This window comes from Streptomyces sp. NBC_00316, assembly GCF_036158715.1.
Classification (GTDB): Bacteria; Actinomycetota; Actinomycetes; order Streptomycetales; family Streptomycetaceae; genus Streptomyces.
Window position 1 is genome coordinate 2584389 of the sequence record NZ_CP108023.1, and the last position, 57671, is coordinate 2642059.

General features: G+C 69.5%; 45 protein-coding genes, 1 tRNA gene and 2 rRNA genes (1 of these 48 only partly in view). 19 read left to right on the forward strand and 29 right to left on the reverse strand.

What is annotated here, in order from left to right:
- The first annotated feature begins 109 nt into the window (after positions 1 to 109).
- Entirely contained in the window at positions 110 to 1282 is a 1173-nt protein-coding gene (locus OG878_RS11410) for a trypsin-like serine peptidase (protein ID WP_328886682.1), read from the forward strand.
- Between the two features lie 76 nt (positions 1283 to 1358).
- On the opposite strand, the gene hflX is transcribed toward OG878_RS11410, so the two are convergent.
- From hflX to miaA, 6 genes are all read right to left on the reverse strand, one after another.
- Positions 1359 to 2879 (reverse strand): GTPase HflX, encoded by a 1521-nt coding sequence (hflX, locus tag OG878_RS11415; RefSeq protein WP_277328752.1) that lies wholly within the window; start codon positions 2877 to 2879, stop codon positions 1359 to 1361.
- A 144-nt stretch (positions 2880 to 3023) separates the two neighbouring features.
- Positions 3024 to 4478: a M1 family metallopeptidase gene (locus tag OG878_RS11420; protein ID WP_328886683.1), complete on the reverse strand. Its 1455-nt coding sequence runs from the start codon at positions 4476 to 4478 to the stop codon at positions 3024 to 3026.
- 101 nt (positions 4479 to 4579) lie between these two features.
- Positions 4580 to 6715, reverse strand: coding sequence for a RelA/SpoT family protein (locus OG878_RS11425; protein WP_328886684.1), 2136 nt, complete (start codon positions 6713 to 6715; stop codon positions 4580 to 4582).
- Positions 6716 to 6855: 140 nt separating this feature from the next.
- Positions 6856 to 7728: a diaminopimelate epimerase gene (gene dapF, locus OG878_RS11430; protein WP_328886685.1), complete on the reverse strand. Its 873-nt coding sequence runs from the start codon at positions 7726 to 7728 to the stop codon at positions 6856 to 6858.
- Between the two features lie 116 nt (positions 7729 to 7844).
- Entirely contained in the window at positions 7845 to 8282 is a 438-nt protein-coding gene (locus tag OG878_RS11435) for a hypothetical protein (protein ID WP_328891207.1), read from the reverse strand.
- A gap of 107 nt (positions 8283 to 8389) precedes the next feature.
- Positions 8390 to 9328 (reverse strand): tRNA (adenosine(37)-N6)-dimethylallyltransferase MiaA, encoded by a 939-nt coding sequence (gene miaA, locus OG878_RS11440; RefSeq protein WP_328886686.1) that lies wholly within the window; start codon positions 9326 to 9328, stop codon positions 8390 to 8392.
- Between the two features lie 302 nt (positions 9329 to 9630).
- Here miaA and OG878_RS11445 point away from each other — a divergent pair, with 302 nt between their 5' ends.
- Positions 9631 to 9867 (forward strand): antitoxin, encoded by a 237-nt coding sequence (locus OG878_RS11445; RefSeq protein ID WP_328886687.1) that lies wholly within the window; start codon positions 9631 to 9633, stop codon positions 9865 to 9867.
- Positions 9868 to 9969: 102 nt separating this feature from the next.
- Here the strand turns inward: OG878_RS11445 and OG878_RS11450 are convergent, their stop codons facing one another.
- Together OG878_RS11450 and miaB are read right to left on the reverse strand one after the other, a co-directional pair.
- On the reverse strand, positions 9970 to 10689 hold the full coding sequence (locus tag OG878_RS11450; RefSeq protein WP_328886688.1) for a class III extradiol dioxygenase subunit B-like domain-containing protein: 720 nt from the start codon (positions 10687 to 10689) through the stop codon (positions 9970 to 9972).
- Positions 10690 to 10878: 189 nt separating this feature from the next.
- Positions 10879 to 12399, reverse strand: coding sequence for a tRNA (N6-isopentenyl adenosine(37)-C2)-methylthiotransferase MiaB (gene miaB / locus OG878_RS11455; protein ID WP_328886689.1), 1521 nt, complete (start codon positions 12397 to 12399; stop codon positions 10879 to 10881).
- A 273-nt stretch (positions 12400 to 12672) separates the two neighbouring features.
- Between miaB and OG878_RS11460 the strand changes: the two genes are divergently transcribed.
- Entirely contained in the window at positions 12673 to 13671 is a 999-nt protein-coding gene (locus OG878_RS11460) for a TAXI family TRAP transporter solute-binding subunit (RefSeq protein WP_328886690.1), read from the forward strand.
- Positions 13672 to 13746: 75 nt separating this feature from the next.
- Here OG878_RS11460 and OG878_RS11465 read toward each other — a convergent pair whose 3' ends face one another.
- Positions 13747 to 15141: a sensor histidine kinase gene (locus OG878_RS11465; RefSeq protein WP_328886691.1), complete on the reverse strand. Its 1395-nt coding sequence runs from the start codon at positions 15139 to 15141 to the stop codon at positions 13747 to 13749.
- Between the two features lie 15 nt (positions 15142 to 15156).
- Entirely contained in the window at positions 15157 to 15849 is a 693-nt protein-coding gene (locus tag OG878_RS11470; RefSeq protein ID WP_328886692.1) for a response regulator transcription factor, read from the reverse strand.
- A 350-nt stretch (positions 15850 to 16199) separates the two neighbouring features.
- On the opposite strand from OG878_RS11470, the gene OG878_RS11475 reads away from it, so the two are divergent.
- The 9 genes from OG878_RS11475 (at position 16200) to OG878_RS11515 (ending at position 23643) form a co-directional block, all read left to right on the forward strand.
- The gene (locus OG878_RS11475; protein ID WP_328886693.1) at positions 16200 to 16985 is read left to right on the forward strand and encodes an amino acid ABC transporter ATP-binding protein; all 786 of its coding nucleotides are present in this window, start codon (positions 16200 to 16202) and stop codon (positions 16983 to 16985) included.
- Between the two features lie 51 nt (positions 16986 to 17036).
- On the forward strand, positions 17037 to 17876 hold the full coding sequence (locus tag OG878_RS11480) for a glutamate ABC transporter substrate-binding protein (RefSeq protein WP_328886694.1): 840 nt from the start codon (positions 17037 to 17039) through the stop codon (positions 17874 to 17876).
- 75 nt (positions 17877 to 17951) lie between these two features.
- Entirely contained in the window at positions 17952 to 18617 is a 666-nt protein-coding gene (locus OG878_RS11485; protein WP_328886695.1) for an amino acid ABC transporter permease, read from the forward strand.
- Positions 18614 to 19525: an amino acid ABC transporter permease gene (locus OG878_RS11490; RefSeq protein ID WP_328886696.1), complete on the forward strand. Its 912-nt coding sequence runs from the start codon at positions 18614 to 18616 to the stop codon at positions 19523 to 19525. The genes OG878_RS11485 and OG878_RS11490 overlap by 4 nt, the downstream gene beginning before the upstream one ends.
- 182 nt (positions 19526 to 19707) lie before the next feature.
- Positions 19708 to 21321 (forward strand): FAD-dependent monooxygenase, encoded by a 1614-nt coding sequence (locus OG878_RS11495; RefSeq protein WP_328886697.1) that lies wholly within the window; start codon positions 19708 to 19710, stop codon positions 21319 to 21321.
- Between the two features lie 48 nt (positions 21322 to 21369).
- Positions 21370 to 21441, forward strand: a complete 72-nt coding sequence (locus tag OG878_RS11500) for a putative leader peptide (protein WP_309544753.1) — start codon at positions 21370 to 21372, stop codon at positions 21439 to 21441.
- A gap of 73 nt (positions 21442 to 21514) precedes the next feature.
- Positions 21515 to 22084 carry a cysteine dioxygenase gene (locus OG878_RS11505; protein WP_328886698.1) on the forward strand — a complete coding sequence of 190 codons (570 nt, stop codon included), beginning with the start codon at positions 21515 to 21517 and terminating at the stop codon, positions 22082 to 22084.
- The gene (locus OG878_RS11510) at positions 22081 to 22488 is read left to right on the forward strand and encodes a rhodanese-like domain-containing protein (protein WP_328886699.1); all 408 of its coding nucleotides are present in this window, start codon (positions 22081 to 22083) and stop codon (positions 22486 to 22488) included. The genes OG878_RS11505 and OG878_RS11510 overlap by 4 nt, the downstream gene beginning before the upstream one ends.
- 531 nt (positions 22489 to 23019) lie before the next feature.
- Positions 23020 to 23643, forward strand: a complete 624-nt coding sequence (locus tag OG878_RS11515; protein ID WP_328886700.1) for a DUF6197 family protein — start codon at positions 23020 to 23022, stop codon at positions 23641 to 23643.
- Positions 23644 to 23762: 119 nt separating this feature from the next.
- On the opposite strand, the gene recX is transcribed toward OG878_RS11515, so the two are convergent.
- Complete coding sequence (gene recX, locus OG878_RS11520; RefSeq protein WP_328886701.1) at positions 23763 to 24488, reverse strand: recombination regulator RecX; 726 nt, start codon at positions 24486 to 24488, stop codon at positions 23763 to 23765.
- A 3-nt stretch (positions 24489 to 24491) separates the two neighbouring features.
- The gene (gene recA, locus OG878_RS11525) at positions 24492 to 25625 is read right to left on the reverse strand and encodes a recombinase RecA (protein ID WP_328886702.1); all 1134 of its coding nucleotides are present in this window, start codon (positions 25623 to 25625) and stop codon (positions 24492 to 24494) included.
- A gap of 268 nt (positions 25626 to 25893) precedes the next feature.
- Between recA and OG878_RS11530 the strand changes: the two genes are divergently transcribed.
- Positions 25894 to 26802 carry an SDR family oxidoreductase gene (locus OG878_RS11530; RefSeq protein ID WP_328891208.1) on the forward strand — a complete coding sequence of 303 codons (909 nt, stop codon included), beginning with the start codon at positions 25894 to 25896 and terminating at the stop codon, positions 26800 to 26802.
- An 82-nt stretch (positions 26803 to 26884) separates the two neighbouring features.
- Here OG878_RS11530 and OG878_RS11535 read toward each other — a convergent pair whose 3' ends face one another.
- Entirely contained in the window at positions 26885 to 28051 is a 1167-nt protein-coding gene (locus OG878_RS11535) for an AI-2E family transporter (RefSeq protein ID WP_328891209.1), read from the reverse strand.
- Positions 28052 to 28236: 185 nt separating this feature from the next.
- A complete protein-coding gene (locus tag OG878_RS11540; RefSeq protein ID WP_328886703.1) occupies positions 28237 to 28431 on the reverse strand; it encodes a DUF3046 domain-containing protein in 195 nt (64 codons plus the stop codon).
- 79 nt (positions 28432 to 28510) lie between these two features.
- Between OG878_RS11540 and OG878_RS11545 the strand changes: the two genes are divergently transcribed.
- Positions 28511 to 29425, forward strand: coding sequence for a hypothetical protein (locus tag OG878_RS11545; protein ID WP_328886704.1), 915 nt, complete (start codon positions 28511 to 28513; stop codon positions 29423 to 29425).
- 54 nt (positions 29426 to 29479) lie between these two features.
- On the opposite strand, the gene OG878_RS11550 is transcribed toward OG878_RS11545, so the two are convergent.
- The 3 genes from OG878_RS11550 to OG878_RS11560 are packed head-to-tail and all read right to left on the reverse strand — an operon-like array spanning position 29480 to position 31507.
- Positions 29480 to 29785, reverse strand: a complete 306-nt coding sequence (locus OG878_RS11550) for an AzlD domain-containing protein (protein ID WP_277328728.1) — start codon at positions 29783 to 29785, stop codon at positions 29480 to 29482.
- The gene (locus OG878_RS11555; RefSeq protein WP_443049093.1) at positions 29782 to 30573 is read right to left on the reverse strand and encodes an AzlC family ABC transporter permease; all 792 of its coding nucleotides are present in this window, start codon (positions 30571 to 30573) and stop codon (positions 29782 to 29784) included. The genes OG878_RS11550 and OG878_RS11555 overlap by 4 nt, the downstream gene beginning before the upstream one ends.
- A gap of 10 nt (positions 30574 to 30583) precedes the next feature.
- Entirely contained in the window at positions 30584 to 31507 is a 924-nt protein-coding gene (locus OG878_RS11560) for an AraC family transcriptional regulator (RefSeq protein ID WP_328886705.1), read from the reverse strand.
- Positions 31508 to 31576: 69 nt separating this feature from the next.
- On the opposite strand from OG878_RS11560, the gene OG878_RS11565 reads away from it, so the two are divergent.
- The 3 genes from OG878_RS11565 (at position 31577) to OG878_RS11575 (ending at position 37995) form a co-directional block, all read left to right on the forward strand.
- Positions 31577 to 36256 carry a DEAD/DEAH box helicase gene (locus tag OG878_RS11565; protein WP_328886706.1) on the forward strand — a complete coding sequence of 1560 codons (4680 nt, stop codon included), beginning with the start codon at positions 31577 to 31579 and terminating at the stop codon, positions 36254 to 36256.
- 137 nt (positions 36257 to 36393) lie between these two features.
- Entirely contained in the window at positions 36394 to 37194 is an 801-nt protein-coding gene (locus tag OG878_RS11570; RefSeq protein WP_328886707.1) for a DNA-formamidopyrimidine glycosylase family protein, read from the forward strand.
- Positions 37195 to 37230: 36 nt separating this feature from the next.
- The gene (locus OG878_RS11575) at positions 37231 to 37995 is read left to right on the forward strand and encodes an SDR family NAD(P)-dependent oxidoreductase (protein ID WP_328886708.1); all 765 of its coding nucleotides are present in this window, start codon (positions 37231 to 37233) and stop codon (positions 37993 to 37995) included.
- Here the strand turns inward: OG878_RS11575 and OG878_RS11580 are convergent.
- The 9 genes from OG878_RS11580 to OG878_RS11620 all read right to left on the reverse strand — a co-directional run bounded on the left by OG878_RS11580 (position 37943) and on the right by OG878_RS11620 (position 52309).
- Positions 37943 to 38266 (reverse strand): hypothetical protein, encoded by a 324-nt coding sequence (locus tag OG878_RS11580; protein ID WP_328886709.1) that lies wholly within the window; start codon positions 38264 to 38266, stop codon positions 37943 to 37945. The genes OG878_RS11575 and OG878_RS11580 overlap by 53 nt on opposite strands.
- Before the next feature lie 324 nt (positions 38267 to 38590).
- Positions 38591 to 38974: a helix-turn-helix domain-containing protein gene (locus OG878_RS11585; RefSeq protein WP_018105285.1), complete on the reverse strand. Its 384-nt coding sequence runs from the start codon at positions 38972 to 38974 to the stop codon at positions 38591 to 38593.
- A gap of 109 nt (positions 38975 to 39083) precedes the next feature.
- The gene (locus tag OG878_RS11590; protein ID WP_328886710.1) at positions 39084 to 39593 is read right to left on the reverse strand and encodes a CinA family protein; all 510 of its coding nucleotides are present in this window, start codon (positions 39591 to 39593) and stop codon (positions 39084 to 39086) included.
- Positions 39590 to 40378 carry a CDP-diacylglycerol--glycerol-3-phosphate 3-phosphatidyltransferase gene (pgsA, locus tag OG878_RS11595; RefSeq protein ID WP_328886711.1) on the reverse strand — a complete coding sequence of 263 codons (789 nt, stop codon included), beginning with the start codon at positions 40376 to 40378 and terminating at the stop codon, positions 39590 to 39592. The genes OG878_RS11590 and pgsA overlap by 4 nt, the downstream gene beginning before the upstream one ends.
- Positions 40375 to 41853 carry a 30S ribosomal protein S12 methylthiotransferase RimO gene (gene rimO, locus OG878_RS11600; protein WP_328886712.1) on the reverse strand — a complete coding sequence of 493 codons (1479 nt, stop codon included), beginning with the start codon at positions 41851 to 41853 and terminating at the stop codon, positions 40375 to 40377. The genes pgsA and rimO overlap by 4 nt, the downstream gene beginning before the upstream one ends.
- 130 nt (positions 41854 to 41983) lie before the next feature.
- Entirely contained in the window at positions 41984 to 42784 is an 801-nt protein-coding gene (locus tag OG878_RS11605) for a helix-turn-helix domain-containing protein (RefSeq protein WP_328886713.1), read from the reverse strand.
- A 249-nt stretch (positions 42785 to 43033) separates the two neighbouring features.
- On the reverse strand, positions 43034 to 45787 hold the full coding sequence (locus OG878_RS11610) for a DNA translocase FtsK (RefSeq protein WP_328886714.1): 2754 nt from the start codon (positions 45785 to 45787) through the stop codon (positions 43034 to 43036).
- A 165-nt stretch (positions 45788 to 45952) separates the two neighbouring features.
- Complete coding sequence (locus OG878_RS11615; RefSeq protein WP_328886715.1) at positions 45953 to 46630, reverse strand: response regulator; 678 nt, start codon at positions 46628 to 46630, stop codon at positions 45953 to 45955.
- A 243-nt stretch (positions 46631 to 46873) separates the two neighbouring features.
- Positions 46874 to 52309: a HAMP domain-containing protein gene (locus OG878_RS11620; RefSeq protein ID WP_328886716.1), complete on the reverse strand. Its 5436-nt coding sequence runs from the start codon at positions 52307 to 52309 to the stop codon at positions 46874 to 46876.
- A 401-nt stretch (positions 52310 to 52710) separates the two neighbouring features.
- Here OG878_RS11620 and OG878_RS11625 point away from each other — a divergent pair, with 401 nt between their 5' ends.
- On the forward strand, positions 52711 to 55338 hold the full coding sequence (locus OG878_RS11625) for a SpoIIE family protein phosphatase (protein ID WP_328886717.1): 2628 nt from the start codon (positions 52711 to 52713) through the stop codon (positions 55336 to 55338).
- 40 nt (positions 55339 to 55378) lie between these two features.
- Entirely contained in the window at positions 55379 to 56296 is a 918-nt protein-coding gene (locus OG878_RS11630; protein WP_328886718.1) for an aldo/keto reductase, read from the forward strand.
- Between the two features lie 66 nt (positions 56297 to 56362).
- On the opposite strand, the gene OG878_RS11635 is transcribed toward OG878_RS11630, so the two are convergent.
- From OG878_RS11635 to OG878_RS11645, 3 genes are all read right to left on the reverse strand, one after another.
- Positions 56363 to 56435, reverse strand: a tRNA-Thr gene (locus OG878_RS11635).
- 186 nt (positions 56436 to 56621) lie between these two features.
- Positions 56622 to 56738 (reverse strand): 5S ribosomal RNA (gene rrf, locus OG878_RS11640).
- A gap of 79 nt (positions 56739 to 56817) precedes the next feature.
- Positions 56818 to 57671 (reverse strand): 23S ribosomal RNA (locus OG878_RS11645) (it continues 2268 nt past the right edge of the window).

Consider the following 57671-nt stretch of genomic DNA (forward strand, 5'->3'; position numbering starts at 1 on the left):
CGTGCCAGGGAGCGCAATAGGTGGCCCCGCATCGTCGGTGGCGGCCGCCCCGCCACCCATCACATGACACGCTCATGGCAATCATCGAAGATTCAGGGGGAATCTCTCCATGCGATCCATACGTCCGCTGCTCGCCGCGACCGGCCTCGTCGCCGCGCTCGCGCTGTCGGCCACGGCCTGCGGTCCGGGCGAGGACACCGCGGCCGACAAGCCGGCCGCCACCGAGTCCGCCCAGGGCAACGACGGCAGTGGCTCCATACCCGCTGATCTGGCCGAGACACTCAGGAAGCACGGCGTCGACCCGGAGAAGTGGAAGAACGGCGAGTGGAAGAACTGGGACAAGGACAAGTGGCTGCGTGAAGCCAAGGACTTCGTCAATCCCGTGATCGACGGGCTGTGGAAGCCCGAGCGGATGAAATCCGCCAAGGACCCGGCGAAGACGATGGCGGCCAGTGACTTCTCCGGTGACCGGGGCGTCTCGGACCCGGAGCCCGCGCCGGTCGAGGCGCAGCCCGAGGACCTGCCGTACCACGAGCATGCGGCCCCGGTCGGCAAGGTGTTCTTCGACTCCCCGGAGGGCTCCATGGTCTGCTCGGGAACGGTCGTCAAGGACCCGAAGAATCCGGGCAGGTCCAACCTGGTGTGGACTGCGGGGCACTGTGTGCACGCCGGCGCGAAGGGCGGCTGGTACCGCAACATCGTCTTCGTCCCCGCGTACAACGACAAGGGCAAGTCCGCTGCCGCGCTGGAGAACGCCCAGCCGCAGGAGATCGCCCCGTACGGCGCGTTCTGGGCCGACTGGGCCGCATCCTCCGGCGAGTGGATCTCCGCGGGCGGCCCCACCGGCGGCGGGGGTGCGCCGTACGACTACGCGGTGCTGCACGTGAAGCCGCAGAACGGCACGAAGTCCCTCGAGGAGACCGTGGGCAACGCCCTGCCGGTCAACTTCGACGCCCCCGAGATCTCGCAGATCGGCGCGATGGGCGCCTGGGGCTACCCGGCGGCTCCCCCGTACAACGGTCTGATCATGCACAAGTGTGTCGACCGCCCCGGCCGGCTCTCCGTCAGCCCCAGCACGCCGACGATGTACCGCATCGGCTGCACGATGACCGGCGGTTCCTCCGGTGGCGGCTGGTTCAGCGAGGGCGCCGACGGCAAGCTGGCTCTGGTGTCCAACACGTCCATCGGCCCGGTGACTTCCGGCTGGCTCGCAGGCCCGCACCTGGGCCAGGGCGCGCAGGAGATCTTCACGATGATGAGCGACAGGTTCGGCGGCCGGTAACAGGCCCCGTTCATGCCCGAAGGCCCGAACCCAAGTTGCGAGGGGTCGGGCCTTCGGTCCGTACGGTGCCGCGCGGTCAGTGCGCCGCGAGCGCGAACGCCGCGAGGTCCGCGGCCAGTTCCTCATGCACTCGGGCCTTGAGCAGCGTGCCTTCCGAGGTGTGTTCCTCGGAGATCACTTCGCCGTCGGCGTGCACTCGGGAGACAAGTCCGCCGTGGGTGTACGGAACGAGCGCCTCGATCTCGACCGACGGCCGCGGCAGTTCCCTGTCGATGAGCGCGAGCAGCTCCTCGATACCGGCACCGGTACGCGCCGAGACGGCGATGGCGTGCTTCTCGATCCGCAGCAGCCGCTGCAGGACCACCGGGTCGGCCGCGTCCGCCTTGTTGATCACCACGATCTCGGGCACGTCCAGCGCACCCACGTCGCGGATCACTTCACGCACCGCCGCGAGCTGCTCCTCGGGCACCGGGTGGGCACCGTCCACCACATGGAGGATCAGGTCGGATTCGCCGACCTCCTCCATCGTGGAGCGGAACGCCTCGACGAGATGGTGCGGCAGATGCCGTACGAACCCGACGGTGTCGGCCAGCGTGTAGATCCGGCCGGTCGGCGTCTCCGCCCGGCGGACGGTCGGGTCCAGCGTGGCGAACAGTGCGTTCTCCACGAGGACGCCCGCACCGGTCAGCCGGTTGAGGAGCGAGGACTTGCCTGCGTTGGTGTAGCCGGCGATGGCGACCGAGGGCACCTTGTTGCGCTTGCGCTCCTGCCGCTTGATCTCGCGCCCGGTCTTCATCTCCGCGATCTCCCGGCGCATCTTCGCCATCTTCTCGCGGATCCGACGCCGGTCCGTCTCGATCTTGGTCTCACCAGGGCCACGGGTTGCCATGCCGCCACCGCCGCTGGAACCGCCGCCACCCATCTGACGGGAGAGCGACTGACCCCAACCGCGCAGTCGCGGCAGCATGTACTGCATCTGTGCCAGCGAGACCTGTGCCTTGCCCTCTCGGGACTTGGCGTGCTGGGCGAAGATGTCGAGGATCAGTGCGGTCCGGTCGACCACCTTGACCTTGACGACGTCTTCGAGATGGATGAGCTGGCCGGGGCTGAGCTCACCGTCGCAGACGACGGTGTCGGCCCCTGATTCGAGGACGATGTCGCGCAGCTCCAGCGCCTTGCCCGAGCCGATGTACGTGGCCGGGTCGGGCTTGTCACGGCGCTGGAAGACGGCGTCGAGCACCTGGGCGCCCGCCGTCTCCGCAAGCGCTGCAAGCTCCGCGAGCGAATTCTCGGCGTCCTGCACGGTCCCCGTGGTCCAGACACCGACCAGTACCACACGCTCCAGGCGCAGCTGTCGGTACTCGACCTCGGTGACGTCCTCGAGCTCCGTGGAGAGACCCGCCACACGCCGCAGCGCCGCACGCTCGGAACGGTCGAACTGCTCGCCGTCCCGCTCTCCGTCGATCTCGTGGCTCCAGGCGACGTCCTCTTCCATCAGGGCGTCGGCCCGAAGGCTTTCGGTGAGGCTCTCGGTGACGTTCTCCGTGGCACTCTGCGCATTCCGCGCGTCCTGGGGAAGGGAAGAAGAGGAGGTCATTGGATCCTTACGTCGATAGAAGTCCGTTACGTCAGTCACAACGCGTGACGTGCCCGGAAGATTCCCCTCGGGGAGAATCTCCGGTCCGGCCGCCGTGGCAACCCGTCGATAGTGGCATGCCCCCGTCGGGCCCGTCATCCCGGTTTACCGCTGTCCGGCGGGCTTCGCGGAGTGCCAGTCCGGATGCCCGGGCATCGGCGGCGTCTTCTTCCCGTACAGCCAGCCGTCGAAGAACGCGGTCAGATCGCGCCCCGCAATCCGCGAAGCCAGCCGGACGAAGTCGGACGTGCTCGCGGTGGAGTCCCGGTGGGCCTTCACCCAGCGGCGTTCCAGCAGGTCGAAGGCGGACTCGCCGATCTCCTGACGCAGCGCGTAGAGGACCAGTGCGCTGCCGTCGTACACCACCGGCCGGAAGATGCTGATCTTCCCGCCCGGCGACGGCGGCTTGGGACGGGCGGGCGGGCCTCCGGTGGCGCGCCAGCCGTCCGACCTGGTGTACGCGTTGCGCATCCGGCGCTCCAGCGGTTGTTTTGCGTGCTCTGCCGCGTAACGGGCCTCGTACCAGCTGGCATGTCCCTCGTTCAGCCAGAGATCGGACCAGGCCTGCGGGGAGACGCTGTCGCCGAACCAGTGATGCGCCAGCTCGTGCACCATGATCGATTCGAGGTACCACTCGGGGTATCCACCAGAGGTGAAGAGGGACCGTTCGAAGAGCGTGAGCGTCTGGGTCTCCAGCTCGAAGCCGGTCTGCGTGTCGGCGATCAGCAGTCCGTAGGTCTCGAAGGGGTACCGCCCGACCTGCCGCTCCATCCATTCCAGCTGCCCCGGCGTCTTCTTCAGCCAGCGTTCGAGCCGCTTGGCGTCGGCGGCCGGCACCACGTCGCGGACCGGCAGCCGATGGGGTCCCGTCCGCCGCACGACGGCGGAGCGCCCGATGGAGACCTGGGCCAGCTCGGTGGCCATGGGATGTTCGGTCCGGTACGTCCAGGTGGTCGATGAGCCGTGCCGCACCGTGCCGGCAGGCAGTCCGTTGGCGACCACCGTCAGGCCCCGGGGCGCCGTGACCCGGAAGGTGAAGTACGCCTTGTCGGCGGGGTGGTCGTTGCTGGGGAAGACCCGGTGCGCGGCGTCGGCCTGGTTGGCCATGGCCAGCCCGTCGGAGGTGCGCAGCCAGCCTCCGCTGTTCTGGTCGCCGCTCGGGTCGCTGGTGTGCCGGACGGTGATGCGGAGCGGCACTCCGGCCGGAAGCCTGCCGATGGGCCGGACGACCAGATCCTCGCCCGCGACGGCGAAGTCGGCACGCAGACCGTTGACGTCGACGCTACGGACGGTGCCGCGGGTGAAGTCGAGGTTGATCCGGTCCAGCGGTTCGGTGGTTCGTGCGTCGATCGTGGTGACGGCGTCCAGGGGCTTGGTGTTGCTGCCGTGATAGGTGAACCCGATGTCGTACGAGAGGACGTCGTAGCCCGGGTTGCCGAGGTGCGGGAAGAGCGGGTCCCCGATGCCGAGCGGCACGGGTGCGGGCAGGGTGGCGGCAACGAGGGTGGCCGATGCAACGGCCAGCAGGGCGGCCCGCAGGCGGCGGGGGATGAACGGCATGGACTACGGCTACCAGCGACGACTGCCGGTACGGGCGCGGCGCGCGCCGCGCCACTCGAACGAGGGGCCGCCGCGGCAGCTGGGCGCTGCCCGGCGCCCGGTCAGACGGCGGCGGCCGGGTGCTGGGCGCGGCTCACGTCGTACACCCCCGGTACGTCACGCATCGCGCGCATCAGCGCGGGCAGTCCGGCGGCGTCCGGGAGCTGAAGCGTGTAGGTGTGGCGTACGCGCTGTTCACTGGGGGGTTCGACGGTGGCGGAAATGATCGCGGCGTCCGCCGTCGCGATGGCCTCGGTGAGGTCGGCGAGCAGCCGGGGCCGTCCGAAGGACTCGGCGACCAGAGTGACCCGGCACTCCGCCGTGTCGCCCCAGCCGACGGCGACGGGCGTTCGGCCGGCGGCCTGCATCCGGGCCACTGCGGGACACTCCTGCCGGTGCACGGTGACGGCGCCGCCTCGCACGGTGAATCCGGTGACGGCGTCGGGGGGTACGGGGGTACAGCATCCGGCGAGACGTACGGGGGCGTCCGGCCGGCCCGCTACGACCGTCGCCGGAGAGCCCGCGGACCGGCTGCCTCCGGGGCGTGCAGGGTTCATGGACTGTGGCCCGGGCCTGCTGCCCGCAGGCCGGCTGCTGGAGGGCCGCTGGGCGTCCTCCGGGTGGGCTCCGAGCCAGCCGGTGATCGCAATGCGCGCGGCGGGCGTACGGGCATGGTCGAGCCAGTCGGGCGAGGGGCCGGATGCCGCGTCCTCGGCGAGCAGAAGCTGCACGGTGTCTCCGTCGCTGAGCACGGTGGAGAGCGTGGCGAGCCGGCCGTTGACCCGGGCCCCGATACAGCTGTGCGCATCGTTGCCGTACTGGGCATAGGCGGCGTCGACGCAGCTGGCTCCGGCGGGGAGCCCGAGCGTGCCGCCGTCGGTGCGGAACACCGTGATCTCACGGTCCTCGGCGAGGTCGGCGCGGAGCGTGGTCCAGAAGGTGTCCGGGTCGGGGGCGGCCTGTTGCCAGTCCAGGAGCCGGGAGAGCCATCCGGGCCGGGTCGGGTCGGCACGCTCGCCGTCCGCGGGTTCGGCCATCGACGCCGGGGCGCCGTCCGCGGTGCCGGGATTACCGAGCGCGATGACGCCCGCTTCGGCGACCTTGTGCATCTGATGCGTACGGATGAGAACTTCCGCGACCGCGCCGTGCGCCCCGACCACCGCGGTGTGCAGCGACTGGTACAGGTTGAACTTGGGCGCCGCGATGAAGTCCTTGAACTCGGAGATCACCGGGGTGAAACACGTGTGGAGTTCGCCGAGGACGGCATAGCAGTCGGCGTCCTCGCCCACGAGCACCAGCAGCCGGCCGAAGTCGGTACCGCGCAGTTCGCCGCGTTTGATCCGGACACGGTGCACGGAGACGTGGTGGCGTGGCCTGATCAGGACTTCCGCGGGAATGCCGGCGTCCCGCAGCACGGCTCTGACGTTCTCGGCGATGACGGAGAGGGGGTCCCCGGAGGCGGCCGACCCGGCCGAGGCCGCGGCGATCAGTGCCCGGGTGTGTTCGTACTCCTCGGGATGGAGGATCGCGAAGACAAGATCCTCCAGCTCGATCTTGAGCGCCTGCACCCCTAGCCGTTCGGCGAGGGGGATCAGCACATCACGGGTGACCTTGGCGATCCTCGCCTGCTTCTCGGGGCGCATCACCCCGAGGGTGCGCATGTTGTGCAGCCGGTCGGCCAGCTTGATCGACATCACCCGGACGTCGTCCCCGGTGGCGACGAGCATCTTGCGGAAGGTCTCGGGCTCGGCGGCCGCCCCGTAGTCGACCTTCTCCAGTTTGGTGACGCCGTCGACGAGATAGCAGACCTCTTCGCCGAACTGTTCCCGTACCTGGTCGAGGGTCACCTCGGTGTCCTCGACGGTGTCATGGAGCAGGGACGCGGTCAGCGTGGTCGTCTCGGCGCCGAGCTCTGCGAGGATCAGGGTGACGGCGAGGGGATGCGTGATGTACGGCTCGCCGCTCTTGCGCATCTGCCCCCGGTGCGAGGACTCCGCCAGGAGATAGGCCTTGCGCAGGACGCTCAGGTCGGCGTCCGGATGGTGGGCCCGGTGGGCCTCTGCGACGTGTCCGATCGCGTCGGGCAGCCGGTCGCGGGAGACGGGGCCGAGAGCGACGCGGCCGAGCCTGCGGAGATCGATCCGGGGACGGCCTCGTCTGCGGATGGGAGCACCTGGATTGGTGGCCTCTGCGCTCATGGGGCACCTCCGGCAACGTCGACCGGCGGTGGGGAGGTGCGGACGCGCCTCCGGGCCGGTGCTTGATGCTACCGACCCCACCACGTGGCGGAGTCCGGCTCTCGCTCAGCGTGAAACGGATCACCCATTCGAGCGAAGCTCTAGCCTCGCGCCGTTTCGAGCCAGGCCGGATCGATCACGCCTTCGGCGACGATCACGGCGGCTCCGGTCATCTCGATCTCGCCGTCCGGCTGCTCGGTGATCACCAGGGTGCCACCGGGCAGGTCGACGGTGTACGTGACAGGAGTGCCGGTCTCGGCGGGGTCCGCGCCGTCCCTGCGGGCTGCCGCGACGGCCACGGCGCAGGCGCCGGTGCCGCAGGAACGTGTCTCGCCGGAACCGCGCTCGTGGACCCGCATCGCGACATGGCGCGGTCCGCGATCGACCACGAACTCGATGTTCACACCGTCGGGGTAGACGGCGGCGGGGGCGAACGGCGGTACGGAGAGCAGCTCACCGGCGTGCGCCAGGTCGTCGACGAACGCGACCGCGTGGGGGTTGCCCATGTTCACGTTCCGGGCGTCCCAGCTGCGGCCGTTCACCGTCACGGTGACGCCGGCCCCGGGGAGCAGGGCACGCCCCATGGAGACCGTGACCTCGCCGCCCTTGGCGATGTGCACCCTCTTCACGCCGCCACGGGTCGCGACCGCGAGGTCACCCTCCTCGACGAGCCCGGCGCGCTGCAGATAACGGGCGAAGACCCGCACGCCATTGCCGCACATCTCGGCGACGGAGCCGTCGGCATTGCGGTAGTCCATGAACCACTCGGCCGCGTCTGCCATGGCCTGCGCCTCGGGGTGCGCGGCCGACCGGACGACGTGCAGCAGCCCGTCACCGCCGATACCGGCCCGGCGGTCGCAGAGCCGGGCGACGACGGATGCGGGCAGGTCGACGGCGTTGTCCGGGTCGGGAACGATCACGAAGTCGTTCTCGGTGCCGTGACCCTTGAGGAAGGCGATCTGCGAGGTGCTCACAGGGCAACTGTACGAGGCGGTACCGACAGTGGACGAAGGCGGGCCGCACGGCCGGCGGCTCGGACCGGTGGGAGCTCAGCCGCCCCGGACCCGCACGGGGCACGCCGGGCTCCGCCTCACCGCAGTCGGGCCACGCGCCAGACGGCCAGCGCGACCAGCACCGTGCACACCGCCACGTACAACGCGATCACGCGCCAGTCGGGGCGCTCGCCCGCACCCCTGGGCGGCAGTCCCGGCCAGGTGTGTCCGACGCGGCGGGCGGCCATCATGCCCCAGCCCGCGGCGCAGCAGCTGATCAGCAGACCCAGCATGGCAACGACCGCACCGCCGTCGCCGAACTCGAAGGCGAGCGGGAAGGCGAACATCAGCGAGCCGACCGCCGCGAGCATGACGATCGGGGCGAGCTGCCAGATCCGCAGACGGCGTGCGGGCCGCAGCTCGACCTCGACCTCGGGGGTCACCTGGAGCTCGTCGGGCCCGTCAGGGCTCAGACGTCCCGCTTCGTGCTGCGTGTCCGGTGCGTCCTGCTCTGTGTCGCGAGGGCCGGCCTCCATCGCCACGCGCCCTCCCAACTCGGACTCCACTGGTGGATCGATGCTCGATGATGGCACGCTCCTGGTCACCGAAATGACTGGCAGGGCTTCCCGATGCCATCACGTGATCAGGCTGTAACCGCCCGTTCGACCAACGCCAGAGCCTGCCGCGGGAGTTCCCCTCGGTGATCGGCGGCTCCATTCAGCCAGTGGACGCGCGGGTCTCGTCTGAACCAGGAGTCCTGGCGGCGCGCGAAGCGTTTGGTGGCGCGTACCGTCTCGGCGCGCGCCTCCTCCTCGGTGCACTCCCGCGCCAGCGCGGCGAGCACCTGCTGGTAGCCCAGGGCCCTGGAGGCGGTGCGCCCTTCGCGCAGCCCCTGCGCCTCCAGAGCGCGCACCTCGTCCACGAGCCCGTCCTCCCACATCCGGTCGACCCGGAGGGTGATGCGTTCGTCGAGTTCGGGGCGGGCCACGTCGACCCCGATCTGAACGGCGTCGTAGACCGCCTCGCCACCCGGAAGGTTGGCGGTGAACGGCTTGCCGGTGATCTCGATGACCTCGAGCGCCCGGACGATACGGCGCCCGTTGCTCGGCAGGATGGCCCGGCCCGCCTCGGGGTCAGCGGCCGCCAGCCGCTCGTGAAGCGCGCCGGAACCCTGCTCCGCCAGCTCCTGCTCCAGCACGGCGCGTACGCCGGGGTCGGTTCCGGGGAACTCCAGCGCGTCGATGGCGCCCTTCACGTACAGCCCGGAGCCGCCGACCAGGACAGGGGTGCGGCCCTCCGAGAGCAGCCGGTCGATCTCGATGCGGGCCAGCCGCTGGTATTCCGCCACACTGGCGGTCTCGGTGACGTCCCAGATGTCCAGCAGCCGATGGGGGACGGATCCTCGCTCCGCGAGTGTCAGTTTCGCGGTGCCGATGTCCATCCCCCGGTAGAGCTGCATGGAGTCGGCGTTGACCACTTCGCCACCGAGCTGCTGGGCAAGAAATACCCCCAGATCCGACTTTCCGGCTGCGGTGGGACCGACGACGGCGATGACCCGCGGTGCGGGAGATGGACTGCTCACTGCCCCAGTCTCGCAAACCTCTTGACCTCTTCCCGAACGAGCTACGTGACGACGCCACGCCGGACTCGTTGGCGGTCAGGAGGCGATCAGCACGTTCGCGTACGCGACTGTGGCCTCCGCTCGGCGCGGAACTCCGCTCGCGCGAGTAAAATATGGATCACATATGGGCGTTATTTCACGGTTTCGTCATCACCCTCAGGGGCGGTCGAACCGGTGGCCAACGAAGTCGTGGCTGCCGTGAGGGCGTCAGCCCGGGCCGGAGAGAGCGCCCGTTTCCAGTCCCCCAGCAGAGAAGGTGCCCGATGGGCTTCATGGACAGTCTGAAGGCCAAGCTGAGCCCGGCGAAGGGCAAGGTCGGCGACTTTGCGCAGCAGCACGGGGACAAGATCGACCAAGGGCTCGACAAGGCCGCTCGCACAGTCGATCAAAAGACCAAGGGTAAGTACACCGACAAGATCGAGTCCGGCACACAGAAAGCCAAGGATGCGGTCGATCGGCTGTCCCACATCGGCGAAGGTGGTACGCCGCCGGCTTCCTGACCCCGGCACCTTCACGTGATGTCACGCCACTGACGGCCGGGGAACGGGCCGTCCCGCCCCTCGGCCGGCAGCACCGTGCCACGGGCTCCGAGCGGCGCGGCCTCAGGACCAGGTGGCGACCGTGTAGCCCACGCCGTACGGAGCGTCCTCGTACAACAGGCGACCGGTCAGCCCGGCCCCCTCCGCCGCGCCCGCGAGGACCTGCCAGGGCGCCCGCCCCGCTGCCTTCAGTTCGTACGCCAGCGACTCGTCCAGCGCGCTCAGTACGGCGAGGTCCGCGGCACCGAGGGCCCGGGACGCCTCGGCGTCGAACGACGCGGCGCGCTCGTCCAGATAGCCGGGAGCCTTGACGGTGCGGCAGGCACTGCCGTCGCCCATGACCAACAGGGCGACCCGGCCGGCCCTCGCCGCCAGCTCCCGCCCGGCGCTCGTGCAGCGCTCGGCTCGGAGCCTCTCCTCCACCCCGAGGCCCTCGACCGGCGCGTCGGCCCAGTCCGCCCCGGCAAGGAGCCACGCGCCAACGGCGAGCGAGTACGGAAGGGGTCGTTCCGCCCCATCGACGGGGTCTCCCCCGAGCCCGAGCCGTACGTCGGTGTCGACACCGAACCCCTTGAAGGAGCCCGGGGTCCCCTCGGGATACGGACCCTGTCCGTCGAGGTCCGTCGGCCCGACCACGATCAGCAGGTCGGGGCGAGCCGCGGCGAGGACACCCAGGGAGTCGATGCACGCAGTCCTCGCGGCGTCGAGCTCCGATGCGGCACCGGCGGCGACCTCGGGAACCAGCAAGGGCGGACAGGGGCAGACAGCTGCGGCGACAAGCATGCTCGGCAGCGTACTGCGTCGGCTGTCACCCCCGGACCGCACCGCCGCGCCGCCCCCGGACCGCACCGCCGACGCGGATCCGATCGCCCACGAGCCCTGCCGCCCGCACATCACGCACACGGGGCCCGCCCCCGCCGGTTCCCGTCGCATGCGAGTGGTGCCGCCCGGGGGCTCCCGCCGTCCGCCAGGTCAGTCGCACCCGCAGCCGGGAGCCGAGGCGACCGGCAGCGGCGCCGGGGCACCGATGCCGGGCAGTCCCAGCATCACGCCGGCCGGCTTGGCGGCCTCCGCTGCCGTGCGCTTCTCCCATGCGTCCCCGGAACGGGTCCGCCGTACGGCCAGCGGCGCACCCTCGGCAAGCAGGTGGTGCGGGGCGGCGTAGGTGATCTCGACCGTCACCACATCGCCCGGCCGCACGTCCTCGTCCGGCTTGGTGAAGTGGACCAGGCGGTTGTCGGGGGCGCGGCCGGAGAGCCGGTGGGTGGCACCGTCCTTGCGCCCCTCACCCTCCGCGACCATGATCTCCAGGGTCCGGCCGACCTGCTTCTTGTTCTCGTCCCAGGAGATCTCCTCCTGAAGGGCGGACAGGCGCATGTACCGCTCCTGGACGACCTCCTTCGGGATCTGGCCCTCCATGTCCGCGGCGGGGGTTCCGGGGCGCTTGGAGTACTGGAAGGTGAAGGCGTTGGCGAAGCGCGCCTGGCGGACCGCGTGCATGGTCTGCTCGAAGTCCTCCTCGGTCTCGCCGGGGAAGCCCACGATGATGTCCGTGGAGATGGCGGCGTCCGGCATAGCGGCGCGCACCTTCTCGATGATGCCGAGGAAGCGCTCCTGCCGGTACGAGCGCCGCATCGCCTTCAGGATCGTGTCCGAACCCGACTGCATCGGCATGTGCAGCTGCGGCATCACGTTCGGCGTCTCGGCCATCGCCGCGATCACGTCGTCCGTGAAGTCACGGGGATGCGGCGAGGTGAAGCGGACCCGCTCCAGGCCCTCTATCGTCCCGCAGGCCCGCAGCAGCTTGGAGAAGGCCTCGCGGTCACCGATGTCGGAGCCGTACGCGTTCACGTTCTGTCCGAGCAGGGTGATCTCGGAGACGCCCTCGGCGACCAGTGCCTCGATCTCGGCCAGGATGTCGCCGGTACGGCGGTCCTTCTCCTTGCCGCGCAGCGCCGGGACGATGCAGAAGGTGCAGGTGTTGTTGCAGCCGACGGAGATGGAGACCCACGCCGCGTAGGCGGACTCACGACGGGTGGGGAGCGTGGAGGGGAACGCCTCCAGGGATTCGGCGATCTCGATCTGCGCCTCCTCCTGGATACGGGCTCGCTCCAGGAGCACCGGCAGCTTGCCGATGTTGTGCGTCCCGAAGACGACGTCGACCCACGGGGCACGCTGCACGATCGTGTCGCGGTCCTTCTGCGCGAGGCAGCCACCGACCGCGATCTGCATCCCGGGCCGCTTCGTCTTCATCGGGGCGAGCCGGCCGAGATTGCCGTAGAGCTTGTTGTCGGCGTTCTCCCGCACCGCACAGGTGTTGAAGACGACGACATCGGCATCACCGTCGGCGCCCTCGGGCGCACGTACGTAACCCGCGCCTTCCAGCAGCCCCGACAACCGCTCGGAGTCGTGGACGTTCATCTGGCACCCGTAGGTGCGCACCTCGTACGTTTTGGGAGAACTCACGGCATGGTCCTGGACGGCGCTGGTCATCCCTCAAGGGTAGGTGGTCCCCGGAGGAGTCCTTCCCCCACGTTGCGGACCTCAGGGAGCACGGCCCACAGCCTGCTGAAGCCGGTCACCACCGTCACATCCGTCGCCGTCGGCATGTTCCCGGAAGCGGCCCCGTACGGCGCCGGGCCGGCACGGAGACGCAGCCCTGAAGGGACGCGCCCCTCCGGTGCGAGGCGGTACGGGCACCCTCGCCGCCTCCTTCCATAAGCCCTGCCCTGGCCATCACCCCCGGTGAGCTGGCAGGATCGCGCCATGCTCCATGCGCTGACCCGTACCGGCCGGCGGCGAGCCCTGCAGGGGGGCGCCGCGGGCGCCGCCGTTCTCGGGTTGCTGCTGTGGTGGGTACTGCCGCTCGGCGAGCCTTCGCCCAGCGGGTCGCTGACCTTCAGCACCGGGGTACCCAGCGGGGTCTATCAGCGCTACGGCGAGCGGCTCGAAGCAGTGCTCGCCAAGGACATGCCCCGTGCGTCGATACGGCTGCAGACCTCCGAGGGATCCCAGCAGAACATCGAGCGGGTGGCGACGGGGAAGGCCGACTTCACCATCGCCACGACCGACGCCCTGGCCACCTATCTCCGCGACGGCAAGCCCGGTGCCGACCGGCTGCGCGGCTGCGTGCGGCTGTACGACGACTACGTCCAGCTCGTCGTCGCCCGGGACTCGGACATACGACAGGTCTCGGATCTCGCGGGCAAGCGGGTCGGGGTCGGACAGAAGGGTTCGGGCGTGCGGCTGGTGGCCGACCGGCTGATGACGGCCGCGGGCCTTGATCCTGCGCATGACATCACTCCGGATCCGGCAGGTATCGACACGATGCCGAAGCGGTTGGAGAACGGCCTGCTCGACGCGTTCTTCTGGTCCGGCGGACTGCCCACCATCGCGGTGCAGGAGCTGGCGGACCGGTTCGCCATCAGGCTGGTACCGCTGGAACAGCCGCTGATCGCACAGCTTCAGGCAGCCGGGGGACCGACCCGCTACTACCGCTCCGCGGTGATGCCCGCCGACGCCTACCGCCATGTGCAGGGAGGACAGGCCGTGCCCACGGTGGCGGTCGCCAATGTGCTCGTCACCACGGACCGCATGGATGCGGCGATGACCGAGGCGTTCACCCGGACCGTGATCGACAGCCGGGACAGCATCGGGCGCGAGGTGCACGCGGCGCAGCTGGTGGACCTGCGGACGGCGATCTACACGGATCCGCTGCCGCTGCACGACGGCGCCAAGCGCTACTACCGCTCGGTCAAACCCTGAGGTTTCGCGAAGACTCGGTCAGGCCCTGACGGACGCCGGGCAGCACCCCGGCGCCGGTACCGCGTGCCGCACCTCTCAGCCGTGCGGGCCGTTGCGCGGAACCGTCACAGTCACCCGCAGGCCGTGCGGCTCGTGCGGCGCGTACGCGAGGGAGCCGCCACCCGCCGCGAGCAGGGCGCGTGAGATGGACAGCCCGAGGCCTGATCCCCGCACGTTCTGGTGCCGCGTGCTGCGCCAGAAACGGTCGCCGATCCGCTCCAGCTCCTGCTCGGTCAGCCCCGGCCCGCGGTCGGCGACGGCCACCGTGGCGTGGTCGCGGCCTGAGGCGACCGTCAATACGACCTCCTCACCGGCGGGGGTGAACTTGCACGCGTTGTCGATGATGGCGTCGAGGGCGCTCGACAGCGCGATGGGGTCCGCCCAGGCGGTCACGGCCGACGCCCCGTCCACCCTCAGCCGCACGCCGTTCTCCTCGGCGAACGGACGCCACGACGCCACGCGTTCGGCGGTGAGCGCGCCGATGTCCGTGAGCTGGAGATCGGCCGCGGCATGCTCGGCCAGCGCCAGGTCCAGCAGGTCGTCCAGCACCTGGCCGAGGCGCTTGCCCTCGGTACGGACGGAGGCGATCTCCTCGTTCCCTTCGGGGAGTTCGAGCGCGAGGAGCTCGATGCGCAGCAGCAGCGCGGCGAGGGGGTTGCGCAACTGGTGCGACGCGTCGGCGACGAAGGCGCGCTGCTGTTCCAGCACTTCCTCGACGTTGTCGGCCATCTCGTTGAACGAACGGGCCAGACGCCTGAGTTCCGGTGGCCCTCCGGAGGCCACCACACGGGAGCGCATCTTGCCGCTGGCGATGTCGTGCGCCGCCGCGTCCAGAGTCTGGACGGGCAGCAGCACCCAGCCGGTGAGCCGGATCGCCGCGCCGACGGCGACCAGCATCGCGACCACTTCACCGAGCGCGATCAGCAGCCAGCCGCGCATCGTACGGGAACGCATTTCGCCGGTGGGCGAGTCCAGAACCACCACGGCGACCACATCGCCGTCCCGCACCACGGGCGAGGCCACGACGACCCGTCCGCGCTGCCAGGGCCAGACCTGTGGGGGATCATGGCTGCGGCGTCCGAGGAGAGCCTCGCTGAACGCCTCGTGCCCCTCCCCCTCGGACGGAAGCCGCCAGGTCACCGGAGCCGCCGCCATGGCGCTGCGGTCACGGTAGAAGACACCGGCCCGGATTCCGTACACCGAGTCGTACGCCTCGAGCTCGGCCTGCAGCGTGCGGCGCCGTTCATCGGTGCCACCGGTCTGTTCCGTGACGAACTGGGCTAGCGCGGCAAAGCGTGCCGTGTCGTCGATACGGTCGACCACGACGCGCTGCTGCTGGGCGGCAGCCACGCTGACGGCCAGCGGGAAGCCGAGCGCGAGCAGCACGCCCGCCATGAGGATGATGAGCAGGGGAAGGAGACGGGTGCGCACCTGGAACGTACGCCCTTACGCGGACGGGGCGACGAGCCGGTAGCCGACCCCGCGCACGGTCTCGATCAGTGCGGGCAGCCGCAGTTTGGATCGCAGGGACGCGACGTGCACTTCCAGCGTGCGGCCCGTTCCCTCCCAGCTGGTGCGCCACACCTCGCTGATGATCTGCTCCCGGCGGAACACCACACCGGGACGCTGGGCAAGCAGCGCGAGCAGATCGAACTCCTTGCGGGTGAGCTGCACTTCGGTGCCGTCGACGCTGACCCGGCGGGTCGGGAGCTCGATGTGGACGTGCCCGAGGCGCAGGGCGGCGACGGGCGTCGGCACCGTGTCCTCGCCGGCCGGCTTGCGCCTGCTGACCGCATGGATGCGCGCCAGGAGTTCACCGGTGTCGTACGGCTTGACGACGTAGTCGTCCGCTCCGAGGTTGAGGCCGTGGATCCGCGACCGGACATCGGCCCGCGCGGTCACCATGATCACCGGAGTGGAGGTGCGCTTGCGGATCTTCCCACACACCTCGTACCCGTCCTGGTCGGGCAGCCCGAGGTCGAGGAGTACGACCCCGAAGGGTTCGGTATCCGCGGGCAGAAGCGCCTTGAGGGCCTCCTCGCCACTGCGTGCGTGGACGACCTGGAAGCCGTGGCGGGCGAGCACTGCGGACAGGGCGGCCGCCACGTGGTTGTCGTCCTCGACGAGCAGAAGTCTCATGGCCCCCCTTTCTGTCCACGACACGGCCTCTTGCCCGCGGCGCTGTCTTTCATGCGCTTGTGTGTGCTTGTCCATACTTCCCGGTACTTGCCCCTACCGAGACGTTTCACGTCATGACGTCCCAGGGCATCCACGCCGATGACCGGTACTTCAGTCAAGGGCCCAGCCATTACATCGAGGTTTCCGTTATGCACCCGGTACTCCCTCGCCACCTCGCCCACCGTCCCGTTCACGCGGTGTGTCCGGTTGCCGCCGGATCGTTATGCTCAATTTCCGCTCAGATGTAATGACGGTGGTCGCACTGCGTCATTAGGGTCCTTCCCAACCGAGGAGGACGGAGCAAGAAGCCGATGAGCGGAGTTTCAGTGACCAAGGCCGCCGAGGATGCCGTACCCGCGGCGAACGACCTTGTCGTACTGAGCAACGTCAACAAGCACTTCGGCGCGCTGCATGTGCTCCAGGACATCGACCTGACCATCGCCCGGGGCGAGGTCGTCGTCGTCATCGGACCTTCGGGGTCCGGGAAGTCCACGCTGTGCCGCACGATCAACCGCTTGGAGACGATCGACTCGGGCGCGATCGCGATCGACGGCAAGCCGTTGCCCCAGGAGGGCAAGGAGCTGGCGAAGCTGCGTGCCGACGTCGGCATGGTCTTCCAGTCGTTCAATCTCTTCGCGCACAAGACGGTGCTCGAGAATGTGATGCTGGGTCAGCTGAAGGTCCGCAAGGCGGACAAGAAGGCTGCCGAGAGCAAGGCCCGTTCGCTGCTCGACCGGGTGGGGGTGGCGACGCAGGCCGACAAGTACCCCTCCCAGCTCTCCGGAGGCCAGCAGCAACGAGTGGCCATTGCACGGGCGTTGGCCATGGACCCCAAGGTCATGCTGTTCGACGAGCCGACCTCCGCGCTCGACCCTGAGATGATCAACGAGGTGCTGGAGGTCATGCAGCAGCTTGCCCGGGACGGCATGACCATGGTCGTCGTCACCCACGAGATGGGCTTTGCCCGCTCCGCCGCCAACCGTGTCGTCTTCATGGCGGACGGGAAGATCGTCGAAGAGGCGACGCCCGACCAGTTCTTCAGCAATCCGCGCAGTGACCGGGCCAAGGACTTCCTTTCGAAGATCCTGCACCACTGATTTCCGGATCAGCTGCTCACTCACATCGCATCAACTCTAGGGAAGTTCACCATGCAGCTTCGTAAGGTCACCGCCGCGTCTGCCGCCGTGCTCGCGCTCGCTCTCACCGCCACCGCCTGTGGCTCCTCCGACGACAAGGGCGACTCGGCGGGCGGCGGCAAGAAGATCACGATCGGCATCAAGATCGACCAGCCCGGTATCGGTCTGAAGACGCCCGACGGCAAGTTCACCGGTTTCGATGTCGATGTCGCCACGTACATCGCCAAGGAACTCGGTTACGACGCCAAGGACATCAACTTCAAGGAGACCAAGAGCGCCGACCGCGAGACGGCGATCGAGCGCGGGGACGTCAAGTTCATCGCCGCCTCCTACTCGATCAACGACGAGCGTCTGCAGAAGGTCGACTTCGCGGGTCCGTACCTGCTGGCGCACCAGGACATCCTGGTCCGTGCCGACGACGACTCGATCAAGTCCCCGGCCGACCTGAACAGCAAGAAGCTGTGCTCGGTCACCGGCTCGACGTCCGCCAAGAACGTCAAGGAGAAGCTGGCGCCCAAGGCCCAGCTGCAGGAGTACGGCGGCTACTCCGAGTGCCTCACCGGCCTGGAGAACAAGGCCGTCGACGCACTGACCACGGACGACAGCATCCTGGCCGGTTTCGCGGCGCAGAAGGACTTCCAGGGGAAGTTCAAGCTGGCCGGCTTCAAGATGAGCAACGAGAACTACGGCATCGGCCTGAAGAAGGGCGACGCCGACCTCAAGAAGAAGATCAACGACGCGCTCACCAAGATGGTCTCGGACGGCTCCTGGGACAAGGCGGTGGCGGCCAACTTCGGTCCGGCGAACTACAAGAACGAGCAGGCCCCGAAGATCGGCAACATCGTCAAGTGAAGCAGGGCTGACCCGGCGCGCCGTCCGTGAACGGCGGCGCGCCATGCCCTCCTACACGCGGAAGCGCGGGAGATCGTGTTCGACTTTCTTGAAGGTTACGACCTGTTGGGGGCCTTCTGGGTGACGGTGCAACTCGCCGTCTACTCGGCCCTCGGCTCCCTCATATGGGGAACGCTGCTGGCCGGCATGAAGGTCAGCCCGGTCCCCCTCATGCGCGGTTTCGCCACCGCCTATGTCAACGTCGTCCGGAACATTCCTCTGACCGTCATCATCGTCTTCTCGTCGCTGGGTCTCTTCCAGACGCTCAACATCAACCTCGGGGCCAGCGACTTCAAGGACATCAACTTCCGGCTCGCGGTTCTCGCGCTGATCGCCTACACCTCGGCGTTCGTCTGTGAGGCACTGCGCGCAGGCATCAACACCGTGCCGGTCGGCCAGGCGGAGGCGGCGCGTGCGCTCGGTCTGAGCTTCACGCAGGTACTGCGTCTGATCGTCCTCCCGCAGGCCTTCCGCTCGGTCGTCAACCCGCTGGCCAACGTGCTGATCGCGCTCACGAAGAACACGACGGTCGCCGCCGCCATCGGCGTGGCCGAAGCGGCCTACCTGATGAAGGGCATGATCGAGGCGGAGGCGCAGCTGATCCTGATCTCCGCGGTCTTCGCGTTCGGATTCGTCTGTCTGACCCTCCCGACCGGCCTGATCCTCGGCTGGGTGAGCAAGAAGGTGGCGGTGAAGCGATGACTTCCGTCCTCTACGACGCCCAGGGGCCGCGCGCCAAGCAGCGCAACATCGTGTACACGGTCCTGTTCCTGATCGTCGCTGCTGCCGCCGTGTGGTGGGTGTACGACAGTCTGGCCTCCAAGCACCAGCTCGACTGGATCAAGTGGAAGCCGTTCTTCACCAGCTCCCAGCCCTGGCAGACGTACCTCTGGCCGGGTCTGCAGAACACTCTCAAGGCGGCGGCGTTCGCCCTGGTCATCGCGTTGCCGCTGGGTGCCCTGTTCGGTATCGGCCGGCTCTCCGAACACCGGTGGATGCGGATGCCGGCCGGCCTTGTCGTGGAGTTCTTCCGCGCCATCCCGGTGCTGATCCTGATGATCACCGCAAACGCGGCATACTCCGCGTACACGAACATCAGCAGCGAAACCCGCCCGCTGTACGCAGTGGTCACCGGCCTGGTGCTGTACAACGCCTCGGTGCTCGCCGAGATCGTGCGCGCCGGGATCCTGTCCCTCCCCCAGGGGCAGACGGACGCGGCCAAGGCGATCGGTATGCGCAAGGGCCAGACCATGCTGCACGTGCTGCTGCCGCAGTCGGTGACGGCCATGCTCCCCGCGATCGTCAGCCAGATCGTCGTCATCGTGAAGGACACCGCCCTCGGCGGCGCGGTGCTGACCTTCCCCGAGCTGCTGGCGTCGGTCCGTCCGATGAGCGCGAACTACGGCGCCAACACCATCGCGTGCTTCACGATCGTCGCCGTGATCTACATCGTGGTGAACTTCGCGCTCACCTCGTTCGCAGGCTGGCTGGAGGGCCGGCTGAGGCGCGGCAAGAAGAGCACGGGCGCCGTGGTCGGTGTCGCAGGCGACGGCGGTCTGCAGCCCATCGGACCGCCGGCGCTCAACATCGATGACGGACGCGCCGTCTGACGGTTCGTCGACACACGCGCCACAGGGGCGCCGGCGCATCCGCCGGCGCCCCTCGCCGTGCTCCGGTGTCACTTGACGCAAGCACCGGCAGTGGGTTGCATACGTTCTGTGATCGCCGACCGAGCCCCCGCTTCCGCTTCCGCCACAACTCCTCCGACCGCACGGGCCCAGGGAGTCACGCCGTGGACCCGGTGATCGTCGTCGGCGCCGGGCCGGTCGGCCTGGCGCTGTCGCTCGCCCTCGCCGCACAGGGCGTCCCCTCGGTCGTCCTCGACGAGGATCCGGGGAGGGACGAGACGCGCCCCGCCCGGACGGTGGTGCTGCGCGAGGACACAGCGGCGCTGGTGGAGCGGCTCGGGTGCACGGCGCCCGAGGACGAGGGCATCCGGTGGTCCGGCTGGCGGTCCATGCGCCGCAAGCAACTGGTCCGGGAGCTGTCGCTCGATGAGGACGCCCCGTACGGTGACCGGCTGCCCGTGCCGGTCCATCTGCCGCAGCACGCGCTGACGCGCGGTCTGCGGGCTGCGGTCGCCCGGCAGGGTCTGGTGCAGCTGGCCCCGCTCAGCCGGATCGACACGCTGGAGCAGGACCCCGCCGGGGTCACGGTGCACACCAGAGAGCCCGACTCGACCTGGTGGCGCGGGAGTTATCTGGTGGGCTGCGACGGCGCCAGGTCCACCGTGCGCAAGCTCCTGGACATCAGATTCCCCGGGCGTACGGCGGTGGAGCGGCATGCCGTCGCCGCGCTGCGCACCGAGCTGCCCTGGCCCGGCCGGGCCGTGCTGCACCGGCTGCCGCCATGGCGCTCGGGCGGCACCGAGGTGACCGCCCGGCCGCTGCCGGACGACACCTGGCGGCTGGACTGGCTGCTCCCGTCGCGCGGCGAACTCGTCACCCCCGACGCCCTGATCACCCGGGTACGGGACACGCTCGCAGGCTGGTGCGGCGACACTCCGCCGTACGAACTGCTGGACACAGGTGTGTACACGCTGCATCACCGGCTGGCCCGGCGCTGGCGCGTGCAGCGGGCCTTCCTGGCCGGGGATGCCGCACATCTTCTGGGCGCCCTCGGTACGCAGGGGCTCGACGAGGGGCTGCGGGACGCCGAGAACCTGGCCTGGAAACTGGCACAGGCCTGGCACCACGGCGCCGGCGACGTGCTGCTCGACAGCTACCAGGCGGAGCGCCGGGCCGCGGTCGCCTCGCGGCTGCGCGCCGCGGACCAGTCGCTGCCGATACTGCGTGGCGGCGGAGGACTGCGGACCCTGGTTGCGGGGAGCGCACGGGGGCACGATTCGCTGCTCGCCGACGGTCATCTGGGCTGCGGCCCGCTCGGTGCGCCCCCCTCGTACGTCCACTCCCCCCTTGCGCCTCCACGCGCCGGGGCGCACACATCGGTCGGTACGCCCCCCGGCGCGCCGGTCGCCGATGTGCGCGTGACAGCGCCCGACGGCACGACCGTGCGGCTGCGCGAGCGTCTGGGCCGGGGGCATGTACTGGTGGTGCTGGTCGCTCCGGGGACCGGGGTGTGGGACCGGCGGCACTGGTTGACGGCCGGCGTGATGCCCCGGCTCGCCGAGGCGGTCGACGCTCTGCCGGTGAGGGGCGAACTCCTGGTGACCGAGGCCTACCCGGGGGCATCGGCGCACACCGTGCTGCTGGTCCGGCCGGACGGACACCTGGTGGCGTCGTTCGCCGGGGTCCGGCCCGCTGAGCTCTTCGCGGCGGCGGACGCGGTGCGCGGCGGTGAACCACGCGCGTCCGTACGGTCCGACCAGACGGCAGACATCAATTGACCCCCGCAGGCGGCACATGGTGTACTCCGAAACGTGACCGACACCGATGTGCGCCTGTGGCGGAGGGTCCATATGGACCTCGTCCGCTATGCGGGCTGCGTGTGTCGTCCGTCCTGCTGAATCGCCTTCCCCTGCTGCGGTGTGCGCTCTGTCGTGTGCCGGGCATCAGACGCGAACTCTCAGGACGGTCCCTGTGTCTGCTTTCCCTCCACCCTCCGTACGTACGTCTCCATCCGGTCCGCGTCCTGCTGCGGACTCGGATCCCGGCTCCGGTCCGACGGCCGCGGAACTTCTCGACTTCGTCCGCCGCACGGCGGCGGACACCGGTCTCGTCGCTTCGCTTCCTCGCGATCCCGAGGGCCGTACCTGGGTCCGGCTCGACGGGCCGGCCGGCAGTGAGGCCTGGCTCATCGGCTGGCCGCCGGGCACCGGCACCGGTTGGCACGACCATGCCGAATCGATCGGCGCCTTCAGCACGGCAGCCGGCACCCTCAAGGAGCAGTCGCTGGCGGTGCGGCTGCCCGCCGACGGCTGGAAGACCCTCGAACTGGCCGAGGGCGTCGACCGGTCCCGGCGGCTGCCGGCCGGGGAGGGCAGGGCGTTCGGCCGGCACCACGTGCATGAAGTGCTGAACGAGTCCGGCACCGAGCACGCCATCTCCGTCCACGCGTACTATCCGCCGCTGCCGCAGATCCGGCGCTACAGCCGGTCGGGGGCGGTACTCCGCCTTGAACACATCGAGCGCCCGGAGGACTGGCAGTGAGCGGCGACCGGAACAGCGATACGGAACGGGTCGGAATCGACGACCTGCTGGAGAGGGTCCGGGCCGGGTTCGACCGGATCGGCCCGTCCGAGGCGGCGGCCGCAGCCTCGGACGGGGCCCTGCTGGTGGACATCCGGTATGCGGAGCTGCGCGAACGGGACGGACTGATCCCGGGGGCGCTGGTCGTCGAGCGCAATGAGCTGGAGTGGCGCCTCGACCCGCAGGGCAGCCACCGCGCGCCGGAGGCGGTCAGCCATGACCTGCAGGTGGTGGTGGTCTGCAACGAGGGCTATGCATCGAGTCTCGCGGCCGCGTCCCTGCGGCAGTTGGGGCTGTACCGGGCGACCGATCTGATCGGCGGCTTCCAGGCGTGGCGGGCGGCGGGACTGCCGGTCGAAGCCTGACTGGAGACGGTCAGCGCCGGCAGCGCGACACCGGCCCACCACGCCGTGCGTACCGCCGGCATGACGTTGGCCGTCGCGCCACCCGGCCCCGACGATGCCGGATGACGATGCCGGATGAGGTCGGTGCCACGCCTGCAATGCAGGTGGCGTCAGCCATCGAGGCGGAAGCTCCCCCTGCCGTTCGCGCAGGGCCGGACCACCGGGACCGGCCGCACAAGCGGTCGGCGGGGAGCGCGAAACCCCCGGTGAGATGCGGACGGAGACCGCCGGTTCCGTGATCTCGGGACCGGCGGGCTTTTCCGGCATGCGTCACACACTGCCGTCTGCGCAGAGATCCGTGGGGGCGAGCGCTCCTGTTCCCTCTTGCCGGAACCACCTCGGGTGGGCGGCGGCCCCCTGCCCCTCAGCCGCCCAGAATCCACCCGAATCCGCCGTGACACACCCGAACGCCTCGCCCCGGTGGAGCAAATTCATCACAAGGCGGACATTTCCCTCTACGCGAAGGACCGATATGCCGGAGACGCCGCACCGATGCCGACCACCACCCTCACGCCCGACCGGCTCGACCGTCGGGCCGCCCGCCTCCACGAAACGGAGGCCTGGCAGCAGATCGTCGCGGGCTGGGACATCGCCGCCCCCGAACCGGTGCCTCCCGCCTCAGCCGGCAGCACACCGCACCCGGCCGACTGGCGTGATCTGCTGTCCGTGCCGGTCGACCAGCTGATCGCCGACTCGGTCCGCTCCCTGCCTCCGGCTCCGCCGCGCGAGCGGCCGCTCCCCGGTCGTCTCGGCGCGATCCTCCCGGACCGGCTCCATGCCTGGCGTCGCATCGGGCAGCCGGAACTGCGGCCCTCCACCCACCTCGCCTACGCGCGGCAGATCCTGACCGAATGGGGCTGGCAGAACACCCCGTACCGGCTGCGCAACGCCCGCGGTGCCCGCTGCGTCTGCGGCGCCCTCGTCACCGCGCACCGCCTGGGCTACGGCTCCCTCGGCACCGTGGACCGGGCCGGCGCCTGGATCGTCACCGAGCTCCGCTCACAGGGCTGGACCGACCTGATCGGCCCCTGGAACCGCCACCCCGGTCGCACCGCTCCGGATGCCCTGGCCCTGCTGGACGCCACCATCCGTCGTGCCGCCCGCGCCGGACAGTGAGGCCCTGCGCCGCCCCCGGACCGCAACCACAACCGTGCGCCCCGCCTCCCGCGCCCGCTCGACGGCCCCTCTGCGCCCATCCGTCAGAACCTCATGTACGTCTCGATGTGTGCGCGCCGTCAGAACGGCTCGTCGAGACCTTCCGTGTCCTCACCTTCTTCTTCGAGTGCCTGACGCACCACGCGCAGGGCCATCCCCTCGCCGTATCCCTTGCGCGCGAGCATGCCCGCCAGGCGGCGCAGGCGCTTGTCGCGGTCCATACCGCGAGTGGAGCGCAGCTTGCGTGCGACGAGCTCCCGGGCGGTCTCTTCCTCCTGTTCGGAGTCGAGCTGCCCGATCGCCTCGTCGATCACCGCCGCGTCCACCCCCTTGGTGCGCAGTTCCCGAACGAGAGCACGGCGGGCCAGCCCGCGGCCGTGGTGCCGTGATTCGACCCAGGCATCCGCGAACGCCGCATCGTCGATCAGCCCCACGTCCTCGAAACGCGACAGCACCTCTTCGGCCACCTCGTCCGGGATCTCCCGCTTGTGCAGCGCGTCCGCGAGCTGCTTGCGGGTACGCGGGGTCCCGGTGAGCAACCGCAGACAAATGTTGCGCGCTTGCTCGACCGGGTCTCGCGGCTCCCCCTTCTCGGCCCTCGACGAGGAAGGGGAGCCGCTGATCCTGGGGCGGGAGCGGGCGCGACGTCCCGCACCCTCGCCGAATCCGGCACCCGAGCCGGTGCCGTCACCGGAACCGGCCTGCGGCTCGTATGCGGACTCCGGCGGGGACCCGGCTGCGTGTCCGGAGGCGAATGCGTGACCGGGGTCGGCGTCACTTCCCGGCCACTCCGTACGACGCGTCACGGTCTAGCTCTTGGCCGCCGCGGTCTTGGCCGGCTTGGCCTTGCCGGCGGGAGCGGACACCGACTTCGCCGCACCGTCGGCCGCAGCCGCCGCGCCGCCCGCCGCATCCGCGCCGGGCTCGGCAGCCGGAGCCGCGTCCGGCCTCACACCGATGCCCAGCTTCTCGAGGATCTTCTTCTCGATCTCGTTGGCAAGATCGGGGTTGTCCTTGAGGAAGTTGCGCGCGTTCTCCTTGCCCTGGCCGAGCTGGTCGCCCTCGTACGTGTACCAGGCGCCGGCCTTGCGCACGAAGCCGTGCTCCACGCCCATGTCGATCAGACCGCCCTCGCGGCTGATGCCCTGGCCGTAGAGGATGTCGAACTCGGCCTGCTTGAAGGGCGGCGCGACCTTGTTCTTGACGACCTTGACGCGGGTGCGGTTGCCGACGGCGTCCGTACCGTCCTTCAGCGTCTCGATCCGGCGGATGTCGAGGCGCACCGATGCGTAGAACTTCAGCGCCCGGCCACCGGTCGTGGTCTCCGGGGAGCCGAACATCACACCGATCTTCTCGCGGAGCTGGTTGATGAAGATCGCGGTGGTCTTGGACTGGTTGAGCGCACTGGTGATCTTGCGGAGCGCCTGGCTCATCAGACGGGCCTGCAGACCCACGTGCGAGTCGCCCATCTCGCCCTCGATCTCCGCACGGGGCACGAGCGCCGCGACGGAGTCGATGACGATCAGGTCGAGCGCACCGGAACGGACCAGCATGTCCACGATTTCGAGCGCCTGCTCACCGTTGTCCGGCTGGGACAGGATGAGGTTGTCGATGTCGACACCGAGCTTCTTCGCGTACTCGGGGTCGAGGGCGTGCTCCGCGTCGATGAAGGCCACCGAGCCGCCGAGCCGCTGCGCATTCGCCACCGCGTGCAGCGTCAGCGTCGTCTTGCCGGAGGACTCCGGCCCGTACACCTCCACCACACGGCCGCGCGGCAGTCCGCCGACGCCGAGGGCGACGTCGAGTGCGGTCGACCCGGTGGGGATCACCTCGATGGGCTCGTTCGGCCGCTCGCCCAGGCGCATCACCGCGCCCTTGCCGAATTGCCGTTCAATCTGTGCGAGTGCGGCGTCCAGCGCCTTCTCGCGGTCGGTTCCTGCCATGGGTTCCACCCGATTTGCTTGAGTCGATCGCTTCACGTCAAAGACGCTAACCCCTGCCACTGACAATGGGCCTCGACGTCCTCCCGGCCTGTGGACAACTCCACGGTCGGGCCCGGGAAAACCCGGCCGGAATCCCATGAGAATGGATGTTCGATTTTGGTGTCAAGCACACCGCGCCGGGCTCTGCTTCCCCTCAGACCAGCGCCCTAGCACCGTACACTCGGTGCGTCAAGATCACGTGGTGAACGTCATGTTGGATTGCGGCCGTATGGGGACATCGCTGGCAGGAAGAGTGGCCCTGGTCGCCGGGGCCACGCGAGGCGCGGGCCGCGGCATCGCCGTTCAGCTGGGAGCGGCCGGAGCGACTGTCTATGTCACCGGGCGGACGAGCGGGACCCAGCGGTCGGAGATGAACCGACCGGAGACCATCGAGGAGACCGCCGCGCTCGTGGACGAGGCGGGCGGCCACGGGATTCCGGTGCGGGTGGACCATCTCGTGCCCTCGGAGGTCCGCGCACTCGTGACGCGCATCCGGCGTGACCAGGGCCACCTGCACGTGCTCGTGAACGACATCTGGGGAGCCGAGATCGAGTGGGGCAGGCCGGTCTGGGAGTCCTCTCTCGAGACGGGGCTGCACACTCTGCGTCTGGCTGTAGACACACACGCCATCACCTGCCACTACGCGCTTCCGCTCCTCATCGAGCAGCCCGGAGGCCTGGTCGTCGAGGTGACCGACGGAACCGATGAGTACAACGCCACCCACTACCGGGTCTCCTTCTTCTACGACCTGGCCAAGGCGTCGGTGAGCCGGATGGCGTTCGCCCTCGCACACGAGCTGGAGCCGCACGGCGCGACCGCGGTGTCGCTCACGCCCGGCTGGCTGCGGTCCGAGGCGATGCTCGAGGCCCATGGAGTCGCCGAAGCGAACTGGCGCGACGCGATCGCCCACGCGCCCCACTTCACGATCTCCGAGAGCCCGGCATTCGTCGGACGCGCCGTGGCCGCGCTCGCGCAGGACCCCGCGGTGGCACGCTGGAACGGACAGTCGCTGTCCAGCGGGCAGCTGGCGCGGGTCTACGGCTTCACCGATCTGGACGGCAGCCGGCCCGATGCCTGGAGATACGTCCCCGAAGTCCAGGACGCGGGGCGGCCGGCCGACGCAACGGGCTATCGCTGAGCACGCCGGACCGCTGCCCGGACCTCCCGCGCCCCGACCGGTCTCCCCCGCCCTGCCCGGAATTCCCACGTCCCGCCGTTGTTCACGCCCGCGCGCCCGATGCTCCCAGCTGCTCCGCGTCCTCCTCGGCGTCGTTCCCGGAAGCACCGGGCGCGCGGCGCAGTCCCGAGAACACCGGCTCACCGCGCCGCCGCCGGCGACGGCCGTGCACCCGCGGGTCGTCCGTCACGTCGTAGCGCTTCACATACGCCCCCAGGAACGCCTGCAGTGTGGCGACGGCCGGGATCGCGATCAGCGCGCCCACGGCGCCCATCAGTGCCGTACCGGCGATGACCGAGCCGAAAGCGACCGCCGGATGGATGTCGACGGTCCTGGCGGTGAGTTTGGGCTGCAGCACGTAGTTCTCGAACTGCTGGTAGACCACGACGAATCCGAGCACCCACAAGGCGTACCAGGGGGCGATGGTGAACGCGATCAGCATCGGCAGGGCGCCCGCCAGATACGTGCCGATCGTGGGGATGAACTGCGAGACGAGACCGACCCAGATCGCGAGCGCCGGCGCGTACGGCACTCCGAGGAACACCAGCAGGACGTAGTGCGCGATCCCGGAGACGAGTGCCATCAGCCCGCGCGAGTAGAGATAGCCGCCGGTCTTGTCGACGGCGATCTCCCAGGCCCGCAGGACTTCGGCCTGCCGGGCGGGCGGCAGTACGGAGCAGAGCCCGCGGCGCAGCCGGGGGCCGTCGGCCGCGAAGTAGAACGAGAACAGGAAGATCGTCAACAGCCGGAACAGCCCGCCGAGCACGGTGGTGGAGACATCTAGCACACCGGTCGCACTGTTCTGGACGTACTTCTGCAACCAGTCGGAGTGCAGCAGACTGTCCTGCACCTCGACCCTGGAGAGGTCGGTGTGGAAATTCTGGTTGACCCAGTTGATCACCGAGTCCAGATACTTGGGGAACTCCTCGACCATCTCGACGATCTGGCCCGCGAGCATCGATCCGAGCAGCACGACGAACCCGGCCCCGGCGACCAGGATCCCGAGGAAGACCAGAAACGTCGCCAGCCCGCGGCGCATGCCGCGCGCCGCCATCAGGCTCACCGCGGGCTCTATGGCGAGCGCCAGGAAGAACGAGATCAGCACATTGATCAAGAGCCCGATGAGCTGGTCGAACGCCCAGCTGCCGAGCCGGAAGCACGCATAGAGCGCCAGGGCGAGGACCATGGCGCGCGGCAGCCAGGAAGGCATGCGGGCCGAGCCGGTACCGGAGGACCGGGTCGGTGGCGCGGCCGGCGGGACGGGCGTGGTGGGGGACGGCTGGGTCGGGGCTGTCTCGTCTGTCGGTGCCACGGATCCAGTCTCGCCTACGGTTGCGACACCCGGGCCCCCACCCCGGAGAACAGGTGCGGGTCCAGCGTCGGACGAACGGTTCGTCAGCGCTTGTCGGCGGGGATGTCGACCGCTGTGCAGACCCCGCGCCAGACGTCCTTCGCATCCCAGCCGGCGGCCAGCGCCTGGTGCACCGTCCGTCCGCCGAGCTCGGCCATGACATGGTCGTGTGCAAAGGAATCTGCGTACCCCGCGCCGAAGTGGTCTTCCATTCGTTCCCAGAAAATCGTCAACCGCATGACCTCAGTATCCCGCTCCTGAGAGTGCTGCCGTGCCGCTACGCCTTGCCGAGAGCGCTTACCGGCCTACGGTCGGTCCATGGCTGGAACAGGAGCAAGCCCCCTCGACCGCGCCGAGCAGTTCGTCTGGCTCACGGCCCGTGTCCTCGAACAGCGACGGTTCGCCCACCACTTTCTGGACGGAAGCGCGAACGCGGTGGAGACCGCGCTCGCCGCCTATCTCAACGAGGACGGCGGATACGGAAACGCACTCGAACCCGATCTGCGGGGCCCTGTCAGCCAGCCGCTGCACACGGCTCATGCGCTGAGCGTTCTCGACTCCATCGGCCGCTGCAGCGGCCTGCGCGTGGAGCGGATCTGCCGCTTCCTCACCGAAGTGTCCACCAAGGAGGGTGCCCTGCCGGCCCTCCTGCCCTCGCAGCGCGGCTATCCGGCCGCGCCGTTCATCCCGATCGTCGACGACCCACCGGCAGAGCTGCTGGCCACCGGTCCTGTCGTCGGGCTGCTGCACCGCAATGCGGTCTGGCACGCCTGGCTCTTCCGGGCCACCGATTTCTGCTGGGCGGCCGTCGACGCGCTGGAGTACTCGCATCCGTACGAGATCGAGGCGGCTGTCGCCTTCCTCGACGGCGCACCGGACCGGTCGCGGGCGGAGGCCGCGGCGGACCGCCTCGGCCGGCTCGTGCGCGAACAGCGGCTGGCCGTGCTGAACCCGACGCGGCGGGCGGAGTACCCGGTGGCGGCCGGGTACGCGCCGGGTGAGCAGCACTTCCCGTACGACTACGCCCGTACACCCGATTCGCTCGCCCGTCGCTGGTTCACCGACGAGGAGCTGGTCCGCTCGCTCGACCATCTGGCGTCGGAGCAGCAGCCGGACGGCGGCTGGCCGTTGAACTGGCGGCAGTGGGCGCCGGGCACAGCGCTGGAGGGCAGGCCCCTGGTGACCATCAAGGCGCTGCTGACGCTGAAGGCGTACGGACGCAGCCTCGGCTGAACACCGCCGGCCACCCCGACCGGTCCGCGCGCCCGCTTCGGCTCTCCTGAGCGCCTACCCGAGCGCTCGCACCCCCGCCGTGACGACCACGGCGGCGCCCACAACCACCAGAAAGGGTGCGCGCAGCACCAGAGCGAGCGCTGCGGCGGCCAGCCCCGCGCCTCTCGCGTCCAGCACCAGCTGTTGTCCGTCCCCGAAGGTCTGCTGCGCCGTGAGTGCTGCCAGGAGCGCCACCGGCAGAAGCGCGGCAAGACGCTGCACGAGCGGGCGTTCCAGGACACCCGCGGGCACCAGCAGTCCGAGCAGCTTCGCGAGATAGCAGCCGACGACGGTCAGTGCGATCGCGATCCAGACATTCATCGGCCGTCCTCCGTCGGGGTGGCTTCCTTGGCGGGGCGGTCACTGGGCCGTCGGTTCCTGCGTCCGCTCAGGAAGAGGACGGCAGGCGCGGCCAGCGCGGAGAGCAGCACCGGTACGCCTGCGGGCAGCACGGGCAGCAGCCCGAGGGCGAGCAGGACGGCGACCGCGGCGGTGATGCGCTCCGTGGAGGTCTTCAGCATGGGGGCGAGCAGGGCGAGGAAGACGGCGGGGCTCGCGGCGTCCAGCCCCCAGGTGTCGGTGTCGCCGAGCGCCTTTGCGCCCAGGGCCCCCAGCAGCGTGGTCAGGTTCCACAGCACGTAGAGGGTGAGTCCGGTGACGGTGAATCCGATCCGCGCGGCCCGCCGGGTGGTCTGGGGCAGTGTCACGGCGGTCGTCTCGTCGATCACCCACTGTGCGGCGAGCGGTCGAACCGCACGCGGCAGCGCGAGGAGCTGCGACAGCCGCAGACCGTAGAAGGCGTTGCGTACGCCGAGGAAGAACGCTCCCGCAGCCGCCGTGTACGGGTTGCCGCCCGCCGCGAGGGCGCCTACGAGTGCGAACTGCGAGGCACCGGTGAAGACGAGAAGACTGAGCGCGCAGGTCTGGAGCAGGCTCAGGCCGGAGCCCGCCGAGGTGACTCCGAAGGCGAAGCCGGAGAGCCCCACCGCGATACCGACACCGAGGGCGTCGCGGACGACGGCCGCGTCGGGCGTCGTCGCCCGAGCGACGGCCGTCCCGGCCTTCTCCGCCTTGCCGATCTTCTCTGGGGATGTTGTCTGTTCTGCCACGGCCGGAAGGCTACGCGGACAGATCGGGACCGGTCTTGTACGTTCTTGCGCGTTCTCGCTGGTAGGCGCCGGGCGGCACCCCCACGATCCGGGTGAAATGACGGTTCAGGTGCGGCTGATCGGTGAAGCCGACCTCGGCCGCGGCGTCCGCGGGTGCGATTCCCGCGTCCAGCATCCGCCGCGCCCGCCGTACCCGGGCATCGGTGAGCCAGGTGTGCGGCGGCATCCCGTACTGCTTCTTGAACGCCCTCAGCAGAGCGAACGGGCTGGTGCCGAGTTCGGCGGCCAGGGCCTCCAGGGTCGGCGGCCCGGTCATCCTGCTCTCCAGCACCGCACGCGCCCGCACCGCGGCCCTGGCGCCCGCCGACCGGGGGGAGCGGGCAGGCAGCACGCTGCCGTGCCGGCTGAGCAGCCGCGCGACCACGATCCGCAGGACGCTGTCGGCGGCGAGCGCATTGCCCTCCTCGGCCGCCCGGTGCACCTCACCTATGAGCCGGGCCGCTTCCGGGTCGACGACGCTGGTCTCGGCGAAACCGGCGGTGCCGCGCAGCTGCGTCGTGTCGGCCGCGATGTCGTTGATCACCTGCGCGGACGGGTACAGCGTGGCGTACGCCCAGCCCTCGGACGCCCCGGCACGGGCGGTGTGGGGCACTTCGGGGTTGATCATGACCACGCTGCCGGGACCCGCGTGCACGGTGCCGTCGGGCAGCCCGACGTCCTCGATCCCCCCGGTGACGGAGGCGAGGACATGCCCCTCGTGACTGTGGCGCGGAAAGGTGTGGCGGATGTACCGGGCACGCAGCAGATCGAGGTCCGGCAGTTCCGCGTACTGCCAGTGCCTCGCCCACTCGTCCGAGACCGAAGCCGGACCCGGGACGGAGGCCGAAGCCGAGGCCGATGCCGGGGCCGGGACGGAGGCCGATGGTGCTGCCATGCCCGAATTCTCGCAGCTACGGTCCATTGTCACGGTCCGTTGTCAGTGGTCGGGTGCACGATGGGGGGCATGGCCGGCTCTGCGCTCGATTCGTTCTCCCCCGCCACCCGCAGCTGGTTCGCGGGGGCCTTCAGCGCGCCGACGTCCGCACAGGAGGGCGCCTGGCGCGCGATCGGCGAGGGCTCGGACGTGCTGGTCGTCGCGCCCACCGGATCGGGCAAGACACTCGCCGCGTTCCTCGCCGCCCTGGACCGGCTGGCAGCCGTCCCGCCGCCGGCCGAGGCGAAGAAGCGCTGTCGCGTGCTGTACGTATCGCCCCTGAAGGCCCTCGCGGTGGACGTGGAGCGCAATCTCCGCTCACCGCTGACCGGCATCCGCCAAGAATCGGTGCGGCTCGGTCTGCCCGAGCCCGACGTGCGGGTGGGCATCCGCTCCGGAGACACCCCGCCCGCCGAGCGCCGGTCGATGGCGACCCGCCCGCCGGACATCCTGATCACCACCCCCGAGTCACTGTTCCTGATGCTGACCTCGTCGGCGCGCGAGGCCCTGTCGGGGGTCGAGACGGTGATTCTCGACGAGGTGCACGCGGTCGCCGGTACGAAGCGGGGCGCCCATCTCGCCGTATCGCTGGAGCGGCTGGACGAGCTGCTGCCGCGGCCGGCGCGGCGGATCGGCTTGTCGGCGACGGTCCGTCCGGTCGACGAAGTGGCGCGGTTCCTCTCGCCGCGGCGGAAGGTGGAGATCGTCCAGCCGCCGTCCACCAAGCGCTTCGAACTGTCGGTCGTCGTGCCGGTGGAGGATCTGGGCGAGCTCGGCGGTTCCCCCGCCACCGACCCGGATCAGGCGGGCCAGGCGGAGAAGCCGTCGATCTGGCCGCATGTCGAGGAGCGGATCGCCGATCTCGTCCAGGCGCACCGCTCCACCATCGTCTTCGCCAACTCCCGTCGTCTCGCGGAGAGACTGTGCAACCGGCTCAACGAGATCGCGTACGAGCGGGCCACCGGCGAGACGATGCCGGAGGCCCACTCCCCCGCCGAGGTCATGGCGCTGTCCGGTGCGGCGAAAGGGGCCCCCGCACTGCTCGCCCGCGCGCACCACGGTTCGGTCTCCAAGGAGCAGCGCGCCCAGGTCGAGGAGGACCTGAAGGCGGGCCGGCTGCCTGCGGTGGTCGCCACTTCCAGCCTGGAGCTGGGCATCGACATGGGCGCGGTCGACCTGGTGGTCCAGGTCGAATCGCCGCCGTCGGTCGCCTCCGGGCTGCAGCGGGTCGGCCGTGCCGGGCACCAGGTCGGCGCGGTCTCGACCGGAGTGGTCTTCCCGAAGTACCGCGGCGATCTGGTGCAGGCGGCGGTGGTCACCGAACGCATGCGCACCGGCTCGATCGAGGCACTCCGGATCCCGTCGAATCCGCTGGATGTGCTGGCCCAACAGCTCGTCGCCATGGTCTCGCTGGATACCTGGCAGGTGGACGACCTGCTGGCCGCGGTCCGCCGCGCGGCACCTTTCGCCTCGCTTCCGGAGTCGGTATTCACAGCCGTGCTCGACATGCTCGCCGGCCTCTACCCGTCCGACGCCTTCGCCGAGCTGCGCCCTCGCGTGGTCTGGGACCGCATCGCCGGTACGGTCACGGGCCGCCCCGGCGCCCAGCGGCTCGCCGTCACCTCCGGCGGCACGATCCCGGACCGCGGGCTCTTCGGGGTCTTCCTCGCCGGCGCCGACCCCAAGAAGGGCGGCGGCCGGGTCGGCGAGCTGGACGAGGAGATGGTGTACGAGTCGCGGGTCGGCGATGTGTTCACGCTGGGCACCACGTCCTGGCGGATCGAGGACATCACCCGCGACCGGGTCCTGGTGTCACCCGCCCCCGGGGTTCCGGGACGGCTGCCGTTCTGGAAGGGGGACCAGCTGGGCCGCCCGCTGGAGCTGGGCCGTGCGCTGGGCGCGTTCCTCCGCGAGATCGGTGGGCTGTCACCCGAGGACGCCAGGTCGCGGCTGCTCGCCGCAGGTCTCGACACCTGGGCCGCCGACAACGTCCTGTCGTACATCGACGAACAGCGCGCCGCCTGCGGCCACGTCCCGGACGACCGGACCATCCTCGTCGAGCGTTTCCGTGACGAGCTGGGCGACTGGCGGGTGGTCGTGCACTCCCCGTTCGGTGCGCAGGTCCATGCCCCGTGGGCGCTCGCGCTGAGCGCGCGCCTCGCCGAGCGGTACGGCATGGATGCCCAGGTGATGCATGCCGACGACGGCATCGTGCTGCGGCTGCCCGACGCCGACATGATGGGCCTGGACCTCCTGGACTTCGATCCGGCCCCGGACCCCTCCCTGGACCCGTCACGGAACCCGTCCCGGGAGCCGGCCCCCTTGGCCGCAGCGGCGTACGACAGTGACGAGCCGCCCGTCGGCGCCGCCGATGTCGTCTTCGACCAGGGCGAGATCAACCAGATCGTCACCGACCAGGTCGGCGGATCCGCCCTGTTCGCGTCCCGCTTCCGCGAGTGCGCGGCCCGCGCCCTGTTGCTGCCCCGCCGCAGCCCGGGCAAGCGCACCCCGCTGTGGCAGCAGCGCCAGCGCGCCGCCCAGCTCCTCCAGGTGGCCTCGGAGTTCGGCTCGTTCCCGATCGTTCTCGAAGCGGTTCGCGAATGCCTGCAGGACGTCTTCGACGTCCCCGGGCTCGCGGAACTGATGGGTGATCTCGAAGCACGCCGCGTCCGCCTGGTCGAGGTGACCACCCAGGAGCCCTCCCCCTTCGCCCGCTCGCTCCTCTTCGGCTATGTCGCGCAATTCCTGTACGAGGGCGACTCGCCGCTCGCCGAGCGGCGGGCGGCCGCGCTCTCCCTCGACTCCCACCTCCTCGCCGAGCTTCTGGGCCAGGCGGAACTGCGCGAGCTGCTCGACGCCGAGGTGCTGGGCGAGCTGGAACGGGAGCTCCAGTGGCTGGCCGAGGACCGCCGGATCAAGGACGTCGAAGGCGTCGCCGACCTGCTCCGCGTCCTCGGCCCGCTCACGGATGCCGAATTGGCCGAGCGCGGTGCCGAGCCGCCCTGGGCCCCGGAGCTGGCCTCGGCCCGCCGGGCCATCCGGGTCCGGATCGGCGGAGCCGACCACTGGGCGGCGATCGAGGACGCCGGCCGGCTGCGCGACGCGCTGGGCACGGCCCTCCCGGTCGGAGTCCCGGAGGCGTTCACCGAACCGGTGAAGGACCCGCTCGGCGATCTCCTCGCCCGCCACGCCCGTACGCACGGCCCGTTCACCTCCCGTGGGGCCGCCGCCCGTTTCGGCCTCGGCACCGCTGTCACGGACGGCGCACTGCAGCGGCTCGCCGCATCAGGCCGGATCGTCCAGGGCGAGTTCCACCCCGCCGGAATAGGCCAGGAATGGTGCGACGCCACGGTGCTGCGCCGGCTCCGCCGCCGGTCGCTCGCCGCGCTCAGGCACGAGCTGGAGCCGGTCCCGCCCGCCGCCCTCGCCGGCTTCCTTCCGCAGTGGCAGCATCTCGGCAGCAACAGCCTGCGCGGAATCGACGGACTGGCCCGCGCCATCGAGCAGTTGCAGGGCGCCCCCGTCCCCGCGTCGGCGCTGGAGAAGCTGATCCTGCCGGGCCGGGTCACCGGGTACGCCCCCGCCCTGCTCGACGAACTCACCACCACCGGAGAGGTGATCTGGGCCGGTGCGGGTGCTCTGCCCGGCAAGGACGGCTGGCTGTCCCTCTATCTCGCGGACAGCGCGCCCCTGCTCCTCCCGCCCCCGCACCCACTCGAACTCAGCGCCCTGCACGAATCCGTCCTGACCGCCCTGACCGGCGGGTACGGGCTGTTCTTCCGGCAGATCGCCGATCAGGTCCGCGCCACCACCCACCCGGACTGCACCGATCCTCAACTGGCCGACGCCATCTGGGATCTGACGTGGTCGGGACGTTTGACCAATGACACGCTGGCACCGCTGCGTTCGCTCCTGGGCTCCGGGCGTACGGCGGGGGCGACCGCTCATCGCGCCAAGCGCAGCGTCCCGCGCGGCCGTTACGGCTCGCTCACCGCGGCGGCCCGCCCGGTGTCACGCACCGGACCGCCCACGGTCTCGGGCCGCTGGTCCCTGCTGCCCGGCACCGAGCCCGACCCCACGCACCGCGCGCACGCCCTGGCTCGCACACTCCTGGACCGTCACGGCGTGGTGACCCGTGGAGCGGTCCAGGCCGAAGGGGTCGAGGGCGGTTTCTCCGCGACGTACCGCATCCTCTCCGCCTTCGAGGACAACGGGCAGGCCCGGCGCGGCTATGTCGTCGAAGGGCTGGGAGCGGCACAGTTCGCGATGGACGGCGCGGTCGACCGGCTCCGTGCGGCCTCCACAGCCCGCGACCGCACCGAACCGGGCGCCGCGCCCCGCGCTCTGGTGCTCGCCGCCGCCGATCCGGCCAACGCGTACGGCGCGGCCCTGTCCTGGCCCGAGCCGCCGGACGGGGCCGGACACCGGCCGGGGCGCAAGGCCGGTGCCCTCGTCGTCCTGGTCGACGGCGAACTGACGCTGTACATGGAGCGCGGCGGCAAGACGCTGCTCGCCTGGCCGACCGATCCGGAGGACCCCGCGCTCAGGGCGGCGGCCGAGGCGCTGGCCACCGCGGCCCGGGCGGGGGCACTCGGCACGGTCACGGTGGAGCGCACCAACGGCGCCTCGTCCCTGACCTCGCCTCTGGGCCGCACGCTGGAAGCAGCCGGTTTCCACGCCACCCCGAGAGGCCTTCGCCTGCGCGCCTGACCCACGCCCCTCAGGCCACACGGCCCGGGCCCACGCGCCGTCCCGGCCCGACGGCCGCACCGCCACGCGCGGCCCCGCCCACCCCGCACCTCAGCCGCAGCACTACCCCGCGCCACACCACCACGCATCATGGAGACATGCCCGAAGGAGACACCGTCCTGCAGACCGCCAGACGTCTGCACACCGCGCTGGCCGACCAGGTCCTCACCCGCTCGGACCTGCGCGTGCCACGGTTCGCGACCGCCGACCTCACCGGCCGGACCGTCCTCGCCACCCTTTCGCGCGGCAAGCATCTCCTCACCCGGATCGAGGGCGGCCTCACTCTCCACAGCCATCTGCGGATGGACGGTTCCTGGCGCGTCTACGCCGCGGGCGAGCGCTGGCGAGGCGGCCCGTCCCATCAGATCCGTGCGATTCTCGCCACCGCCGACCGCACAGCGGTCGGTTATCGGCTCCCCGTCCTGGAGCTCCTCCGCACCGCAGACGAGGAGAAGGCCGTCGGTCACCTCGGCCCCGATCTGCTGGGTCCCGGCTGGGACCCCGGCACCGCGCTGCGCAACCTGCTCAGCGACCCCACCCGCCCCCTGGGCGAAGCGCTCCTGGACCAGCGCAATCTGGCCGGCATCGGCAACATCTACAAGGCCGAGCTCTGCTTTCTCGCCCGCGTCACCCCCTGGCTGCCCGTCGGTGAGCTGCCCGCACCCACCGCCGCCCGACTGGTCACCACGGCCAAACAGCTCCTCGAAGCCAACCGTGACCGGCCTGTCCGGATGACCACCGGTTCCCGGGCGCGCGGGTACGGCGCGCACGAGCGGCTCTGGGTGTACGGCCGGACCCACCGCCCCTGCCTTCGTTGCGGTGCCCCCATCCGAACGGCGGAGCAGGACACCCGCCCCACGTACTGGTGCCCACGCTGCCAATCCGGCCCCACCCCATAGTTGACGTACCGTCAGATTCGGTCGTACGGTCCGGACATGCCTCTCGCCGCGTACGACCTCACCGGCCGCTCCGCGTTCATCACCGGCGCGGCCGGCGGCATCGGCCGGGCCAGCGCGGTCCTGCTCGCGCAGGCGGGAGCGACCGTCCACTGCGCGGACCGCGACGAGAAGGGCCTCCTGGAGACGCAGGAGATGATCACTGGGGCAGGTGGTACAGCCCACACCCATCACCTCGATGTCACCGACCGCAGTCGACTCCGGGACGCGGTCGCCGCAGCCGGTGACCTCGACATCCTGGCTGCCGTCGCCGGAATCATGCATACGAGCAGCGTCCTGGACACGACCGACGAAGACCTCGACCGCGTGCTCGCCGTCAACTTCAAGGGCGTCCTGTACGCGTGCCAGGAGGTGGCCCGCAGCATGATCGCGCGCGGCGCACCCGGCTCGCTGATCACCATGGCCTCCGGCGCGGTCGACGCCGCAAACCCGGGGCTGCTCTGTTACAGCGCGGCCAAAGCGGCAGTCGTCCAGCTGACCAGAACCCTGGCGACCGAACTCGGACCTCGCGCCATCCGCGTCAATGCCGTCGCACCGGGCTGGATCCGTACCCCCATGACCGCCAAGCACGACGCGGAACAGCAGGATCGAACCGAGGCCGCCATGGTCCGGATCTCGCCGCTCGGCCGGGTGGGTGAGGCCGAGGACGTCGCCCATACGGTCCTGCATCTCGCATCCGACGCGTCCGGCTTCATGACCGGCCAGATCCTCCGTCCGAACGGCGGCGTAGCCATGCCCTGGTAGCACGCCAGGCCTGGTCGGCCACCGTGCCGGCCGCACGGCCGGCACGTCGCCTGACGGCCGCGCACCACCCGGACGTCTCTCCGTCGGCGTCCTTCGTTCCCTCCGGTCCGGCGTTCGCGGCCACATGGACGGGCAGGAGGCTGAGCCCCCAACCGCCCGCCACCACCGCACCCTCGACCAGCCCGGCATGTTCCGGCTCCAGCACCAGCCGCAGCACGGCCCACCACCACACCCCGCCGAGAGCGAGCGCGGGCACCCATCGCCGTACCATGGCTGCCTCCTCCGCCCGAACCTAGTCCGGTCCGATCACCCGGCGGGAGGGCGCACCGGTGTGCAGTACCGGCGCGCACGGCGCGGGCGAGCTTCTCCGTTCGCATGGCCTGATGCGCCTCGTAGCCGTCGACGCATCCCCCACCATGGCACATATGACTTGAAACAGTAATTCGGGATATTCGTCTGATATGTCGCCTTCCGTTGTCCCGTCCGCAGCGGACGCATCCGAGCGCCCCGAAACGGGCCCTCACGCACATACGGAAGCCCCGGCCGATCCCGAGAGGGACCGACCGGGGCTTCCGTTTCACACCGAGTGTGCGGGTCAGGCGGCGACGACATCCACCGCTTCCGCGGGTGCCTTGATTGTCACCCGTCCCGTCGGCACACCTGCCACCGACGTCACGGAGACGGAATTGAGCATGGGGCGCACCGGTACAGGTACCGGATCGCTGGCTGCTGCCGACTCGGCCAGCTCAGCCAGCGACAGCTCATCGCTCACTTCACGCATGAGCTCGGACATCCGTACGTCAAGCGCGTCGCAAATGGCGGAGAGCAGCTCGGAGGATGCCTCCTTCTGCCCCCGCTCCACCTCGGAGAGATAGCCGAGCGAGACTCGGGCGGACGAGGAGACTTCGCGCAGAGTACGGCCTTGGCGCTGGCGCTGCCGACGCAGCACGTCACCAAGTAGGCGACGGAGCAGAATCATCGGTGGCTCCCTCCTCGGACCGCGTAGCCGCATCCTTCACGCCCCACCGTACCGCCTTGTGCTGCGGCCGTGCGGGGAGCGATGTCGTGTTCACTCTGGGCTGCAAACATCAATTCCCCCCGTTGTGTTCCGTATCCTGTGCGCTCGCATTTTCGCCGAGTTCGCCGGAGAGCAACTCGAGCACGCTCCGTACACTCTCTCTACGGATGTCCGCCCGGTCGCCGTTCAACCGCAGCGCGGTCACTTTCTCCGCACCGGCCGGCCCCACCACCGCAACATAGACCGTTCCGACAGGCTTCCCGTCCTGCGGCTCGGGTCCCGCGACGCCGGTGGTCGACACACCCCAGTCTGCACCGAGAACGTGTCGCACACCTGCCGCCATCTGACGCGCAACCTCGGGATCCACCGCGCCGTGGGCCGCCAGCAGGGCCCCGTCCACCGCCAGCACGTCCCGCTTCAGAGGCGTTGCGTACGCCGTCACGGACCCGCGGAAGGAACGCGAGGCACCGGGTACGGAGGTCAGCTCCGCCGCGACCAGGCCGCCGGTCAGCGACTCGGCGACGGCGAGGGTCTCACCGCGCTCCACGAGCAGCTGCAGCACCCGGGCCGCGGCAGTCACCGCTCGGTCTCCGCAGGACCGGCAGCACCGGCAGAGTGGGACGCCCCATCGGGCTCAGCAGTCCGGGAAGCCCCATCCCCCTCGGCAGCCCCACGTGCCCCCGGGGCCCCGGCGCTCGGCCCTGCGGCCGCCGCAGCGGCCCGCTCGGCCGCCAGCCCCTGGCGCCGCAGCACAACCGCCTGGCGCACATAGTCGAGCCCGGTGACGACCGTCAGCACGACGGCCACCGCCATCACCCAGAAGCGCAGGGTGGCCAGCGGCCCGGTCAGCGCCAGGACGTACATCCCGACGGCCGTCCCCTGTGCCAGCGTCTTCATCTTCCCGCCGCGACTGGCCGGAATCACCGCGTGCCTGATCACCCAGAAGCGCATCAGCGTGATACCGATCTCGCGGAAGAGGATCACGCCCGTGACCCACCAAGGCAGATCTCCGAGGTACGACAGACAGATCAGCGCCGCGCCCATGATCGCCTTGTCCGCGATCGGGTCGGCGATCTTTCCGAAGTCGGTGACCAGGTTGTACGTGCGTGCCAGGTGACCGTCGAAGAGGTCGGTGATCATGGCAACGGCGAACGCCGCCCAGGCGAACGACCGCCAGGCCGGGTCGTAGCCGCCGTTGTGCAGCAGCAGCACGACGAAGCCGGGCACCAGCAGCAACCTCACCATGGTGAGGATGTTGGCGATGTTCCACAGGCTGGCCTGATTGACGGCCGCAGTGCCCAGCTTGCCGCCGCGGACCGGCTTCGCGCCGGGTCCACCTGTCGCGGATGCCGGGACTCCCGTCATCTGGCTGCCTCCGCAAGCTCGGAACACTCGGCCACCAGGTCCACGCCCTCGGTGCCCACCACCTTTGCCTCGACCATACGGCCCGGCACGAGGCCCTCGCGCCCGGTGAAGAGCACCTGGCCGTCCGTTTCGGGTGCCTGGTGTGCCGCACGCCCCACCGCACGCGGCTCGTCCTCGGTCGGGTCGACCGACTCGACCAGCACCTGGAGGGATTCGCCGAGTCGTTCCTCGGCGCGCTGCGAGGTCAGCTCCTCGGCCAGCTGCGAGATGTGCGCGAGCCGCTCCGCGATGACATCGGCGTCCAGCTTGTTCTCGTAACCGACCGCCTCGGTGCCGTCCTCGTCGGAGTACCCGAAGACGCCGATGGCGTCGAGCCGTGCCCCCGTGAGGAAGCGTTCCAGCTCGGCGAGGTCGGCCTCGGTCTCGCCGGGGAAGCCCACGATGAAGTTCGACCGCGCACCGGCCTGCGGTGCCTTGCTGCGGATCGTCTCCAGGAGCTCCAGGAAGCGGTCGGTGTCCCCGAAGCGGCGCATCGCGCGCAGCACACCGGGGGCGGAGTGCTGGAAGGAGAGATCGAAGTACGGGGCCACCTTCGGCGTCGACGTCAGCACGTCGATCAGGCCGGGTCGCATCTCGGCGGGCTGCAGGTAGCTGACCCGGATCCGCTCGATCCCGTCGACCTCGGCCAGCTCCGGCAGCAGCGTCTCCAGGAGCCGGATGTCGCCGAGGTCCTTGCCGTACGAGGTGTTGTTCTCGGAGACCAGCATGACCTCCTTCACACCCTGCTCGGCCAGCCAGCGCGTCTCCTGCAGGACGTCCGAGGGGCGCCGCGAGATGAACGAGCCGCGGAAGGACGGGATGGCGCAGAACGAGCAGCGGCGGTCGCAGCCGGAGGCGAGCTTCACCGAGGCGACGGGGCTGGTGCCCAGCCGCCGGCGCAGCGGCGCGCGCGGCCCGGACACGGGCGCAACGCCCTCGGGAAGGTCCGCGGGGGCGGGGGCGGCGTCCTGCGCGTGCCCGGGCAGCGCGACTGCGGCGTCCTGCCGCTCGGCCGGGCTGATCGGCAGCAGCTTGCGCCGGTCACGCGGGGTGTGCGAGGCGTGGATGCCCCCGTTGAGGATGGTCTGGAGGCGGTCGGAGATGTCGGCGTAGTCGTCGAATCCGAGGACTCCGTCGGCTTCCGGCAGGGCTTCGGCAAGATCCTTGCCGTAGCGCTCGGCCATGCAGCCGACCGCGACCACGGCCTGGGTGCGGCCGTGGTCCTTCAGATCGTTGGCTTCGAGGAGGGCGTCGACGGAGTCCTTCTTGGCAGCCTCGACGAATCCACAGGTGTTGACGACGGCGACATCTGCGTCGGAGGCATTCTCGACGAGCTCCCAGCCGTCCGCTGCCAAGCGGCCTGCGAGCTCCTCCGAGTCCACCTCGTTACGGGCGCAGCCAAGAGTGACAAGGGCGACGGTACGGCGTTCGGGCATGGGCTCAAGACTACTTTGTCCCGGCACTCGCCCCGCCGAGCAGGGTTCCGGCGTCACAGGGAGTGACAAGAGCGCGAGCGCCCGGCAGGATCGCCGGGCGCTCGCGCTCTTGTCATGCACTGTCGGTCGGTCAGCCGACCTCGGGGTCGCCCTTCGTGTACGAGAGCCGCTCGACCTGGCCCGGCTGGAACTTGTCCTCGACCTTCTTGCCGTTGACGAAGAGTTCGATCGCACCGGCGTCACCGAGGACGAGGTCGACGCGCTCCTTGTCCTGGAAGGTCTTGGACTGGCCCTGCAGCAGCAGCCCGTCGAAGAGCTGCCGGCCGTTGTGGTCCTTGGCGGAGATCCAGCTCTTGCCCGTGGTTGCGCTGAGCTTGACCGTCACCTTGTCCCGGGGGGCCGCGGCGATGGCGCTGTCGGACGGTGCGGGTTTGGGGTCGGCGGTCTTGGTGGGCTTCGGCTTGGGGCTCGACCTGTCGGGAGTCGAGCCTTCCGCGACCTGCGTGGTCGCACCGCCGTCGTCAGCGCCCTTGAAGAACGTGAAGCCGACGAAGCCGATCACGGCGACGATCGCCGCGACCATGGCGGCGGTCCAGTTGGGCCGACGGGGGTCGGAACGGATCCGTTCGGCTTCGAACATCGGCGCCGCGGGCGTCGGCGCGGGACGGCCGCCGTGCTCGGCGTCGTACTGCGAGACAAGCGGTTCCGGATCTGTGGAGACGGCGCGCGCCAGCGTACGGATATGCCCGCGGGCGTACACGTCGCCGCCGCAGCGGGAGAAGTCGTCCTCCTCGATCGCGTGCACGATGGGGATGCGCACCCGGGTGGACGAGCTGACCTCTTCGACCGTGAGACCTGCGGCGATGCGAGCCTGCTGAAGCGCTCGACCGATCGAAGGCCGGTCGTCTTCGGGGGAGTTGCCGATGGACACGGGGGCGCCTTTCGAGCGTGAGCCACCTGCTGGGTGTTCAGTCTAGGGGGGGTACGAAAGGGTGGGGCAACCGGGAGGAGGACTTTGTACGCCATCGGATTCGAACACCGCCGGACACCTATGCCGCCGGACTCGAACACCTCGGATACGCACGCCGCCCCGACCACCGGGCCGCCCTTGAAAGGACATCCTGCTGCCCCTTCCCTCAACTTGACGTACGACCCGACGAAACGGTTGCTTACCACACCCTTACGAACCAGTTTCCCCGCGGATCTGTGCCAACACCCCATCCAGCTCATCCGGTTTCACCATGACATCGCGCGCCTTGGACCCCTCGCTCGGTCCGACGATGTTCCGCGACTCCATGAGGTCCATCAGCCGGCCGGCCTTGGCGAAGCCGACCCGCAGCTTGCGCTGGAGCATCGAGGTGGACCCGAACTGGGTGGAGACGACCAGTTCGGCGGCCTGGCAGAGCAGATCCAGGTCGTCGCCGATGTCCTCGTCGATCTCCTTCTTCCTGGCGCTGCCGACCACCACGTCCTCGCGGAAGACCGGCGCCATCTGATCCTTGCAGTGCTGGACGACGGCCGCCACTTCGCCCTCGGTGACGAACGCGCCCTGCATACGGGTCGGCTTGTTGGCCCCCATCGGCAGGAACAGTCCGTCGCCCTTGCCGATCAGCTTCTCGGCGCCGGGCTGGTCGAGGATGACGCGGCTGTCGGCCAGCGAAGAGGTCGCGAAGGCGAGCCGTGAGGGCACATTCGCCTTGATCAGGCCGGTGACCACATCGACGGACGGCCGCTGGGTGGCGAGTACCAGGTGGATACCGGCGGCGCGGGCCAGCTGGGTGATGCGGACGATGGCGTCCTCGACGTCACGCGGAGCGACCATCATCAGATCGGCCAGCTCGTCGACGATCACCAGCAGATACGGGTACGGGGAGAGCTCCCGCTCACTGCCCTCCGGCGGCTTGACCTTGCCGTTGCGCACGGCCTGGTTGAAGTCGTCGATGTGCCGGTAACCGAACGCGGCGAGGTCGTCGTACCGGAGGTCCATCTCCCGTACGACCCACTGCAGAGCCTCGGCGGCACGCTTCGGGTTGGTGATGATCGGCGTGATCAGGTGCGGAATGCCCTCGTACGCGGTCAGTTCGACGCGCTTGGGGTCGACGAGCACCATCCGGACGTCGTCCGGAGTCGCCCGCACCATGACCGAGGTGATCAGGCAGTTGATGCAGGACGACTTGCCGGAACCGGTGGCACCGGCCACCAGCACGTGGGGCATCTTCGCGAGGTTGGCCATCACATAGCCGCCCTCGACGTCCTTGCCGAGCGCGACCAGCATCGGGTGGTCGTCCTCGGCCGCGGCCGCGAGGCGCAGCACATCGCCGAGGTTGACCATCTCGCGGTCGGTGTTGGGGATCTCGATGCCGACGGCGGACTTCCCCGGGATCGGGGAGATGATCCGGACATCGGGACTGGCGACGGCGTACGCGATGTTCTTGGCGAGCGCGGTGATCCGCTCGACCTTCACGGCCGGGCCGAGCTCCACCTCGTAGCGCGTCACCGTCGGTCCGCGGGTGAATCCGGTGACCGCGGCATCGACCTTGAACTCGGTGAAGACGTTCGTCAGGGAGGCCACGATCGAGTCGTTGGCGGCGCTGCGGGTCTTGCCCGGACCGCCGCGTTCCAGCAGATCGAGCGACGGCAGCGCATACGTGATGTCGCCGGAGAGCTGAAGCTGCTCGGCACGGGCCGGCAGCGGCTGGGACTGCGACCGGTCGGGCGCAGGCTTGGTCAGATCGGGTACGCCACCGAAGGGAGCCGGACCCTTCTCGGACCGGTCCGAGTCCGACTCCCTCGCGCCGGGCACCGGGGTGCCGGACCGTTCCCGGTCCCGCTCGACGGAGACGCTCTGCGTGAGGTCGGCGACGATCGGCGAGGGCGGCATGCCGTTGAGTACCGCCCCGTCGAGCGCCGCGGCCGCGGCCGCGGCGACGTCCACCGCATCCATGGTCCGACTCATCGCGGGCTGCACGGAGGGCCTGCGCGGCCTGCGGCGTCTGGAGAGCGCCTCGGCCTCCGCCTGCTCGGGGTCGTACTCGCCGGGCGCCTCGGAACGGCGTGCGGACGAACGGCGTGAGCGGGCGGGCAGCGCGTCGCGCCACTGCTCGTCGTACCGCTCGTCGTCGCTCTCGTCCTCGGGGTCGTACGCCTGCTCGACGATGCCCAGCTTCGTACCGAGCAGTCGCAGCCGCTGCGGAATGGCGTTCACCGGCGTCGCGGTGACGACCAGCAGCCCGAAGACGGTGAGGAGCAGGAGCAGTGGCACGGCGAGGACTTCGCCCATGGTGTAGATGAGCGGCTTGGACGCGGCCCAGCCGATCAGTCCGCCCGCGTCCTGCATCGCCTCGGTGCCGTCCCCGCGGCCCGGCGATCCGCACGCGATGTGGACCAGTCCGAGCACCCCGAGCACCAGGGCGGAGAGCCCGATGACGATACGGCCGTTGGCCTCGGGCTTCTCCGGGTAGAGGATCAGCCGTACGGCGATGGCGCCGAGCAGTATCGGTACGAGCAGATCGAGCCGGCCGAAGGCTCCGGTGACGAGCATCTCGACGAGGTCCCCGACCGGCCCCCGAAGATTCGACCAGGTGCCCGCGGCGACGATCAGCGCGAGACCGAGCAGGAGCAGCGCGATGCCGTCCTTGCGGTGCGCGGGATCGAGTCCCTTGGCCCCGCGCCCGAGGCCGCGGAACATCGCGCCGATGGCATGGGCCGCACCGAGCCAGACGGCACGCGCCAGCCGGTACACACCCCCGGTGGGCGACGGTGCGGGTCTGGGCGCGGCCGCCTTCTTGGCCGGGGCCTTCTTGGCGGGTGCGGTCTTCTTCGCGGCGGCTTTCTTCGCGGGCGCGGCTTTCTTCGCCGGACCCGCGGTACGGCCGGGACGCTTCGCGGTGCCCGCCGTGCCCTGGGAACCCTTGCCGGACGTACGTGAGGCCATGGTGCCGAGGTTACCGGTGTCGGCGGCAGTGAACACCTGTGCCTCTTGCTTCGCCCGGCCGTGTCGCCTTACCGGGACGTGGAACTGACGCGCCCTCAACCAGCTGCACCGGGGGCCCGCCGTCGAACGCAGCTTCCGGACCGATGAGTTCCGTGAGCGGACGCGTTACGAGGGAACCGCCGCCGTGCCGCTTCCGGCGCCGGGCTCCAGCGCGTCGAGCGCGCGCCGCAGTCCGGTCAGCTTCCGTTCGAGATGGGCGGCGGTCGCCACCGCTGCGGCATCCGCCGACTCGTCGTCGAGCTGCTTGGAGAGGGCCTCCGCCTGCTCCTCGACGGCCGCGAGGCGCGCCGAGAGTTCGGCCAGGAGTCCGGCGGGCTCCCTGTCCTGGTCCACACTCGGCCGGCTGCCGCCCTCGAGCTGAAGCCTGAGCAGTGCGGCCTGCTCCCGCAGTTGGCAGTTCTTCGTGTACAGCTCGACGAAGACCGAGACCTTGGCCCGCAGCACCCAGGGATCGAAGGGCTTCGAGATGTAGTCCACCGCACCCGCCGCGTAACCCCGGAAGGTGTGATGCGGACCGTGGTTGATCGCGGTGAGAAAGATGATCGGGATGTCCCGGGTCCGCTCCCGCCGCTTGATGTGCGCGGCGGTTTCGAAACCGTCCATACCCGGCATCTGGACGTCCAGCAGAATGACCGCGAAGTCGTCCGTGAGCAGCGCTTTGAGCGCTTCCTCCCCTGACGATGCCCGTACCAGTGTCTGATCGAGCGCAGAGAGGATGGCCTCCAGCGCCAGCAGATTCTCCGGTCGGTCATCGACCAGGAGGATCTTGGCCTTCGGCACCATGGCCCGTCCTCCTCGCCCCGGAATTGCACCGGGCGCCGCCCCAGGGGACGACTCCCTTGCGTCGTCCGTCCTTGTGCCGGTCATGGTAGCCGCACCCCGCCCGTCACCACACCCTGTCACCGCGATGTCACTGTGCACATACCGAAAACGCGGTGGGAGACCAGAAGGTTCCCCGCGCACCGCCTGCTCACACCCATTCGAGCACACTCGATCAGCAACTTATCGTGATCCACCAATCGATGATCACTCTCCGTGCATCCACTGCTCCATGACGGAGAGCAGATGATCGGGATCAACAGGCTTGGTGACATAGTCGGAAGCGCCGGAATCGATCGCCTTCTCCCGGTCTCCCTTCATGGCCTTCGCGGTCAGCGCGATGATGGGCAGTCCCGCGAACTGCGGCATGCGACGAATCGCCGTGGTCGTCGCATAACCGTCCATTTCCGGCATCATGATGTCCATCAGTACAACCGTCACATCGTCGTGCTGCTCCAGGACTTCGATGCCCTCGCGCCCGTTCTCCGCGTACAGGACCGAGAGGCCGTGCTGCTCCAGCACGCTGGTGAGCGCGAAGACGTTACGGATGTCGTCGTCGACGATCAGCACCTTCTCGCCGCCGAACCGGAACACCCTGCGGGCCTCGGGCTCCTCCTGGCCGGCCGCCGGCCACGGCTCCTGGACCGACCCGGCCGGCGCGGCGCTCCTCGGCGGCAGCGCGGTCCTGCGCTCCATCCCCAGCGCCTTGCGGCGGTGCCGGAACAGCCCCGCGGAACCGACCGGACCGGGCAACGACGCATCGCCGCCCGTGCCGTAATCCGGACCGGCCTCCGGAATCAGCCCTTCCTCGACCGCCTGGCCATGCGCCTCGATGGGCCCCGGGCCGATCTGCGGGTAGCCCTGCGGCGGCAGTTCGCTGGGGTGGAGCGGCAGATACAGCGTGAAGGTCGAGCCCCTGCCCGGCTCGCTCGCCGCATGGATCTCGCCGCCCAGCAGCCGGGCGATCTCCCGGCTGATGGACAGTCCCAGTCCCGTGCCGCCGTACTTGCGGCTCGTCGTGCCGTCCGCCTGCTTGAACGCCTCGAAGATCACCAGCATCTTGCTGGACGCGATCCCGATGCCGGTGTCGGTGACCGAGAAGGCGATCAGGTCGGCGTCGGCGTCGCGCAGCGAACCGGCTTCGAGAAGCTGTTCACGGATGGCGTGCGGCACATCCGTACTGGCGTGCCGGATCACCAGCTCGACGGCGCCGCTGTCGGTGAACTTCACCGCGTTGGACAGCAGGTTGCGCAGCACCTGGAGGAGCCGCTGCTCGTCCGTGTGCAGCGTCGCCGGCAGCTCCGGCGACACCCGTACGGAGAAGTCGAGCCCCTTCTCCGCGGTGAGCGGCCGGAAGGTCGCCTCCACGTAGTCGACCAGCTGGACCAGAGCGATCCGGGTCGGGCTGACGTCCATCTTGCCCGCCTCGACCTTCGACAGGTCGAGGATGTCGTTGATCAGCTGGAGCAGGTCGGAACCGGCACCGTGGATCGTCTCGGCGAACTCCACCTGCTTCGGCGAGAGGTTGCCCTCGGCGTTGTCCGCGAGCAGCTTGGCCAGGATGAGCAGCGAGTTGAGCGGCGTACGCAGCTCGTGCGACATGTTCGCCAGGAACTCGGACTTGTAGCGCATCGAGACCGCGAGCTGCTCGGCGCGCTCCTCCAGGACCTGCCTGGCCTCCTCGATCTCGGTGTTCTTCACCTCGATGTCGCGGTTCTGCTGGGCCAGCAGCTCGGCCTTCTCCTCGAGTTCGGCGTTGGAGGCCTGGAGCGCCTTCTGCCGGTTCTCCAACTCCTCCGAGCGGTCGCGCAGTTGCTCGGTCAGTTCCTGCGACTGCTCCAGAAGCTTCTCGGTCTTGGTGTTGACGCTGATGGTGTTGACGCTCGTCGCGATCATCTCGGCGAGCTGGTTGAGGAAGTCGCGCTGGATGTGGGTGAACGGCTGGAACGAGGCCAGCTCGATCACGCCGAGGACCTGCCCCTCGAAGAGCACCGGCAGCACGATCACATGGGCGGGCGGTGCCTCGCCCAGCCCCGAGGAGATCTTCAGATAGCCCGGCGGCACGTTGTCCACCTGGATCGTCCGCTTCTCCTCCGCCGCCGTACCGATGAGCGTCTCGCCGGGCCGGAAGGACGTCGGCATCGAGCCCGCGGAGTAGCCGTAACTGCCCCGCATGCGGAGCACGTACGCACCGTCCTTGTCGCCGTCCGCCACCATCGCGTCGGCGTCGCCGGTCGGCATGGCCAGGAAGAACGCCCCGTGCTGCGCGGAGACGACCGGAGTCAGCTCGCTCATGATCAGCGAGGCGACGTCGTCGAGATCGCGGCGCCCCTGCATCAGACCGGAGATCCGGGCGAGGTTGCCCTTGAGCCAGTCCTGCTCCTTGTTGGTGGCCGTCGTGTCGCGCAGGTTGGCGATCATCGTGTTGATGTTGTCCTGCAGGGCCTGGATCTCGCCGGCCGCGTCCACGTCGATCTTGAGATTGAGGTCGCCACGGGTCACCGCGGTGGCCACGGCCGCGATGGCCCGCACCTGACGGGTCAGGTTCCCGGCCATCTCGTTCACGGACTCGGTGAGATCGCGCCAGGTGCCGTCCACGTCCCGGACCCGGGCCTGGCCGCCCAGCTGCCCCTCGGTGCCCACTTCACGGGCCACCCGGGTCACCTGCTCGGCGAACGACGACAGCTGGTCGACCATCGTGTTGATGGTGTTCTTCAGCTCCAGAATCTCACCGCGGGCGTCGATGTCGATCTTCTTGGTGAGATCGCCCTTGGCGATGGCCGTGGTGACCGTGGCGATCTGGCGGACCTGACCGGTCAGGTTGGACGCCATCGAGTTCACCGACTCGGTCAGGTCCTTCCACGTACCGGAGACGCCCGGGACCCGCGCCTGGCCGCCCAGCTCGCCTTCCGTGCCCACCTCACGGGCGACTCGCGTCACCTCGTCGGCGAACGAGGACAGCGTCGTCACCATCGTGTTGACGGTGTCGGCGAGCTCGGCGACCTCGCCGCGCGCCTCGACGGTGACCTTCTTGGTCAGATCGCCGTTGGCGACGGCGGACGAGACCCGGGAGATGTTCCGCACCTGACTGGTCAGGTTGTTGGCCATCAGGTTGACGTTCTCGCTGAGGTCCTTCCAGATACCCGTCGCACCGCGCACCCGGGCCTGGCCGCCCAGGATGCCCTCGGTGCCCACCTCGCGCGCGACTCGCGTCACCTCGTCCGCGAAGTTGAGCAGCTGGTCGACCATCGTGTTGACGGTCGTCACCAGTTCGAGGATCTCGCCCTTGGCGTCGACGGTGATCTTCTTGGAGAGATCGCCCTTCGCGACCGCGGTGGTGACCTCGGCGATGTTGCGGACCTGCATGGTCAGGTTGTTCGCCATGCCGTTGACGGACTGGGTGAGGTCCTTCCACGTACCGGACACGCCCTGCACCTCGGCCTGGCCGCCCAGAATGCCTTCCGTACCCACCTCACGGGCGACCCGCGTCACCTGCTCGGCGAAGTTCGACAGCTGATCCACCATCGTGTTGAGGGTGTTCTTCAGCTCCAGGATCTCGCCACGGGCGTCGACGTCGATCTTCTGCGACAGGTCACCGCGCGCCACCGCCGTCGCGACCTGCGCGATGTTACGGACCTGCGCGGTGAGGTTCCCCGCCATGCCGTTCACCGAATCGGTCAGATCACGCCACACACCGGCCACGCCGGGCACCTGTGCCTGCCCGCCGAGCCGCCCGTCCGTGCCCACCTCACGGGCCACCCGGGTCACCTGCTCGGCGAAGGCGGAGAGCTGGTCGACCATCGTGTTGATGGTGTTCTTCAGCTCCAGAATCTCACCGCGGGCGTCGACGTCGATCTTCTGCGACAGATCGCCCCGCGCCACCGCCGTCGTCACCTGCGCGATCTGGCGCACCTGGGAGGTCAGGTTCCCCGCCATGAAGTTGACGGAGTCGGTGAGCTCCTTCCAGGTACCGGAGACGCCGTCGACCCGGGCCTGGCCACCGAGCCGGCCCTCCGTGCCCACGTCCCGCGCCATGCGCGTCACCTGGTCGGCGAAGGACGACAGCTGCGACACCATCGTGTTGACGGTGTTCTTCAGCTCCAGCATCTCGCCGGCCACGTCCACGGTGACCTTCTGCGACAGATCGCCGTTCGCCACCGCGGTCGTCACCTGCGCGATGTCGCGCACCTGACCCGTCAGGTTCCGGAACGCCGTGTTCACCGAATCGGTGAGGTCCTTCCACGTACCCGCCGCGCCCGGCACCTCGGCCTGACCGCCGAGGCGGCCCTCGACACCGACCTCCCGGGCGACCCGGGTCACTTCCGAACCGAAGGACTGCAGCTGGTCCACCATCGTGTTGACGGTGTTCTTCAGCTCCAGCATCTCGCCGGCCACATCGACCGTGACCTTCTGCGTCATGTCGCCGCTGGCCACCGCCGTGGTCACCTGCGCGATGTCGCGCACCTGCGTCGTCAGGTTCCGGAAGACCGTGTTCACCGAATCGGTGAGGTCCTTCCACGTACCCGCCGCGCCCGGCACCTGCGCCTGGCCGCCGAGCAGACCCTCGCCACCGACCTCGCTGGCCACTCGCGTCACTTCGTCCGCGAAGGTCCGCAGCGTCTCGGTCATCTGGTTGATGGTCTCGGCGAGCTGCGCCACCTCGCCGCGGGCGCTCACCGTGACCTTCTGCGACAGGTCACCGTTGGCGACCGCCGTCGTCACCTCCGCGATGCCGCGCACCTGCGACGTGAGGTTTCCGGCCATCGTGTTGACGGAGTCGGTGAGGTCCTTCCACACTCCGGCCACGCCGGGCACCGTCGCCTGTCCGCCGAGCTCGCCCTCCGTGCCCACCTCGCGGGCGACCCGGGTCACCTCGGAGGAGAACGACGACAGCTGGTCGACCATCGTGTTGACGGTGTTCTTCAGCTGGAGCATCTCACCGGCCACATGGACGGTGACCTTCCGCGACAGATCCCCCTTGGCGACCGCCGTCGTCACCAGAGCGATGTCTCGCACCTGCGCCGTCAGCCGGTACGCCATGGTGTTGACGGAGTCCGTGAGGTCCTTCCAGGAACCGGACATTCCGCGCACCTGGGCCTGCCCGCCCAGCTTGCCCTCGGTACCCACCTCGACCGCCACCCGCGTCACCTGCTCGGTGAACACCGACAGCTGGTCGACCAGGTTGTTGACCGTACGGGCGACCTTCAGGAACTCGCCGCGCAGCGGTCGGACGGTCTCGTCGGCCGTGTGCGACCGGAGCTCCATCCGCTGCTCGAGGTCACCGTCGGCGACCGCCGAGAGCACCCGCCCGACCTCCGACACGGGCCGCGCCAGATCGTCGACCAGCTCGTTCGAGGCATCGATGGCAGCCGCCCAGGAGCCCTCGCAGGCCCCCGTCTCCAGCCGCTCGGTCAGCTTGCCCTCCCGCCCGACCACGCGACGTACACGTGCCAGCTCTCCGGTGAGATGGAGATTTCGGTCGGCGACCTCGTTGAAGACCGCTGCGAGCTCCGTCATCACGCCGTCGCCCGAGACCGTCAGACGCCTGCGGAAGTTCCCGTCGCGCATCGCCACCAGGCCCGCGAGCAGTCTGTTGAGCGCTGCCGCGTCCACCTCGATCATTCCATTGCGCTGTTTCTTCACGGACTGTCCGCCTCTTGTGCGCGTTCCTGATCCCCGCGCCGCCACGCCAGACTCCACCGTGTCCCTCCCGCAGGGGTTGACCGTATCGCTCGGGCCTTAACTGGGAGCTTGCCCAGATCCACATTGGCTCACCGCCACAGCCCACCGTCGACGGGTGACCATGCGGACGTCAAATCGTTGAAACGTACCAGGCCGCAACGGACCGGGGTGCAACCTCCAACGGTTGTCCCTCATCCCTCTGTTGGGAAGCCCACACTTGTCCGCTCACCGACCACTTCCTGGTCGCCCTTGCCCGAAGTCGGCCCTCGTGTACCCGGAACAGAGACCGAGCGTCTAGCCTGGCAGGCGAATCGAAGCGGCGAGAAACGGGCACAGGACTCGGGGAAGCGACGAGACACCATATGGGGAGTGCTGTGATCACCGCGCGCGCGGCCGCCACCTTCGACCCGGTCGGCCGCTCGGTCGCGACCGCCCGCACCTTCGTGCGTGACACCCTGCAGGGCTGGGGTTACACCGACGTCGTCGACGACGCGGTCGTCCTCACCAGTGAACTCGTGACCAACGCGGTGGTGCACGCGGGCACCGCCGCCGACGTGCTCTGTCTGCGTACGGAGGACGGCGTCCGGGTCGAGGTCTCCGACCGCTATCCGGAACGCGAGATCCCGCTCCAGAGCACCGGTCTGGACTTCGGCAGCCCGGACCGTGAGAGCGGCCGGGGGCTGCTGCTCTGCGCAGCGCTCGCTTCCCGGTGGGGCGTCGAGTACACCCCGGCCCACAAACGTGTCTGGTTCCAGCTCGATCTCCCGCAGCGACCGGTGGGCATCCGCTCCGCCGGGCCCCTGCTCCCCACGCCTCTCCTCCCGGTCGCCGACGAGCGCGTCCGGGTCGCCGTCGTCCAGATCGACAGCTCCGGTTCGCTGGCCGCCTGGAACGATGACGCGACGTTCCTCTTCGGCTACACCGCGGACCAGGTCACCGGCAAGCAGCTCACCGACTTCGCGGCCTGGCCCCACACTCCCGGCACCAACACGGGCATCGCCGACGCGCTCCAGCTCTCCCGCTGGGAGGGGAGCTACGGAATCCGGGGCGCCGACGGACGCACCATTCCCGTCTACGCCTCGCACCTCAGAGTCCGCGACACCCAGGGCGAGCCGTCGACGGTCTGTCTGCTCGTCCGCGAATACGAGCGCGCCGTACTCCAGTCCCCGGTCCGCACCCCCGTCTCCGACACCGGCGCCGAGAACCGCACCACGGACCCGTTCGAAGTCTTCATCGGCTCCCCCGCCCCCGACGACCTGGACGGGCTGCTCCAGCGCACCGTCGAGCGGGCCCGGGACATGCTCGACGCGGATGCGGCCTTCCTGCTGCTGGCCACGGACGACGAGACGGAACTGGAGGTACGGGCCACTACCGGCCTGCCATCCGCCCGTCAGCGCTTCGCCCGGGTCCCCGTCGAAGCGGGCACCGGACGGTACGGTTCCGCCAGGATGCCCGCGGTCCACGAGGACCTCACCGCCGTTCCCGGCGCCGTCCCGCTGCTCGGCGGGACCGGTATGCGCTCCGTCGTCACCGTCCCGCTGAAGGTCGAAGGCCGCCTCACCGGCTCACTGGGCGTCGCCGCCGAAGCACCCGGCAGGTACACCAACGAAGAGGCCCTTCGCCTCCAGTTCGCCGCGGACCGCATCGCGCTCGCCGTCGAATCGGCCCGCCTCGGCGAACTCGAACGGCTCCGCCGCGGTTCGCTGTCTTTCCTCGTCGAGGCCTCCGACCTGCTCGCCGGCACGCTCGACCGGGACCAGACGCTGGCCCTGATGGCTCAGATGACCGTCCCCACCCTGGCCACCTGGTGCGCCGTCTACACGATCGCCGACCAGTCCTCGGAGCCGTACCTCTCCTACGTGCTCCACGAGGACGAGGAGCTCATCGACGGCCTCAAGGCCCTGCTCTCCAAGATCGCCCCGCCGGATCCCGTGCCGACGCCCGGCGCCCGGGTCTGGGCCGCCCCGTCCGAGGCGGCCCACGAGGCGGCGCTGCGCACCTCGATGCGGAGTCTCGGCCTCAGCGAGTCCACCGCGCTCGGCTCAGGCATCCGCTCCACGCTGGCCACCGCAGCCGCGGTGGGCGGCGAGACGGTGGTCCTCCCGCTCGTCGCCCGGAACCGCGTCATCGGCATGCTCACGCTCGGCAAGCCGTCCGACGACCACTTCCGCCAGGAGATCCTCGAACTGGCCGAGGACCTCTCCCGCCGCGCCGCCCTCGCCCTCGACAACGCCCGCCTCTACTCCGAGCGCATGGCGATCAGCCAGTCCCTGCAGCGCAGTCTGCTGCCGCCCGGCCTGCCCGACGTCCCCAATGTCGAGATCGAGGTCATCTACCGTGCGGCCGGCGAGGGCAACGAGGTCGGCGGCGACTTCTACGACGTCTTCCCGATCCGCGACGGCGCATACGGTTTCGCCATCGGTGACGTGTGCGGTACCGGTCCGGAGGCAGCAGCTGTCACGGGCCTCGCCCGCCACGCCCTGCGCCTGCTCGCCCGCGAGGGCTTCGGCGGCCCCGCTGTCCTGGAGCGTCTGAACGCCGCCATTCTCGACGAGGGTGCCCGCAGCCGCTTCCTCACCCTTCTCTACGGCGAGCTGTGGCCCCAGGAGGACGGCAGCGCGCTTCTGAAGGTGGTGTGCGCCGGGCATCCCCTGCCACTGCGCCTTCGGCAGGACGGCACAGTCGAGGCGGCAGCCGAACCGCAGCCGCTGCTGGGCGTCATCGAGGACCTCGAACTGTACGAGCAGACCGTCACCCTCGACCCGGGCGATGTGCTGCTGTGCGTGACCGACGGTGTGACAGAACGCCGCGAAGGCACCCGCATGCTCGGCGACGACGGTCTGGCCGATGTCCTCACCACATGCACAGGCCTCACGGCCGGTGCCGTGGCGGCCCGTGTCCTGCGGGCCGTCGAACGCTTCGCCGCCGAACCGGCCTCCGATGACATGGCCATCCTGGCCATGCGCGTGCCCGAGCCTCCTGCCGTCTGACCGCGTTTCATGGTGCGGGGCCTCTGACAGACTCCGCACCATGACATCGGAGATCATCACTGCAGCGTCCGCCGGCACGTGGGACCTCGGCGACCTGACAGTCAACCGCGTCGGCTTCGGCGCGATGCGCCTGACCGGCAGCGCCGCCTTCGACCTCGGCACCCCGAGCAACCGCGAGCAATCGATCAGCGTGCTCCGGCGCGCCACGGAACTCGGCGTGAACCACATCGACACCGCCGCGTTCTACTTCTCATCGATACGGTCCGCGAACGAGCTGATCAACCGGGCCCTGGCGCCGTACTCCGAGGACCTGGTCATCACCACCAAGGTCGGCCCCGCACGGGATCCCTCGGGCGCCTGGATCACTCCGGCCAGGCCGGACGAACTGCGCGGCCAGGTCGAGGAGAACCTGCGCCAGCTGGGCCGTGACCACCTCGACGTGGTGAACCTGCGCCTCATGGGCCAGGAATCGGTCTCCGAACACTTCGGCGCACTGGCCGAGCTCCGCGAAGCCGGCCTCGTACGCCACCTCGGCATCTCCGGTATCAAGGCCCGCCACCTCGCCGAGGCGCAGGCCATTGCGCCGGTGGTCTGCGTACAGAACCGCTTCGGTCTCGACTCCCGCACCACGGACGCCGACGACATCCTGCGGATCTGCGGAGAGCAGGGCATCGCGTTCGTCCCGTTCTTCGCCATCGCCGGCGAGGGACGCGAGAAGGGCGTACACAGCGCAGCCGCCGCGCCGGCCACCGACGACGTGCTGCTCGCCGTCGCCCGTGCCCACGGCGCGACGGTGGCACAGGTCCGGCTGGCCTGGACCCTGCATCAGGGACCGCACGTGCTCGCCATCCCCGGCACCGGTAATCCGGACCACCTCGTGGAGAACGTGGCCGCGGGTGCCCTGCGCCTCTCCGCGGACGAAGTTGCCCTCCTCGATTCGCACCACACGGGCGGATAGTGAATCCAAAGGTGTCGGACATGCGAAAGGCCCCCGCCGAGTGGCGGGGGCCCTTCGTGTTGTCTGAGCCCCAATACGGAATCGAACCGTAGACCTTCTCCTTACCATGGAGACGCTCTACCGACTGAGCTATTGGGGCCTGCTGCGCTGCGGCAACGAGGTAAACCATACCCCGAACCGAGGGATATTCATAACCGCCCCGAAGCGGGTGTCCGACACCTGTCATCGGCACCTGTCCCTGGGCTGCACATCCGGCACGTCCGGGCCCGGCCCGTGAACGCAGAAAAGCCCCGCACCAGAGGTGCGGGGCTTTCCCGGAATAATTGTTCGGCGGCGTCCTACTCTCCCACAGGGTCCCCCCTGCAGTACCATCGGCGCTGAAAGGCTTAGCTTCCGGGTTCGGAATGTAACCGGGCGTTTCCCTAACGCAATGACCACCGAAACACTATGAAATTAACCAACACCGGACAACAACACGGCCGTTCGTTATTTCAGAACTAACACAGTGGACGCGAGCAACTGAGGACAAGCCCTCGGCCTATTAGTACCAGTCAGCTCCACCCGTTACCGGGCTTCCACATCTGGCCTATCAACCCAGTCGTCTACTGGGAGCCTTAACCCCTCAAAGGGGGTGGGAATACTCATCTCGAAGCAGGCTTCCCGCTTAGATGCTTTCAGCGGTTATCCTTTCCGAACGTAGCCAACCAGCCATGCCCTTGGCAGGACAACTGGCACACCAGAGGTTCGTCCGTCCCGGTCCTCTCGTACTAGGGACAGCCCTTCTCAATATTCCTACGCGCGCAGCGGATAGGGACCGAACTGTCTCACGACGTTCTAAACCCAGCTCGCGTACCGCTTTAATGGGCGAACAGCCCAACCCTTGGGACCGACTCCAGCCCCAGGATGCGACGAGCCGACATCGAGGTGCCAAACCATCCCGTCGATATGGACTCTTGGGGAAGATCAGCCTGTTATCCCCGGGGTACCTTTTATCCGTTGAGCGACAGCGCTTCCACAAGCCACTGCCGGATCACTAGTCCCGACTTTCGTCCCTGCTCGACCCGTCGGTCTCACAGTCAAGCTCCCTTGTGCACTTACACTCAACACCTGATTGCCAACCAGGCTGAGGGAACCTTTGGGCGCCTCCGTTACTCTTTAGGAGGCAACCGCCCCAGTTAAACTACCCATCAGACACTGTCCCTGATCCGGATCACGGACCCAGGTTAGACATCCAGCACGACCAGAGTGGTATTTCAACGGCGACTCCACAACCACTGGCGTGGCTGCTTCAAAGTCTCCCACCTATCCTACACAAGCCGAACCGAACACCAATATCAAACTGTAGTAAAGGTCCCGGGGTCTTTCCGTCCTGCTG

What these genes read in the sequence shown, in the direction of transcription:
- OG878_RS11410 (WP_328886682.1), top strand. Translation starts at nt 110, where the DNA reads ATGCGATCCATACGTCCGCTGCTCGCCGCGACCGGCCTCGTCGCCGCG.
- hflX (WP_277328752.1), bottom strand. Translation starts at nt 2,879, where the DNA reads ATGACCTCCTCTTCTTCCCTTCCCCAGGACGCGCGGAATGCGCAGAGT.
- OG878_RS11420 (WP_328886683.1), bottom strand. Translation starts at nt 4,478, where the DNA reads ATGCCGTTCATCCCCCGCCGCCTGCGGGCCGCCCTGCTGGCCGTTGCA.
- OG878_RS11425 (WP_328886684.1), bottom strand. Translation starts at nt 6,715, where the DNA reads ATGAGCGCAGAGGCCACCAATCCAGGTGCTCCCATCCGCAGACGAGGC.
- OG878_RS11435 (WP_328891207.1), bottom strand. Translation starts at nt 8,282, where the DNA reads ATGGAGGCCGGCCCTCGCGACACAGAGCAGGACGCACCGGACACGCAG.
- OG878_RS11445 (WP_328886687.1), top strand. Translation starts at nt 9,631, where the DNA reads ATGGGCTTCATGGACAGTCTGAAGGCCAAGCTGAGCCCGGCGAAGGGC.
- OG878_RS11450 (WP_328886688.1), bottom strand. Translation starts at nt 10,689, where the DNA reads ATGCTTGTCGCCGCAGCTGTCTGCCCCTGTCCGCCCTTGCTGGTTCCC.
- miaB (WP_328886689.1), bottom strand. Translation starts at nt 12,399, where the DNA reads ATGACCAGCGCCGTCCAGGACCATGCCGTGAGTTCTCCCAAAACGTAC.
- OG878_RS11460 (WP_328886690.1), top strand. Translation starts at nt 12,673, where the DNA reads ATGCTCCATGCGCTGACCCGTACCGGCCGGCGGCGAGCCCTGCAGGGG.
- OG878_RS11470 (WP_328886692.1), bottom strand. Translation starts at nt 15,849, where the DNA reads ATGAGACTTCTGCTCGTCGAGGACGACAACCACGTGGCGGCCGCCCTG.
- OG878_RS11475 (WP_328886693.1), top strand. Translation starts at nt 16,200, where the DNA reads ATGAGCGGAGTTTCAGTGACCAAGGCCGCCGAGGATGCCGTACCCGCG.
- OG878_RS11480 (WP_328886694.1), top strand. Translation starts at nt 17,037, where the DNA reads ATGCAGCTTCGTAAGGTCACCGCCGCGTCTGCCGCCGTGCTCGCGCTC.
- OG878_RS11490 (WP_328886696.1), top strand. Translation starts at nt 18,614, where the DNA reads ATGACTTCCGTCCTCTACGACGCCCAGGGGCCGCGCGCCAAGCAGCGC.
- OG878_RS11515 (WP_328886700.1), top strand. Translation starts at nt 23,020, where the DNA reads ATGCCGACCACCACCCTCACGCCCGACCGGCTCGACCGTCGGGCCGCC.
- recA (WP_328886702.1), bottom strand. Translation starts at nt 25,625, where the DNA reads ATGGCAGGAACCGACCGCGAGAAGGCGCTGGACGCCGCACTCGCACAG.
- OG878_RS11530 (WP_328891208.1), top strand. Translation starts at nt 25,894, where the DNA reads ATGGGGACATCGCTGGCAGGAAGAGTGGCCCTGGTCGCCGGGGCCACG.
- OG878_RS11535 (WP_328891209.1), bottom strand. Translation starts at nt 28,051, where the DNA reads ATGCCTTCCTGGCTGCCGCGCGCCATGGTCCTCGCCCTGGCGCTCTAT.
- OG878_RS11540 (WP_328886703.1), bottom strand. Translation starts at nt 28,431, where the DNA reads ATGCGGTTGACGATTTTCTGGGAACGAATGGAAGACCACTTCGGCGCG.
- OG878_RS11545 (WP_328886704.1), top strand. Translation starts at nt 28,511, where the DNA reads ATGGCTGGAACAGGAGCAAGCCCCCTCGACCGCGCCGAGCAGTTCGTC.
- OG878_RS11550 (WP_277328728.1), bottom strand. Translation starts at nt 29,785, where the DNA reads ATGAATGTCTGGATCGCGATCGCACTGACCGTCGTCGGCTGCTATCTC.
- OG878_RS11560 (WP_328886705.1), bottom strand. Translation starts at nt 31,507, where the DNA reads ATGGCAGCACCATCGGCCTCCGTCCCGGCCCCGGCATCGGCCTCGGCT.
- OG878_RS11565 (WP_328886706.1), top strand. Translation starts at nt 31,577, where the DNA reads ATGGCCGGCTCTGCGCTCGATTCGTTCTCCCCCGCCACCCGCAGCTGG.
- OG878_RS11570 (WP_328886707.1), top strand. Translation starts at nt 36,394, where the DNA reads ATGCCCGAAGGAGACACCGTCCTGCAGACCGCCAGACGTCTGCACACC.
- OG878_RS11575 (WP_328886708.1), top strand. Translation starts at nt 37,231, where the DNA reads ATGCCTCTCGCCGCGTACGACCTCACCGGCCGCTCCGCGTTCATCACC.
- OG878_RS11580 (WP_328886709.1), bottom strand. Translation starts at nt 38,266, where the DNA reads ATGGTACGGCGATGGGTGCCCGCGCTCGCTCTCGGCGGGGTGTGGTGG.
- OG878_RS11585 (WP_018105285.1), bottom strand. Translation starts at nt 38,974, where the DNA reads ATGATTCTGCTCCGTCGCCTACTTGGTGACGTGCTGCGTCGGCAGCGC.
- pgsA (WP_328886711.1), bottom strand. Translation starts at nt 40,378, where the DNA reads ATGACGGGAGTCCCGGCATCCGCGACAGGTGGACCCGGCGCGAAGCCG.
- rimO (WP_328886712.1), bottom strand. Translation starts at nt 41,853, where the DNA reads ATGCCCGAACGCCGTACCGTCGCCCTTGTCACTCTTGGCTGCGCCCGT.
- OG878_RS11610 (WP_328886714.1), bottom strand. Translation starts at nt 45,787, where the DNA reads ATGGCCTCACGTACGTCCGGCAAGGGTTCCCAGGGCACGGCGGGCACC.
- OG878_RS11615 (WP_328886715.1), bottom strand. Translation starts at nt 46,630, where the DNA reads ATGGTGCCGAAGGCCAAGATCCTCCTGGTCGATGACCGACCGGAGAAT.
- OG878_RS11625 (WP_328886717.1), top strand. Translation starts at nt 52,711, where the DNA reads ATGGGGAGTGCTGTGATCACCGCGCGCGCGGCCGCCACCTTCGACCCG.
- OG878_RS11630 (WP_328886718.1), top strand. Translation starts at nt 55,379, where the DNA reads ATGACATCGGAGATCATCACTGCAGCGTCCGCCGGCACGTGGGACCTC.